This is a genomic window from Paraburkholderia sp. GAS32 (assembly GCF_050434225.1).
Lineage (GTDB): Bacteria > Pseudomonadota > Gammaproteobacteria > Burkholderiales > Burkholderiaceae > Paraburkholderia > Paraburkholderia madseniana.
The window spans coordinates 171,781-229,451 of the sequence record NZ_JBNPVS010000010.1; the positions used below are offsets into that span (position 1 = coordinate 171,781).

A 57,671-nucleotide genomic window follows, 5' to 3' on the forward strand; every position below is an offset into this window, starting at 1 on the left:
CGATCCGCACGCCACCTACACGCGCCTTGCCGACCAGTATCACGCACCGAAATTACGCGGTCCGTTCAATTTCGAGGCGCGTCGCGACGCCGGTTTTGACGAAACCGAACTGGCCGCGCTGGTTGCTCTGGCTGGCCTCGACGCTGAGCAGCCGGCCCCGCCGACCACCCAAGCCTCGGGTAACTGAAGCCTTTTTCCATAGCCGGACGCCACGCATCGTCCGGCTATCTCGTTATAATCGAACGACCATTCTTTTTTCGGGCGCGCCGTTCATGAATACATCCAGGTCTGAATTCGTCGCCGTGCGCGGCATCCGTCTGCACGTGCGGCGCTGGGGCAATCCGGATGCGCCGATGCTCTTCATGTTGCACGGCTGGATGGACGTGGCGGCATCGTTCCAGTTCGTCGTCGACGCGTTGGGCGGCGACTGGCAGGTGATTGCGCCGGATATGCGCGGCTTCGGCCTGTCGGACTGGCCGGTCGCCGAACGCGGTGGCGGCAACTACTGGATCCAGGATTACCTCGGCGACCTGGACGCGTTGCTCGACCACTATGCACCGACCGGCGAAGTCAATCTGGTCGGCCACAGCATGGGCGCGAATATCGCCTGCCTGTATGCGGGCGTGCGACCGGAACGGGTTCGGCGCGTGGTCGATCTGGAAGGCTTCGGGCTCGCGCCGTCGCACTCGGCGCAAGCGCCCAAGCGTCTGCGCAACTGGCTCGATGAGTTGCGCGATCCGCCGCAGTTGAAGCGTTACGCGTCGCTGGGCGATGTTGCCGGCCGTCTGATCAAGACCAACCCGCGCCTCGCTCCGCCGCGCGCGGAGTTCCTCGCTCAGCATTGGTCCAAGCCGGACGGAGAAGGGCGCTTCATGCTGCTCGCCGATCCGGCGCACAAACTGCGCGGGCCGACGCTGTATCGCCTCGACGAAGTGATGGCCGTATGGCGCAAGGTCACCGCGAAAGTGCTGCACGTCGAGGCCGCCAACTCGCCCACGCTCGCACAGATTGCCGGCGAGATTCCGCTCGACGAGTTCAAGGCGCGCTTCCAGGCTTTTCCGAACTGGCGCGAGAAGATCATCGACGAAGCGGGGCATATGGTGCATCACGATCAGCCCGAGCAGGTAGCCGCGCTGATCGAGGGCTTCTGCGCCTGAACCTTGCAAAAGGGTTTCGGCGCGCGGGTCACTATCTCGAGATAGCGCTGCGGCCATTTACTGCGTTGCAGTAAAATGAGTGCAGAACCTTCTCAAGACAAAGATGAACGCTGACCTCCACTGCCACTCCACCGTTTCCGACGGCCAGTTCGCGCCGGCCGATGTCGCGCGTCGCGCGCACGCGGGCGGCGTGACACTGTGGGCGTTGACCGACCACGACGAACTGGGCGGCCAGCACGAAGCGCGCAGCGCCGCTGAGGCGCTCGGCATGGGCTACCTGAACGGCGTGGAGATTTCGGTCACGTGGGCGTCGCGCACCGTGCACATCGTCGGGCTCGGCGTCGATCCGACCAGCTCGATCCTGATCGACGGCCTCGCGCGAACCCGCAATGGCCGCGCCGCGCGAGCCGAAGCCATTGGCGAGCAGTTGGCCACGCTCGGCATCCCCGACGCCTATCAAGGCGCGCTCAAATACGTCTCGAACCCGGACATGATTTCGCGCACGCACTTCGCGCGCTTCATGGTCGAAAGCGGCTACGCCAGTTCGACTCAGGACGTGTTCACCCGCTATCTCGGCGACGGCAAGCCCGGCTACGTGTCGCATCGCTGGGCGAAACTGGCGGACGCGGTTGGCTGGATTCAGGCCGCCGGCGGCGAGGCGATCATCGCGCACCCGGGGCGCTATGCGTACTCGCCGGTCGAATTCGACGCGTTCTTCGCCGAATTCATCGACCTCGGCGGTAAAGCGATCGAAGTCGTGACGGGTAGCCACACGCCGGATCAGTACCGCGAATACGCGGACGTCGCGCGCCGCTTCGGCTTCGAAGCCTCGCGCGGTTCCGACTTCCATGCACCCGGCGAAGGCCGTGTCGATCTCGGCACGCTGCCGCCGCTGCCTTCCGATCTCAAGCCCGTCTGGGAACGCTGGCTGTGATCGCGCGCCGTGCCGCGGCGGCACGATATGCGCGACGGTCCCCGTCCGAGGGACGTGCTTTCGCCCGATCTTCCGCCTGGTCTTCCGTCCGATGTTCGTCTGCTTTTTCGTCCGTCATCACCCGTAGCCACCGTTAGTCAAAATGTCCCAATACTTTCGGCTTCATCCGGATAACCCGCAGCCGCGTCTCGTCAAACAGGCTGTGCAGATCATCAACGACGGCGGCGTCGTCGCGTTGCCGACGGATTCGAGCTACGCGCTCGCCTGCCACCTCGACGACAAGGACGCGGTCGAGCGCCTGCGGCGCATTCGGGGACTCGACGAGAAGGCTTTGTTGTCGCTGCTGGTGCGCGATCTCTCGGAGCTGTCGAACTTCGCGATGGTCGACAACCGGCAGTACCGCCTGATCAAATCGGTCACGCCAGGCCCTTACGTCTTTGTGCTGCAGGCCACCAAAGAGGTGCCGCGCCGCCTGTCGCACCCGTCGCGCAAGACCATCGGCCTGCGGGTGCCGGAGCACGCGATCACGCTGGCCATTCTCGAAGAACTCGGCCAGCCGCTGCTCGGCTCCACCCTGATCATGCCGGGCGAAACCCAGCCGCTGAACGACCCGGAAGAAATCCGCGAACGGCTCGAGAAACAGGTGGACCTGGTGATCGACGGCGGCCCGTGTGTGTGCGAGCCGTCCACCGTGATCGATCTGACCGGCGCCGAACCAGTGCTGGTGCGGCTAGGGCGCGGTTCTCTCGCGCCCTTCGGTCTCGAAGAGACGGCATGAGTGAAAGCGGACAGACGCACGCAATCGCGTTGTTACAATAGCGAGTTATGGATTCTTCCCTGATACAGACCATTGCGGTTTACGCGTTGCCGGTGATTTTCGCAATCACGCTGCATGAAGCTGCGCATGGCTACGTCGCGCGCTGGCTCGGCGACAATACCGCGTATGTGCTCGGCCGCGTTTCCGTTAATCCGATGCGGCACATCGATCCGCTCGGCACGATCGCGATTCCCTTGCTGTTGTACTTCGCCACCAGCGGCGCGTTCATGTTCGGTTACGCGAAGCCCGTGCCGGTCGCCTTCGGCAATCTGCGCAATCCGCGTTGGGGCAGCCTGTGGGTCGCGGCCGCCGGACCGGGCTGCAATTTCGTGCAGGCGTTGGTGTGGGGCCTGATCGGCGTTGCACTTGCTGTGGGTGGGGTTGACGAGCCTTTCTTCACGCGCATGGCGGCAGCCGGCGTCGGCGTGAATCTCGTGCTCGGCGTGCTCAACCTGTTTCCGCTGCCCCCGCTCGACGGCGGCCGCGTGCTGATGGCGCTGTTGCCGCCGCGGCAATCGATCGCGCTGTCGCGCCTCGAACCGTACGGCTTTTTCATCGTGATGGCGCTCGTCATGACGGGCACGCTCACGCGCTATTGGCTCAGCCCGCTCGTGACGCTCGGCTACGGTGCGATTACCGCAATTCTGACTCCACTTGTTTCGCTTTTCTAAATAACCATGTTCCCAGACCGTATCTTCTCCGGCATGCGGCCCACCGGGTCGCTGCACCTCGGCCACTATCACGGCGTGCTGAAAAACTGGGTGCGGCTGCAGTCCGAATACCCGTGTTTCTTCTGTGTGGTCGATTGGCACGCGCTGACGACGCACTACGAAACGCCCGAAGTGATCGAAAAGAACGTGTGGGACGTGCTGATCGACTGGCTCGCGTCGGGCATCGATCCGGCGCAGGCTACGCTCTTCATCCAGAGCAAGGTGCCCGAACATGCGGAACTGGCGCTGCTGCTCGGCATGAGCACGCCGCTCGGCTGGCTCGAACGCGTGCCGACCTACAAGGAGCAGCAGGAAAAGCTGAAGGACAAGGACCTGTCTACCTACGGTTTCCTCGGCTATCCGGTGTTGATGGCGGCGGACATTCTGCTGTACCGCGGCTCGCTCGTGCCGGTCGGCGAAGACCAGGTGCCGCACGTCGAAATGACGCGTGAAATCGCGCGCCGCTTCAACTATCTGTACGGCCGCGAACCGGGCTTCGAAGAGAAGGCGAATGAAGCGGCCAAGAAGCTGGGCGGCAAGCGGGCCAAGCTTTATCACGAGCTGCGCAACGCCTATCAGCAGGAAGGCGACGACGAAGCACTCGAACAGGCGCGGGCGATGTTGCAGGAATCGCAGAGCCTGTCGATGAGCGACCGCGAGCGTCTGTTCGGCTACCTCGAAGGATCGCGCAAGATCATCCTGGTCGAACCGCAGGCCATGCTGACCGAAGCGTCGCGCATGCCGGGTCTGGACGGCCAGAAAATGTCGAAGTCGTACGGCAACACGATCGGCCTGCGCGAAGACGCGGAAACGATCACGAAGAAGGTCCGCACCATGCCGACCGATCCGGCACGCGTGCGCCGCACCGATCCGGGTGATCCGGACAAGTGCCCGGTGTGGCAACTGCATCAGGTCTACACGGACGAAGCCACGCACGAGTGGGTGCAGAAGGGCTGCCGAACAGCAGGAATCGGTTGCCTCGAGTGCAAGCAGCCGGTGATCGAAGGCATTCTGCGCGAGCAGCAGCCGATGCTCGAGCGCGCGCAGAAGTACATGGACGATCCGTCGCTGTTGCGCGCGATCGTCGCCGACGGCTGCGACAAGGCCCGCAAGTTCGCCACGGAAACGATGCGCGACGTGCGTGAGGCGATGGGCCTGTCGTACAACTGAGCGCGGCACTGAAGCGATGAGCACTTCGGTTGCCACGTCGGACGGTCCCTCGCACGGAAACGGCGAACCGTCGCGCTGGGTGCGCCACTGGGCGCATCTGGTCGCGCCGGGCGGCGCGGTGCTCGACGTGGCGTCGGGGGCAGGGCGGCATGCGCGGTTCTTTGCATCGCTGGGCCATCCGGTGACCGCACTCGACCGCGATGCGGCTGCGCTGGACCTGATGCGCGACGATCCGCGCATTACCACGCTCGCGGCTGACATCGAAGGTGCCGCATGGCCCTTGCCTGCCGAGGCGAAATTCGCCGCGATCGTGGTCACGAACTACTTGCACCGGCCGCTGTTTCCGCAGCTATTGCGCTCGCTCGCGTCCGGCGGCGTACTGGTTTACGAGACCTTCGCGCAAGGCAACGAAAGGGTCGGCAAACCGTCTAACCCGGCGTTTTTGCTTGCACCCGGCGAGCTGCTCGAGGTGGTGCGCGGCCACCTTCGCGTGGTCGCATTTCAAGACGGATTTCTCGCGCAGCCGCGCCCGGCTTACGTCCAGCGGATATGCGCAATTATGGAGGCGGATCGCTCAGCCGAGCGTGCAAAGGCGGCACCCCCGCGTTGTTACGAGCTGGCTGGCTAATCCGCTACAATCGCGGTTTACCTGATCAAATTCATGGCGTTTCATGACTAACGGCAATCAAAGCAGCACTGGCGGTGTTCAGATTCGCGGCAGCATCCCTGCCATCATTACTCCGATGCTCGAAGACGGCGGCCTCGATCTGCCGGCGTTTCGCAAACTGATCGACTGGCATATCGCAGAGGGCACGAACGCACTGGTCGTGGTCGGCACGAGCGGCGAGTCGGCCACGCTGTCGGTCGAAGAGCACGTGCTGATGGTCAAAACCGCAGTCGAGCACACAGCGGGCCGGATTCCGGTGATCGCGGGCTCGGGCGGCAATTCCACCACCGAAGCCATCGAGCTCACGCAGCAGGCGAAAGACGTCGGCGCGGACGCCACGCTGCAGGTCGTGCCGTACTACAACAAGCCGACCCAGGAAGGCATTTATCGCCACTTCGCGAAGATCGCTGAAACTGTTGATCTGCCGGTGATTCTGTACAACGTGCCGGGCCGTACGGTCGCGGACATGAGCAACGAAACGATTCTGCGTTGCGCGCAGGTGCCGGGCATCATCGGTGTGAAGGAAGCGACCGGCAACATCGACCGCGCCGCGCACCTGATCAAGTCGGCGCCGGCCTATTTCGGCATCTACAGCGGTGACGATCCGACGGCGATCGCGCTGATGCTGCTTGGCGGCCACGGTAATATTTCGGTCACCGCGAACGTCGCGCCGCGCGCCATGAGCGATCTGTGCAAAGCTGCGCTTGCCGCGGACGCGAAGACCGCCCGCGAGATCCATCTGAAACTCCTGTCGCTGCATAAGAACCTGTTCATCGAGTCGAATCCGATTCCGGCGAAATGGGCGTTGCAGCAACTGGGTCGTGTGCAGGGCGGAATCCGCCTGCCGCTCACGCCGCTCGACGCGCAATACCACGAAGTGGTGCGCGGCGCGCTGCGCGAAGCGGGTCTGCTGGGCTAAACGGGCTCAAACCCGCACCCCCAGCGCTCAAGAAAGCCTGCCACCGGCATTCCCTTAACCGACGTCGATCCAGCCCACGTTCCCGGCACACAGAACCAGGCACCGCGTTCCAGCATCACGAAGGACCTCATGAAACGTTCCGCACTTTCCCTCCACGCAACCCGCATGGCGGCGCTGGCGCTTGCCCTGGTAACGCTCGCCGGCTGTGACACGCTGAACGACTGGTTCGCCTCCGACCGCGTCAACTACAAGGGCGCGGGCAGCGCACCGCCGCTCGCCGTTCCGGGCGATCTGAGCACCACGCCGACCGATCAGCGCTACGTGGCGCCGCCGGCCAACCTGGCGCTGGGCGGCGCGCAGCAACGCGCGGTCACCGCCGCAGGCAATTCCACCGAAGGCCAGCCGAATGCGCAAGACCCGCTGGGCATGCACATCGAGCGTGACGGCGATCGTCGCTGGCTGGTAGTCGACGGCCGCACGCCGGAACAACTGTGGCCTCAGTTGCAGGAGTTCTGGCAGGAAAACGGCTTCGCGCTGAAAACCGATGCGCCGGCCACGGGCATCATGACCACCGACTGGGCTGAAAACCGCGCCAATATCCCGGACGACTGGTTCCGTCGCACGGTCGGCAAGGTGATCGACTTCGCTTACTCGTCGGGTACTCGTGACAGCTTCCGCACGCTCGTGTCGCGCGGGCCGGCTGAGACGACGGACATCTCGATCACGCATAGCGCGATGGAAGAAATGCTGACGGGCCAGGACAAGACGTCGTCGCGCTGGGAAGAGCGTCCGCGCGATCCGGCGCTGGAAGCGCTGTTCCTGACCAAGCTGATGCAGAAGTTCGGCCTGACCGAAGCACAATCGAAGCAGCTCCTGACCGATGCGCGTTCGGCTACCGCGCCGGCCACGATCGACCAGAGCGCGGGCGCATCGACGCTCGACCTGCAGGAATCGTTCGACCGGGCATGGCTGCGCGTGGGTCTCGCGCTTGACCGTACCAACTTCACGGTCGACAACCGCGACCGCGCGAAAGGCATCTACTACGTGCGTTACGCGGACTCGATGCAGGAGCTGAAGAAGGAAGGGCTCTTCGGCAAGCTGTTCTACAGCGGCAATTCGTCGAAGAAGCCGGGTCAGGAATTCCTCGTCAATGTGCGCTCGAAGGGCGACACCGTGACGCAGGTGGCGGTGCTGGACGCGAACGGGCAGGTGGATAACTCGTCCGACGCGCAGCGCATCGTGACGTTGCTGCACGCGCAACTGAACTAAGCGGGCTGTGCGCTTCGCCAGTCTCGGCAGCGGCAGTGAAGGCAATGCCTTGCTGGTGGAAGCGCAAAGCGGCGCGACCACCACGCGCGTTCTGCTTGATTGCGGCTTTTCGGCCAAGGAAGTCGAGCGACGTCTGACGCGGCTCGGCGCGAGCGTCGAGGGTCTCGACGCCATTCTGATTACCCATGAACACAGCGACCACATTGGTAGCGCGCTGACGCTGGCGCGCAAGTGGTCGATTCCGTTGTACATGAGCTGGGGCACCGCCCGCGCGGTGGGTGCCGACGAAGCCGACGTCGACCTCCAGGTGCTGTGGGGCGACGAAGCGGTGGCGATCGGCGACCTCAGCGTCCTCCCTTACACCGTTCCTCACGACGCCCGCGAGCCGCTGCAGTACGTGCTCTCCAACGGCGCGAGCCGGCTTGGCGTGCTGACGGACGTCGGCACTTCCACGCCGCACATCAGCGCGGTGCTGAGCGGCTGCGACGCGCTGGTGCTCGAATGCAATCACGATGTCCGAATGCTGGCGGGTAGCCGGTATCCCCAATCGCTGAAGGCGCGTATCGGCGGTAATCATGGGCATCTGAACAACGAAGCCGCGGCTGAAATCCTGGCCTCGCTCGACCGTTCGCGCTTGCGCCATCTGGTGGCCGCGCATCTGAGCCAGCAGAACAACACGCCGGAACTGGCGCAGGCCGCCATGGCGGGTGTGCTGGGCGCCGCGCCGACCGAAGTGGTGGTCGCTTCTCAGGATGAAGGCTTCGCCTGGCTGAGCTTGTGATCCGTCTCTGATTGCCTGGCATCTGACATCGCCATGTCCGGCGATTCACCGCTGACATGCCGGCAGTGCAATGAAAAAAGCCCATGACGATCGCTCGCCATGGGCTTTTTCTTCAAGGCCGGCGTTTCAGGCGCCGCGCCTTGCGTCAGACTTAGTTGCGGTTGCCGCCAAAGATGCCGAGCAGCGCGAGCAGGTTGACGAACACGTTGTACAGATCCAGATAGATCGCGAGGGTAGCGGTGATGTAGTTCGTTTCACCGCCATTCACGACGCGCTGGACGTCGAACAGCATGTAGGCCGAGAAGATCACGATGGCCAGCACCGACACTGTCAGCATCAATGCCGGCAGGTGCAGGAACACGTTGGCGACCGAAGCCAGCAGCAGCACGATGACGCCCATGAACAGCCACTTGCCGAGACCCGAGAAGTCACGCTTGCTGACCGTGGCGATCGTTGCCATGGAGGCGAAGATCACACCAGTGCCACCAAAGGCGAGCATGATCAGCGACGGGCCGTTCGAAAAACCGAGCACGAAGCTCAGGATGCGCGACAGCATCAGGCCCATGAAGAACGTGAAGCCGAGCAGCACGAACACGCCGATGGCGCTGTCTTTGGTTTTCTGGATGGCGAACATGAAGCCGAAGGCGATCGCGAAGAACGCCAGCATGCTCATGCCGGGGCTGGTGGCGGCGAACAGCGAGAAGCCGGTTGCCACGCCCACCCATGCGCCGAGCACGGTCGGAATCATGGACAGCGCGAGCAGCCAGTAGGTGTTCCGTAGTACGCGGTTGCGCGTTTCGACCGTGCTGACTGCGCCATTGCGGCCAAAGCTATACGGATGATCGTTCATGGTCTCTCCTTACCTCAGAAGCGTGTTGCGTAATGGTTGTGCCGCGGGTTGCGCAGCAGGTGGTGCGTCAGGTAGTGCAGCGCCGGCCGGAATGCTTGCCGCCAGTCGCAGGGTGTTCATCCCTAAGATTGGCGCGGTGGCAGGGAGTTTCAATACCCGGAAAATGTCCACACGACCTACGCTACCAGTATTCAGAAACTCCTGCTTGGAGTCTTTCAATGTTGTAAGGGTTCAATCGCAATCATACACGGGAACATGCTACAATAGCGGATTCATTTGAATCTGTAACCTCTTAATTTTTTGGAGTTTTTATGGCGATCGAACGCACCCTGTCGATTATCAAGCCGGACGCAGTGGCCAAGAACGTGATCGGTCAGATCTACAGCCGTTTCGAAAACGCTGGCCTGAAGATCGTGGCTTCGCGCATGGTCCACCTGTCGCGCGCTGACGCAGAGAAGTTCTACGCTGTGCACGCTGCACGCCCGTTCTTCAAGGACCTGGTCGATTTCATGATCTCGGGCCCGGTGGTCGTGCAAGCGCTGGAAGGCGAAAACGCGATCCTGAAGCACCGCGACCTGATGGGCGCAACGGACCCGAAGAAGGCAGAAAAGGGCACGATCCGCGCTGACTTCGCTGACAGTATCGACGCTAACGCGGTGCATGGTTCGGACGCCGCTGAAACGGCTGCAGTTGAAATCGCGTTCTTCTTCCCGCAAGTGAACGTCTACTCGCGTTAAGCGGGTATGGGCAGGTTTGAGCGCGTCTGAGCGCGCTTGACCTGTAAGGCGCGATCCGCGCGATTCGTGCGCTGCCGTTGGATTTGTCGCACGAATCCGCACGAACAGCCCGGCAAAGTAGTAAGGTAAAGCAGCAGGAATGGGCGCGAACGGCATTGCGTTCATGCAGCTTGTTGCATGAACGTAGTCTCGCACTGAAATGGCAGGATTCGATATGACGAGCAGTCCCACCGTCAACCTTCTCGACCTTGACGCCCAAGGGCTTGTCGCCTACTGCGACAGCCTGGGCGAGAAGCCGTTTCGCGCCAAGCAATTGCAGCGCTGGATCCACCAGTACAACGCTGCCGATTTCGACGGCATGACCGATCTGGCGAAGTCCTTGCGCGAAAAGCTCAAAGGGCGCGCAACGATCACGATGCCCGGCATCGTCAGCGACAATATTTCGACCGACGGCACGCGCAAGTGGCTGATCGACGTCGGTAACAGCAACGCGGTTGAAACCGTATACATTCCCGAAGAAACGCGTGGCACGCTGTGCGTGTCGTCGCAGGCCGGGTGTGCGGTCAACTGCCGTTTCTGTTCGACCGGCAAACAGGGTTTCTCCCGCAATCTCACCACCGGCGAAATCATCGGCCAGTTGCGTATGGCCGAGTTCGCGCTGCGCGCGACGCGCGGCACGGACGGTGGGCGCGCCACGGGCGGTGACGGCAAAGGCGAGCGCGTCGTCACGAACGTGGTGATGATGGGTATGGGCGAGCCGCTGCTCAATTACGACGCGGTGGTGCCCGCCATGCGCCTGATGCTGGACGATAACGCGTACGGCCTGTCGCGCCGCCGCGTCACGCTGTCCACCTCGGGCGTCGTGCCCATGATGGACCGGCTTGGCGCCGATCTGCCGGTGGCGCTCGCGGTCTCGCTGCATGCGCCGAGCGACCCGCTGCGCGACATGCTGGTGCCGCTGAACAAGAAGTATCCGCTGCGTGAATTGATGGCCGCTTGCCAGCGCTATCTGAAAGTCGCGCCGCGCGATTTCATTACGTTCGAATATTGCATGCTCGACGGCGTGAACGACAGCGAAGCGCAAGCCCGCGAATTGCTGGCGGTTACACGCGACGTACCGTGCAAGTTCAACCTGATTCCGTTCAATCCGTTCCCTGAATCGGGCCTCATCCGCTCGAAGCCGGAACAGATCAAACGGTTTGCACAAGTGTTGATGGACGCGGGCGTCGTCACCACAGTGCGTAAGACACGCGGCGATGATATCGACGCTGCCTGCGGTCAGTTGGCCGGTGCGGTGAAAGACCGCACGCGTCTCGCTGAGCGCACCGGGAAGGCGGCGAAGATTATCGAGGTGCGCGCCGTGTAATCGCGCGAGATAGTGGGGCGCGGGCGTTCGGAGGAAAGCGATCCGGACGCGCGGAAACCCTCCACGCCATCCGCGATTGAAAAGAAAGTTTGCAGAAGCGATCGGAAGCGGCACACAAGGCCGCGCATTTTGTTATAAACGGTCTGCGATTCGGGCGTGAGGCTTCGGCCCGTCCGGGTTGCACAAGTGAAAAAGAATCGACGCGAAAGGATTTGGGATGAGTGAGCCGCAGCACCCGCAGCCGCAACCGCAGGACACAGACACAAACGAAGGCCATCCGGCGCCAGTCGCCCGGGCGGTGGTGCAGCCTGTTGTGCAGCCGGGCCCGGCGAGTTTTGATTCCCTGGCGGCGGTTGGCGCGCGCTTGACCCAATTGCGTGAATTGAAGGGCTGGACGATCGAAGACGTGTCAGCGCGCCTGAAGGTCTCTGTCACCAAGCTGCGTGCGCTCGAATCGGGCGACATCAGCCATTTGCCGGACACGACCTTCGCGCTCGGCGTGGTGCGCAGCTACGCGAAGATGCTCGGCGCCGATCCCACGCCGTTTACGCAGGCTTTGCGCCGCGAGAAGGGTGTGCCCGCGCCGGATCTGTCGATGCCGGCGTCGTCGGGCAAGGATTTGCCGCGCGGTCGCGTATCGCTGTCGCTCGGCGGCAGTGGGCAAAAGAGCCGCTCGTGGCTGTGGGGCATTGCAGCGGTGGTCGTCGCGGTGATCGCGCTCGGCATGTGGCATACCAATGGCGGTGATTCGTCGGCGTGGCTCGCACGATTGAAGGCGAGCGCTAACGGCACCGCGGGTGGCGCGACCGGCGCATCGGGCGCGGTGGCACAGGGTCAGCCGGCAGGTTCCGAGGCAACCGCGGAAGACGCTGCTTCGGCCCCGGGAACTCAGGCTGCGGTGGATAACGCAGCGTCGGCTACGCCGATGCCCGCGCCGCTGGCGACCGGTGCGGCGCCATCTTCCGCTCCGGCGGTCACGGCAGCAGTCGCGCCGAAGGCCGGTTCGCAGGTCCAGGCGGCGGCGCAAAGCGCGAGCGCGCCAGTGGTCGCCGCGATAGGCGCATCGGCCGCAGCGAATACGGCAGATACGGCGGCGCCGGCCGCGGGTGAGGCGATCATCGCGTTGCGCGTGACGCAGGACAGTTGGTTCAGCGTGCGTGGCAAGGACGGCAAGGAAGTGTTCTCCGGCCTCGTGCACGCAGGCGATACGAAAGAAGTAACGGGCGCGGCCCCTTTCAAGGTCACGGTCGGCAACAAGGCGGGTCTCGAGTCGCTTACGCTCGATGGTCAGCCAGTCGATCCGTCGAAATATTCGGCAGCCAAGGGTAATGTGGCGCGCTTCGCGTTGCCTTGATAGATACGGTATGCGTCGCGGCCAACCGGTTCGCGGCGCTTTTTCAATTCAGGCGCTACGTCTTTTGTGTGGCGCATGCGGCGTAAATGGGTTTTTCGATGCAATCCGAAGCTCAATCCCAATCCAGTAGCAAGATCGTTTCAAACGAGCCGGTGTTCGGCGGCCACGCTGCGCGGCGCAAGTCGCACGCGGTCGATGTCCGTTGGGGCGGCCAACTCGTCACTATCGGCGGCGATGCGCCCGTGCGCGTCCAGTCGATGACCAACACCGACACCGCGGATGCGATCGGCACGGCGATCCAGATCAAGGAACTGGCGCAAGCCGGCTCGGAGCTGGTGCGTATCACGGTCAACACGCCGGAAGCGGCGGCGGCCGTGCCGGCGGTTCGCGAGCAGCTCGACCGCATGGGCGTGTCGGTGCCGCTGGTCGGCGATTTTCATTACAACGGCCATTTGCTGCTGCGCGATTACCCCGCGTGCGCGGAGTCGTTGTCGAAGTACCGGATCAACCCGGGCAATGTCGGCCACGGCGCGAAGCGCGACACGCAGTTCGCGCAAATGATCGAAGCGGCGGTGAAGTACGACAAACCGGTGCGGATCGGCGTCAACTGGGGCAGCCTCGACCAGGACCTGCTCGCGAAGATGATGGACGAAAACGCCGCGCGTTCCACACCGTGGGAAGCGCAGAGCGTGATGTACGAAGCGCTGATCCAGTCGGCCATTGGCTCGGCGGAGCGCGCGGTCGAAATCGGCCTGCCGCGCAACAAGATCATTTTGTCGTGCAAAGTCAGTGGCGTGCAGGATCTGATCGCGGTGTATCGTGAACTCGCGCGCCGTTGCGACTTCGCGCTGCATCTGGGTCTGACCGAAGCGGGCATGGGGTCGAAGGGTATTGTGGCGTCGACCGCTGCGCTGTCGGTGTTGCTGCAGCAAGGCATCGGCGACACGATCCGAATCTCGCTCACACCGGAACCGGGTGGCCCGCGCACGGGTGAAGTGATCGTCGGCCAGGAAATTCTGCAGACCATGGGCCTGCGTTCGTTCACGCCAATGGTGATCGCGTGCCCGGGTTGCGGCCGTACCACCAGCACGCTGTTCCAGGAACTGGCGTCGCAAATCCAGACCTATCTGCGCACGCAGATGCCGGTGTGGCGCGATCAATATCCTGGCGTCGAGAAGATGCACGTCGCGGTGATGGGCTGCATCGTCAACGGTCCGGGCGAATCGAAACAGGCGAATATCGGCATCAGCTTGCCGGGTTCGGGCGAAAATCCGGCCGCGCCGGTGTTCATCGACGGCGAGAAGGTCAAGACGCTGCGCGGCGACAACATCGCGCAAGAATTCCAGCAAATCGTGAGTGACTACGTCGAGCGCCGCTATGGTCGCGCCGAAGCACTCAACTAAATACCGCCGATCGAAGACAGATGACTGAACAGAAGAAAAAGCTCGAAAAATTGTCCGGTGTGAAGGGCATGAATGACATCCTTCCGCAGGACGCCGGGCTGTGGGAGTTTTTTGAAGCGACCGTCAAGTCGATGCTGCGCTCGTACGGATACCAGAATATTCGTACGCCGATCATCGAGCACACGCAGTTGTTCAAGCGCGGTATCGGTGAGGTGACCGATATCGTCGAGAAAGAGATGTACAGCTTTACCGACGCATTGAACGGCGAAAATCTGACGATGCGCCCGGAAAACACGGCGGCTGTCGTGCGCGCGACGATCGAGCACAACATGCTGTACGACGGTCCGAAGCGCCTGTGGTACATCGGTCCGATGTTCCGTCACGAGCGTCCGCAGCGCGGCCGTTATCGGCAGTTCCATCAGGTCGGTGTGGAAGCGCTGGGCTTTGCAGGTCCGGATGCCGACGCTGAAATCATCATGATGTGCCAGCGTCTGTGGGACGACCTCGGCTTGATGGGCATCAAGCTCGAACTCAATTCGCTGGGTCTCGTGGAAGAGCGCGCGGCACATCGCGTCGAGTTGATCGCCTACCTCGAAAAGCACATGGACGTGCTCGACGAAGAGGCGAAGCGCCGCCTGTACACGAATCCGCTGCGCGTGCTCGATACGAAAAATCCGGCCATGCAGGAAGTCGCGCAGAACGCGCCCAAGCTGATCGATTTTCTCGGCGAAGAATCGCGCGCGCACTTCGAAGGCCTGCAGCGCATTCTGAAGGCGAACAACATTCCGTTCACGATCAATCCGCGTCTCGTGCGCGGCCTCGATTATTACAATCTGACCGTGTTCGAGTGGGTGACCGACAAGCTTGGCGCGCAAGGCACGGTCGCGGCCGGCGGCCGTTACGATCCGCTGATCGAACAGCTTGGCGGTAAGCCGACGGGCGCATGCGGCTGGGCCATGGGCGTCGAGCGTATCCTCGAGTTGCTGAAAGAAGAGCAGCTCGTGCCGGAAGACGAGGGCTGCGACGTGTACGTGGTCCATCAGGGCGACGCGGCGCGCGAGCAGGCCTTTATCATCGCCGAGCGTTTGCGGGATACCGGTCTCGACGTGATCCTGCATTGCAGCGCGGACGGTCAGACGGCGAGCTTCAAGTCGCAAATGAAGCGTGCCGACGCGAGCGGCGCGGCATTCGCGGTGGTCCTCGGCGAAGACGAGATTGCGAACGGCACGGTCGGCGTCAAACCGCTCCGTGATACAAGTTCTAACGGCGGTAAAAACGAGCAACATAACGTGCCCGCCGAAGACTTGACCGAATTTCTAATCAATGCGATGGTTGCAACCGCCGAAGACGGCGACGACTGATCGCGATGTCGTCGAGCCCCTTGGCTCGACACGCACACGTATCAAGAAAGAGGAAATCGCCGGGCGATGAGTTACCACGACGAACAAGAATCGATTGAAAGTCTGAAGGCATGGTGGACGCAGTGGGGCAATGCAACCACGTGGATCGTGCTGGTGGCGTTGGTTGCCGCAGCGGGCTGGAACGGCTGGAATTTCTGGCAACGGCGCCAGGCCGCGGAAGCCGCGGTGCTGTATGACCAGGTGCAGCAAGCCGTGGCATCGGGCGACAAGGCGAAGATCACACGCGTTGCCACCGATATGGAAGACAAGTTCAGTCGCACCGCGTATGCGCAGATGACCGCGCTGGGCGCCGCCAAGGCGCTGTACGCCGCGGGTGACGAAGCCGCCGCGAAGACCCAGTTGCAATGGACCATCGATCACGCAAAAGACGACGAGTTCAAGCAGATCGCCAAGCTCCGTCTGGCTTCGCTGCTGCTCGACGACAAGGCTTACGACCAGGGTCTCGCGCTGCTCGCCGAACCGCAGTCCGATGCGTTCAAGGGCATTGTGGCGGACGGCCGTGGTGATCTGCTCGCCGCTCAAGGCAAGCGTGACGATGCGCGCGCGGCCTACAAGCTCGCCCTCGACTCGCTGTCGAAAAACGATAGCTCGGCTCGCCAGTTGATTCAGTTCAAGCTGGACGCGCTGGGCGGCTAATCGCCGCATGCAGCGCGCCGCATGACACGACCAACCGGTCTCCTTTAACTCATTTCCTGAATGCTTCGTCCACCGATGAATCTGCTGAAACGTTACGCTGTGCCCGTTGCCTGTGCGATGACCGTGCTCACCATGGCGGCTTGCTCATCCACGAAAGACGAGCGCCGCGAGCCCACGCCGCTCACCGAGTTCAAACCCGTGCTCGATGTGCAGCAGGCGTGGAAGACGAGCGTCGGCAAGGCGGGCCGTTACCTGTTCTCGCCGGTCGCGGTCGGCAACGCGGTGTACGCGGCGGGCGCGAACGGTTCGGTTGCAAAGATCGACGCGCAAACCGGCAAGGACATCTGGCGCGTCAAGCTGCATGACGATCTGTCGGCCGGTGTCGGCAGCGACGGCACGCTCACGGCGGTCGGCGGCCTGAAGGGCGATGTCTACGTGCTCGGCGCGGACGGCAAACAATTGTGGACCGCCAAGGCGCCTGGCGAAATCATCTCGCCGCCGCTGGTCGGCAACGGCCTCGTGGTGGTGCGCACGGTCGATGGTCAGATCGTCGCGTTCAATGCGCAAACTGGCGAGCAGAAGTGGAATTATCGCAACCGCGCGGTGCCGCTCAACCTGCGCGTTTCCTCGGGCATGACGTTCGCGGGCGACGCGGCGGTGCTGGCCGGCTTCCCGGGCGGCGCGTTCGCCGCGATCAACCTGCAGACCGGCGACAACTACTGGCAGACCCCGGTGTCGTATCCGAAGGGCGTGACGGAAGTGGAGCGTATCAATGACGTGACAGGCCCGCCCACGCTGCTTGGTTCGGAAACCTGTGCGGTGACGTTCCAGGGTCAGATTGGCTGCTTCGATGCGAACTCGGGTCGCGCGGTGTGGGAAAAGGCGTTTTCGAGCACGAGCGGTCTCGCGCAGGATGACCGCGCTGTGGTGGCGGCCGACGACTGGTCAGTGGTGTCGGCGTTCGATGTCAGTAACGGCGCGCCGCTGTGGAAGAACGACAAGCTGAAGAATCGCGAGCTGGGCGTCCCGTTCATCCTCGGTCATGCCGCCGTGCTGGGCGACTATCAGGGCTACGTGCACTTCCTGTCGCGCGACGACGGTACGCTCGTGGCTCGTGTGAAAACCGATGGCAGCCCGATTACCGCAGCGCCGGTGCTGGCCGGCGAAACGCTGGTCGTGCTGACGCACGACGGCGACCTGTACGGCTACCGCCCGCGCTGATCGCGCAGGCTATTGACAGTCCAGCGTCGTCAAGCGTGCAGGCCGGCTTCGCCGGCCGCACGCGTTTTTGTTGTATAGCTGGGCAACCAGAAATATTCCGCCGGACTGGCTGGTCCGGCAAGTCGGATCAGAAACGGCCCATGTGGCCATCGGTGGCTGCTTGCGGCGCCACCTTCGACGGCATCCTGGTCGATACCGCAGAGAATCGTATCGAACCGGCGTGTGAGCCGTTGAGCAAGAAAGACTGAAGCTGGCGGCCCACTGGCGCCGCCCCATACAGCCAAACCCCCGTCCGCCCGGGTGCGCATATTGACAGCACATCCGGGGCTGGCCGAATTCGTGATAATTTTCGTCAAAGGCTGCCGTGTAGCGGCCGCATGGCGTCGCTACGCGGGCCGTCGATTTCGATCCCGCGTTTCACCGTGAACAACATCTGATGAAACCCGTTATTGCCCTGGTTGGGCGCCCCAATGTGGGGAAATCCACGCTATTCAACCGTCTCACGCGCACGCGTGATGCGCTGGTTGCCGACCTGCCCGGTCTCACCCGCGATCGCCATTACGGCGAGGGGCGCGCCGGCGACCGGCCGTATCTGGTCGTCGATACCGGCGGCTTCGAGCCGGTCGCGAAAGACGGCATCCTGCACGAGATGGCGCGTCAAACCCGCCAGGCGGTCGAGGAATCGGACGTTGTCGTGTTCATCGTCGACGGCCGCAACGGTCTCGCGCCGCAGGACAAGACGATTGCCGACTACCTGCGCAAGACCGGCCGGCCGATCTTCCTCGTCGTCAACAAGGCGGAGGGGATGAAGTACAGCACGGTGGCCGCCGACTTCTACGAACTCGGTCTCGGCGACCCGCGCGCGATTTCGTCGGCACACGGTGACGGTGTCACCGAAATGATCAATGACGCGCTGGGTGTCGCGTACGCCGGACAGCCGGAAGAAAGCGACGAGGAAAAACAGGCGCACGGCGTGAAGATCGCGATCGTCGGCCGGCCGAACGTCGGCAAGTCGACCTTGATCAATGCGCTGGTGGGCGAAGAGCGCGTGATCGCGTTCGACATGCCGGGCACGACGCGCGATTCGATCTACGTCGACTTTGAGCGTCAAGGCAAGCCATACACGCTGATCGACACGGCTGGTTTGCGTCGCCGCGGCAAGGTGTTCGAAGCGATCGAGAAGTTCTCGGTGGTGAAAACGCTGCAATCGATTTCGGACGCGAATGTCGTGATCCTGCTGCTTGACGCACAGCAGGATATTTCCGAACAGGACGCGCACATTGCCGGTTTCGTGGTGGAGCAGGGCCGCGCGCTGGTGGTGGGCGTGAACAAATGGGACGGGCTCGATTCGCATGTGCGCGAGCGCACTAAGGCCGACATCGAGCGCAAACTAAAATTTCTCGACTTCGCCAAATTCCACTTCATTTCCGCCGCGGAAAAAACCGGAATCGGCCCGCTGATGCGCTCGGTCGACGACGCCTACGCCGCCGCCATGGCCAAGCTGCCGACGCCGAAGTTGACGCGCGCGCTGATCGAGGCAGTGGAATTCCAGCAGCCGCGCCGACGCGGTCCGGTGCGCCCGAAACTGCGTTACGCGCACCAGGGCGGACAGAATCCGCCGATCATCGTGATTCACGGCAATGCGCTCGATGCGATCACCGAAACGTACAAACGCTACCTAGAAAACCGCTTCAGGGAAACTTTCAAGCTGACTGGGACTCCATTGCGCATAGAGTTCAGATCGTCGACGAACCCTTACGCGGATAAAGGCTAAATCCAGGCTGAAACCCGCGTGTGTGTTGGGTTTGGCCGCGAGGCCGGCCCGCTCGCGCAAAAATGAAAATCGGCTATAGTGTAGCGGTTGACGGCGGATCTCTTTTTCTTCGTCGTCAATTCAGTCAACCTGCAAAAAAATACGGAGTTTGCTATGAGCAACAAAGGGCAATTGTTACAAGACCCGTTTTTGAACGCACTGCGTAAAGAGCACGTGCCGGTGTCGATCTACTTGGTCAACGGCATCAAGCTTCAAGGGAACATCGAATCGTTCGACCAGTACGTCGTGTTGCTCCGGAATACGGTCACCCAGATGGTCTACAAGCACGCAATTTCTACTGTCGTGCCTGCCCGTCCGGTGAATTTCCACCCGGATTCCGAACAGTCCTAATCCCCGTCCGCGGCCGGCGTAGCGTCGCCCGTTGGCGATTACTCCCGGCCGCCTTATTTTGATACCCTCCAATTTGATCAATGCAGCGCTTGTCGGCATCGACTTCGGTAAGATCGATTTCGAAGCCAGTCTGGAAGAACTCAGCCTGCTCGCGCAAAGCGCGGGCGCGAATCCCTTAGTCACCCTCACGGGGCGCCGGTCCAGTCCCGATGCCAAGATGTTTGTCGGCAGTGGCAAGGCCGAAGAATTGCGTCTTGCCTGTGAGGCGAACGACATCGAACTCGTCATTTTCAATCACGCTCTGGCGCCTGCGCAGCAGCGCAATCTGGAGCAGGCGCTTAACCGCCGCGTGATTGATCGCACAAGCCTCATTCTCGATATTTTTGCGCAACGCGCCCGCAGCCATGAAGGCAAGCTGCAGGTGGAGCTCGCGCAGTTGCAGTATCTATCGACGCGGCTAATCCGCGCATGGACCCACCTTGAACGCCAGAAGGGCGGTATCGGTTTGCGCGGCCCTGGCGAAACGCAGCTCGAAACCGACCGCCGTTTGATCGGCGAGCGCATCAAGGCGCTCAAGACCCGCCTCGAAAAACTGCGCCGTCAGCACGGCACGCAGCGCCGCGCGCGCAGCCGCAATCAGACGATGTCCGTGTCGCTCGTCGGCTACACGAACGCGGGCAAATCCACGCTCTTCAATGCGCTGACGAAGGCTCAGGCGTACGCCGCCGACCAGCTGTTCGCCACGCTGGATACCACGTCCCGCCGTGTCTATCTCGGCGACGAAGCCGGCCAGGTGGTGGTATCCGACACGGTAGGTTTCATCCGTGAATTGCCTCACCAACTGGTGGCGGCTTTCCGCGCCACGCTCGAGGAAACCATCCACGCCGACCTGCTGCTGCATGTGGTCGACGCGTCGAGCGCCGTACGGCTCGATCAGATCGATCAGGTGAACGAGGTGTTGCACGCAATTGGTGCGGACACGATCCGCCAGGTGCTGGTGTTCAACAAGATCGACGCCGTGCCGGAGTTGGCGGCCCGTGGCGACGCGGTCGAGCGGGATGAGTATGGTAATATTTCGCGCGTCTTTTTGAGCGCGCGCACGGGGCAAGGGCTGGATACATTGCGCGCTGCCATCGCTGAAATCGCTACTGCCGAACCTCTCTCCGATCCGCTGGTCGATCTTTCGGAAGAAGACCGGTCGGCAGCACCACGCGAGGACCGCAAGGTCTCAGAACTCGGGCACTGACCCGCTCCAATTGCACTGACCCGCTGTCTACTCTGGTGAACGAACACAGGTGAACGATTACAACGAGCGGAGTATCTGGCTGCGCATGCGCGCCATGCTTTCACTGAACGATCCGCGCTGGGGCCGGGGCGACGGCAATGGCGAACGCCAACGACCCAACGAACCCAAGCGGCCGCCGGCCAAGGACGGTGAAGGCCCGCCCGATCTCGACGAGATGTGGCGCGATTTCAACCGCCGTTTGAGCCGGGTGTTCGGCCGCAAGGGTGGCGGCACAGGCGGTGGCCGTCCGGACAACGGTCGCGGCGCGCGCATTGGTGTGGGCATCGTGATCGGCGTATTGATCGCGATCTATCTCGGCAGCGGCGTGTTTGTCGTGCAGGATGGCCAGGCCGGCGTCGTGATGCAGTTCGGCAAGTATCGCTACACCGCGGGGCAGGGTGTGCATTGGCGCCTGCCGTATCCGTTCGAAGCGCACGAGCTCGTCAACATCGGCCAGATTCGCCAGGTGGAGATCGGCCGTAACAACGTGGTGCACCTCGCCAACGTGAAGGACGCGTCGATGCTCACGCACGACGCCGATATCGTCGACGTGCGCTTTGCCGTGCAGTACCAGGTGAGCAAGCCGACCGACTATCTCTTCCGCAGCATCGATCCCGATCAGAGCGTGATGCAGGCCGCACAGGCGGCGGTGCGCAGCATCGTCGGTGCGCGCAGCACCAGTGACATCCTCTATCAGGATCGCGAAACAATTCGCCAGCAACTGATGGCGTCGATTCAGCAATCCCTGGATGAATACCAGTCCGGCCTCGCCGTGACCGGTGTGACGATCCAGGGTGTGCAGGTGCCCGACCAGGTGCAGGCCGCTTTCGACGATGCCGCCAAAGTGCGTCAGGACAACGAACGCGCCAAACGCGACGCGCAGGCCTATGCCGCCGAGCTGCTGCCGCGCGCGCAAGCAGATGTGGCGCATCAGGTCGACGAAGCGAAAACGTATAGCGACAAGACGGTGACCCAAGCGCAAGGCGATGCCGAGCGCTTCAAGCAGGTCTACGCGCAGTACTCGAAAGCGCCCGCTGTGATTCGCGAGCGCATGTACCTGGAAACCATGCAGCAGATCTATTCGAATACGACCAAGGTGTTTGTGGACAGCAAGAGCGGCAACAACGTGTTGTATCTGCCGCTCGACAAGCTGGTCGAGCAGACCCGGCAGCACGTTGCCGACGCTGCTGCGGCCGCTTCCGGCGCTGCCGTTACGTCGGGCGCTGCCGTGCCGCAAGCCGCGAGCAGCACCACCGCACCGGCCGCTGCTTCCGCTCCCGCCGCGGTTGCGACGCCTGCCAGCCAGGCCGCCGCCAGCAGCGATGCACTGCGTTCACGCGACTCCTTCCGCAGCCGTATGCGCGAAGACGACGTTCAATAAGGAGCGCACATCATGAACAAGATCATTGCGCTCGTCGTTGCCGTCGTCATCGTGCTGTTTGCCGCATCGTCGATGGTATTCGTGGTCGACCAGCGGCATATGGCTGTGCTGTCCTCGCATGGCGACACCGCGCCCGAATTGCTCGGCCCTGGCCTGCACGTGAAGCTGCCGCCGCCGTTGCAAACGGTCACGCTTGTCGATAACCGGATCCAGTCGCTCGACGCGCCAGATGAAGACCGTTATGTCACGTCGGACAAAACCGACCTGCTGGCCAACCCGGTCATCAAATACCGTGTAACCGATCCGCTGAAGCTGCTCGCCGAAACGCGGGGCGACGTGCAAAGTCTGGCGGACCGCCTGGCGCTGCTGTCGCGTAGCGCGCTCGGCGACGCGTTCAGCAAGGTCACGCTGAACGATGCGCTGGCAAAGCAACAAGCCGTCGCTGATGAAGCGCGCGGCACGATGAGCAAAGCCGCGGCATCGCTGGGCGTTTCGGTGCTCGACGTGCAACTGACGCGCGTCGATTTCCCGGCCGCGATGGCCGACTCCGTCTACAAGCGGATGATCGCCGCACGCCAGCAGGCCGCGACCGACGAACGTGCGAAGGGCACGGCCGAGGCCGACCAGATCAAGGCGGATGCCGTCAGCCAGCAACAGGCGATTCTCGCGGACGGCTATCGTCAGGCGCAAACCATCAAGGGCGAGGGCGATGCCAAGGCAGCGGAAATCGCGGCCGAGGCATATGGCAGCGACCCGCAGTTCTACCAGTTTTATCAAAGCATGCAGGCGTACAAGAACACCTTCAAACCAGGCGACGTGATCGTGGTCGACCCGAGCAGCGAGTTCTTCCGCTTCATGCGTAGCCCGACCGGCGGCGCCGCCCCGGACGCTCCCGCGGCACCGCGCAAACACTGATAACCGGAACGCCGCGGCATCCGCATCGCGGCCCCTTCATTCGCATGGACATAGCCGGCTCGTTACTGCTCGCGATCGCATTGATGCTGATTATCGAAGGGATGTTTCCCTTCGTTTTTCCGAGCGCCTGGCGCGACACGTTCCGTAAAATAGCGGAACGGCCCCCGCATCAGATTCGCGTCGGCGGGCTGGTCGTGATGGTGCTCGGGTTGATCCTGCTGTTTATCGTGACCTGAAGGCGCTGCATGGCGCCGCCGCTGCGCGCCGTTGCGTTGGTCCGCCATATGCGCGGCATCAGTGGCGGGGCAACAGCGAGCGTTCAGCGGCGCGGGCCAGGAAGCTGGCAAAAGGGGCCACGAAGGGTTACGAAGGGCCGCTAAGGGCCGTTCCTATACCCGCGACAGCCGCCAGAATAGAGCCGTCGCCCGCCATTCACACACACTTACCGGCGCACCCAGCCGCCGTGTTCAACGTCGTAGGACTGTATCGATGTCGACCTGGTTACTTCCCGAGAATATCGCCGACGTGCTGCCGTCGGAAGCCCGCAAGATCGAAGAGTTGCGGCGCCATTTGCTGGACCGTTTCCGCTCGTATGGCTACGAGATGGTGATGCCGCCGCTGCTCGAGTACCTCGAGTCGCTGCTTACCGGCGGCGGGCACGATCTGAATCTGCGCACATTCAAGCTCGTCGATCAGATGTCCGGGCGCACGCTCGGTCTGCGCGCCGACATCACGCCGCAGGTCGCGCGTATCGACGCGCACCTGCTGAATCGTCAGGGCGTGACGCGTCTTTGCTATGCCGGCAATGTGGCGCATACGCGTCCGCGCGGCCTGCACGCCACACGTGAGCAGATCCAGATCGGCGCGGAAATCTACGGTCACGCCGGTCTCGAAGCGGATCTGGAAATCCAGCAGTTGATGCTCGACGCGCTGCGTCTGGCCGGCCTCGCGAAAGTGCGGCTCGATTTGTGTCATGCCGGCGTGCTCGCCGCGCTGATCGAAGCGGAGCCTGCTGCTGCGGAGCTGGGTCAATCGCTCTACGACGCGTTGGCCGGCAAGGATGTGCCGCGCCTCGTCGAGCTGACCGCCAATCTCACCCCGGTTACGCGCGACGCCTTGCGCTCGCTCCCCACGCTCTACGGCGACGCCTCGGTGCTCGACGAAGCCCGTGCACGCTTGCCGAACGCACCGGCTATCGCCCGCGCGCTCGACGACCTCGCATTCCTCGCGAGCCAGGTGGACGGCGCCGAAGTGATGATCGACCTGGCCGATTTGCGCGGCTATGCGTACCACAGCGGTGTGATGTTCTCGGCGTATGTGGACGGCGTACCGAACGCGGTTGCGCGCGGCGGCCGTTATGACCACGTCGGCCAGGCCTACGGCCGTGCGCGCGCGGCAACCGGCTTCTCGCTCGATCTGCGCGAAGTCGCTCGCATTTCGCCCGTTGAGGCCCGCAGCAGCGCGATTCTCGCGCCGTGGCAACATGACGACGCGCTGCGCGTGAGCGTCGCCGCATTGCGCGATGCCGGTGAAGTGGTGATCCAGGCGCTTCCTGGTCACGAGCACGATCTGGACGAATTTGCCTGCGACCGCGTGTTGGTCGAGCGCAACGGCGCGTGGGTCGTCGAACCCCGTTCCTGAGCACGAATCGATAGACCGCCCGAGGGGCATCCCAAGGGCATTTCAGAAGGCGTCCAAAGCGTCGCCGGACCCGGCGCGGCCACTCGCCGCGCTATTTTCCCTATACCCACCATAACGTGCATACCGTTGAGCGGAAACGGAAAAATTCGGAAGGTTCCGCGAACATAGGTAGAATACGTTTTTAACCAGCTTACGAAACAACATGTCTGCCAGCGCAGTGAATGTGAACCCCGGGCGCAACGTCGTCGTCGTGGGGACCCAGTGGGGTGATGAAGGCAAGGGCAAGATCGTCGACTGGCTGACGGACCACGCTCAAGGCGTCGTTCGCTTCCAGGGCGGTCACAATGCCGGTCACACGCTTATCATCGGCGGCAAGAAAACCATCTTGCGTCTGATTCCGTCGGGCATCATGCATCCCGGCGTCGCGTGCTACATCGGCAATGGCGTCGTGTTGTCGCCGGAAGCGCTGTTCAAGGAAATTGGCGAGCTCGAAGCCGCCGGGGTCGATGTTCAGAATCGCCTCTTCATTTCCGAAGCCACCACCCTGATCCTGCCGTACCACATTGCCATCGACCAGGGCCGCGAAGCGCGCCGCGGCGCGAGCAAGATCGGCACCACCGGCCGCGGCATCGGCCCGGCCTACGAAGACAAGGTGGCGCGCCGCGGTTTGCGCGTGCAGGACCTGTTCGAGCCGGAGAGCTTCGCCGAACGTCTGCGTGAAAATCTCGATTATCACAACTTCGTGCTGACGCAATACCTGGGCGTCGCCGCGGTCGACTTCCAGCAAACGCTCGACACGATGCTGAGCTATGCCGACCGTCTGAAGCCGATGGTGACCGACGTGTCGCGTCGTCTGTACGACGAAAATGCCGCAGGCAACAACCTGCTGTTCGAAGGTGCGCAAGGCACGCTGCTCGACATCGACCACGGTACCTATCCGTACGTCACGTCGAGCAACTGCGTGGCCGGTGCGGCTACCGCGGGTGCCGGCGTCGGTCCGCAAAAGCTGAACTACATTCTCGGTATCACCAAGGCGTATTGCACGCGTGTCGGTTCGGGCCCTTTCCCGAGCGAACTGTACGACGCGGATAACGCCGCGCGTCAGGAACCGATCGGCCTGGAACTCGCCAAGGTCGGCAAGGAATTCGGCTCGGTCACCGGCCGTCCGCGCCGCACCGGCTGGCTTGACGCCGCCGCGCTGCGCCGCTCGATCCAGATCAACGGCGTGTCGGGTCTGTGCATGACCAAGCTCGACGTGCTCGACGGCCTCGACGAAGTGAAGCTGTGCGTCGGCTACACGGTCGACGGCAAGAACGTCGACCTGCTGCCGCGTGGCGCGTCGGAAGTCGCGCGTTGCGTGCCGGTGTACGAAACCTTCGCGGGCTGGAAGGAAAGCACCGTCGGCATCACGGAATGGGACAAGTTGCCGGCCACCGCGCGTGCGTATCTGACGCGTGTGCAGGAAGTCGCGGGCATTCCGATCGACATGGTGTCGACCGGTCCGGATCGCGACGAAACGATTCTGCTTCGTCATCCGTTCAAGGTTTAAGCCATGGTGCAAGGTGTACCCATGATTGCGATGAAAGATCCGCGCAACGACGACAAGAACCTGTGGGTCGGCTGGGACGAATATCACCGGCTGATTGAACTGCTGGCGTTGCAGGTGCACGAATCGGGCTGGAAGTTCGACAAGATTCTGTGCCTCGCGCGCGGTGGTTTGCGCGTCGGCGACCAGCTCTCGCGTATTTACGATCTGCCGCTGGCGATTCTCGCCACAAGTTCGTATCGTGAGGCGGCAGGCACGGAGCAGGGCGAGCTCGACATCGCGCAATACATCACGATGACGCGCGGCGAGTTGCACGGCAACGTGCTGCTGGTCGACGATCTGGTCGATTCGGGCGTGACGCTGGCACGCGTGCAGCAGCATCTGAAAGAACGCTATCCGGCGATCACCGCGGTGCGCTCGGCGGTACTCTGGTACAAGGGCTGCTCGAAAGTGAAGCCTGATTACCATGTGCAGTATTTGCCTACCAATCCGTGGATTCACCAGCCGTTCGAGGAGTGGGACACGGTTCGTCCGCATAACCTCGGCGCGTGGATCAAGCGCGGCATGCAGCAGGACCAGGAGTCGTCGGGCACGTGATGCACGCTACGACGTCTTGTGTATCGCGTCGTATCCCGTGCAGTGCCTGCAAAACGGAGCCCGATTGGGCTCCGTTTTTTTATGGCGCGTTATATGTCCGCCGTATGTGCTCTGCGAACGGCGCCTTGCAAAACGCCCATGCTGTGCCGGCGAAACGCCTGACGCAGCAGACGCGCCCAAATCGCAGTGCTACACTGCGCGGACCATCCACGTGGTGTATCCACAACAAGCCGGGCGGCGCTAGGCGGGCAGTTTAGAATAGCGGTCGTTTTTTCCGCTCAGGGAACGGATTTCCTCGCGTCTATGACAGATAACAATCACGTGCACAAACAGCCTCTGCCTTCCCTCGCGATTGCCGCGATCGGAGTGGTGTTCGGCGATATCGGCACGAGCCCGCTGTACTCTCTGAAAGAAGCTTTCAGCCCGTCACATGGCATTCCGCTGACCGATCAATCGATTTTGGGCGTGATCTCGCTGCTGTTCTGGGCGATCGTGATCGTGGTCAGCATCAAGTACGTATTGTTCGTAATGCGCGCCGACAACAACGGCGAAGGCGGTGTTCTCGCGCTGATGGCGCTGGCGCTGCGCTCTGTCGACCAGAAGGCGAAAGCGGCCGGCTTGCTGATGATGCTCGGCATCTTCGGCGCCTGCATGTTCTATGGTGACGCGGTGATTACGCCCGCTATTTCGGTGATCTCGGCGGTCGAGGGTCTGGAGATCGCGGCGCCCAATATGTCTCATCTGGTATTGCCGCTCACCATGGTGATTCTCGTGCTGCTGTTCTGGATTCAGCGGCACGGCACGGCCACCGTCGGCCGCCTGTTCGGTCCGATCATGGTGCTGTGGTTCCTGGTGCTCGCCGCGCTGGGTCTGTGGCACATCATTCAGTCGCCGAACGTGATCAGCGCACTGAACCCGTATTACGCCTACACCTTTATGGCAGCGCATGTGTTGCAGGCCTACGTGGTGCTCGGCTCGGTCGTGCTGGTGCTGACCGGCGCCGAAGCGCTTTACGCCGACATGGGTCACTTCGGCGCCAAACCGATCCGGATGGCGTGGTACTGCCTCGTGATGCCCTCGCTGGTGCTCAACTACTTCGGCCAGGGCGCGCTGCTGATGCATGACCCGAAGGCGATCGAAAACCCGTTCTTCCTGCTCGCGCCGGATTGGGCGTTGCTGCCGCTCGTGGTGCTGTCGACGGTGGCGACCGTGATTGCGTCACAGGCAGTGATTTCCGGTGCCTATTCGCTGACGAGCCAGGCGATCCAGCTCGGCTACGTGCCGCGCATGAAGATCCTGCACACGTCGGACCTGGCGATCGGTCAGATCTATGTGCCGGTGGTGAACTGGATGCTGCTGTTCATCATTCTGTGCATCGTGATCGCGTTCAAGAGTTCGGATAATCTCGCCGCCGCCTACGGTATCGCGGTGACGGCCACCATGGTGATCACTACGGTCCTTGCCTGCGTCGTGATGGTCAAGGTGTGGAAGTGGAACAAGCTTCTCGTGGCGATGATCATCGGCGTATTCATGGTGGTCGACTTAGGCTTTTTCGGCGCCAATCTGCTGAAGGTCGAAGAGGGCGGCTGGTTGCCGCTCGGCATCGGCGCGTTGCTGTTCTTCCTGCTGATGACGTGGTTCAAGGGCAGGATGATCGTCAAGGAGCGCACGGCCGCTGACGGCATTCCGCTCATGCCGTTCCTGCAGGGCTTGCTCGCGCATCCGCCGCATCGCGTGTCGGGTACGGCGATCTATCTGACGGGCAGCGATTCGCTCGTGCCGGTGAGCTTGCTGCACAACCTTAAGCACAACAAGGTGCTGCACGAGCGCACCATTTTCCTGACCTTCGTGACGCTCGATATTCCGTATGTAAATGACGCGGATCGCGTGACGGTCAGGGATCTCAATGGTGGCCTGTACCTCGTCAAGGCGGCGTACGGTTTCAACGAAACGCCTGACGTGAAGGCGGTGCTGCTCGAGGTCGGTCGCACGCACGACATGACCTTCGAGATGATGGACACGTCCTTCTTCCTGGCTCGCGAAACGGTTGTGCCAACGCAGTTGCCGGGCATGTCGGTGTGGCGCGAACGTGTGTTCGCATGGATGCACCAGAACGCCGCCAAGCCGACCGACTTCTTCAGCATTCCCGCCAACCGGGTGGTGGAGTTGGGGACAAAGATCGAGATCTGACGCGATGGATCGAGGTTCGGACGCGCCTTGCATGCGAAGGCGCGGCAAGCGATAGGAGATAAAAAAAGCCCACGCAATTGCGTGGGCTTTTTTTTGCCGCTTCGTCTCGTGGACGTCAGTGCGTGAGTGAATCACGCGCTGACGAACCCGCTTACTTCTGCTTGAGCTTGGCGAATGCCGCGGCCATTGCGCCGCCTGCTTCCGGCTCACGCGAGCGCTGTTGCTGCGCGCCGCGGCCACCGCCGCCACCCGAGCGGCCGGAACCGCCACGATCCTGTTGGGCGCCCCCACCGCTGCGCTGCGCGGCCGCCGCGCCGAACTCGTCGTCCAGACGCATGGTCAGCGCGATACGCTGGCGCTTCACGTCGACTTCCAGCACCTTCACCTTGACGATCTGGCCGGCCTTGACTACTTCGTGCGGGTCTTTGATGAACTTCGTCGACATGGCCGACACGTGCACCAGACCGTCCTGATGCACGCCGATGTCGACGAACGCACCGAAGGCCGCCACGTTCGTCACGACGCCTTCGAGCACCATGCCCGGCGTCAGATCGCTGACCTTCTCGACGCCTTCGCGGAAGGTCGCGGTCTTGAACTCGGGGCGCGGGTCGCGGCCCGGCTTTTCGAGTTCCAGCAGAATGTCGCGCACGGTCGGCAGGCCGAAACGCTCGTCGACGAATTCGGCCGGCGAGAGGCCACGCAGCGCGTCGCGATTGCCGAGCACTTCGCCGACGTGCTTGCTGATCTTCGCGAGCATGCGTTCCACGACGGGATACGCTTCCGGGTGAACCGACGAGCGGTCGAGTGGGTTCTCGCCGTTGTTGATGCGCAGGAAACCGGCGGCCTGTTCGAAGGTTTTGTCGCCCAGACGCGGCACCTTGCGCAGATGTTCGCGCGACGGGAACGGGCCGTTTGCATCGCGATAGTCGACGATGTTGCGAGCCAGCGTCGCGTTCAAACCCGACACGCGCGCGAGCAACGCGACCGACGCCGTATTGGCATCCACGCCGACCGCGTTCACGCAATCCTCGACCACCGCGTCGAGCGAGCGGGCCAGTTCGCGCTGATTCACGTCATGCTGGTACTGGCCGACGCCGATTGCCTTCGGCTCGATCTTCACCAATTCCGCGAGCGGATCCTGCAGACGGCGCGCAATCGACACGGCGCCGCGCAGCGACACGTCCATGTCCGGAAATTCCTTCGCCGCGAGTTCGGAGGCCGAATACACCGACGCGCCGGCTTCCGAGACGACGATCTTCTGCAGCTTGAACTCCGGATGACGCGCGATCAGTTCGCTCGCAAGCTTGTCCGTTTCCCGCGACGCCGTGCCGTTGCCGATACTGATCAACTCAGCCTGCGTCTGTGCACAGATGCGCGCCAGTTTCGCAATCGAGCCATCCCAGTCGCGACGCGGCTCGTGGGGATAAATCACGTCGGTGGCGAGCACCTTGCCGGTCCGATCGACCACCGCGACTTTCACGCCGGTGCGCATGCCCGGATCGAGCCCGATCACGGCCTTCGGTCCTGCGGGTGCTGCCAGCAGCAAGTCCTTCAGGTTGCGCGCGAACACGCGAATCGCTTCATGTTCGGCTTCGTCGCGCAGATTGGTCAGCAGTTCGTTTTCGATATGCGGCTGCACCTTCACGCGCCAGCACCAGCGGCACACGTCGGCGAGCCACTTGTCGCCCGGGCGGTTCTGATTGGCGATGCCGAAGTGGCGGGCGATCAACGCTTCGCCCGGGTGCGGCACCTGCGCGTCGAGTTCTTCGCCGAGACCCAGTTTGACCATCAGCACGCCTGCATTGCGGCCGCGGAACAAAGCCAGCGCGCGATGCGACGGCACGGTCCGGATGGTTTCCGCATAATCGTAGTAATCGCGGAATTTTTCTTCTTCCGCGTTTTCCTTGCCCTCGACCACTTTCGACGACACCACGCCCTGGTTGAACAGGTAATCGCGCAGCTTGCCGAGCAGATCCGCGGTTTCGCCGAACTGTTCGGAGAGAATGTCGCGCGCGCCGTCGAGCGCGGCCTTGATGTCGGCGACGCCTTTCTCGGCGTCCACGTAGGTGGCGGCTTCGGTTTGCGGGTCGAGCAGGGGATTGGCCAGCAGCGCGTCGGCGAGCGGCTGCAGACCGGCTTCGCGGGCGATCTGCGCGCGCGTGCGGCGCTTCGGCTTGTAGGGGAGATACAGGTCTTCCAGCACCTGCTTGCTGTCGGCGCCTTCTATCGCGGCGCGCAGTTCGTCGGTGAGCTTGCCCTGTTCGTCGATGCTCGCAATGATCGTGGCGCGCCGGTCTTCCAGCTCGCGCAGGTACAGCAGGCGCTCCTCGAGATTACGCAGTTGCGTGTCGTCGAGATTGTCGGTCACTTCCTTCCGGTAGCGGGCGATGAACGGAACAGTCGCTCCTTCGTCGAGAAGTTGCACCGCGGCCGCGACCTGGCGCGGCTGGACGGACAGTTCGGCGGCGATGCGCTGTACGATCTTGAGTGCTACGGTTTCCGTCATAAGGTCTTGGTGTTCCTGCTGCTCAATCAAAGGTCGCGCGGTAGCGGCACATGCCAAGTACATGCCAGACGCGCGCCGGGCCCACGTCGGGCACGCCGGTGCACGCTGGGCGTGCGCGCTGCGACCAGGTTGCTGGAGCGGGGCATTTTGCCATAAATGCAAAAGGGCTCAACCGCAGGGTGATAGAATTTCGGGCATGTTCCGTTGACCAATTACGACGTTGCCAACCTCCTTGTCCCTCAACCGCCTGGACTCCCGCTTGGTCTCTCGCTTGTCACAATTACCGCTTTTTCTGACGCCGCGTTTGTCGCGCTCGCCGCTTACATCGCTCATGTCGGCGTTGCGGTCGCTGTTCAGGTCTGCGCTTCCGTCCAATGGGATGTTTTTCGCTTCGTGCGCGTCGTGCGTCATGGCAGCTTCGCTGGCGGTGTCCGCGCCGGCCGTAGCGCAATCCGCAGCGCCGCTTGTGGCCGCCAGCAGTCTGGCGCCGGCAGCCGCTTCGGGCACAACGAGCACCCTGAACGCCACGGGCGCGGACAATGCCGATAACGCGGCATCGTCTGACAGCGCATTCGAAGCGCGGCAGAAAGTTCTCGATCAGCGCACTGAGGAAAACAACTACCGTTACGCGGTCGCCGAACACGATTGCTACAGTAAGTTCTTTGTCAACCACTGTCTGAACAAGGCGCGCGACAGCATGCGTTCGGTGCAGGCCGATATTCGCAAGGAACAGCTCGCGCTAGACGGCGAACAGCGTGTCCAGCGCGCCCGCCAGCGTGACGAGCAGGCAGCGCTCAAACGCGCCCAGGACGAAGCCAGCGCGCCGCAGCGTGCCGCTGACGACGCGCGTAACGCTCAAGCCTACGAAGACAAGCAGCGCCAACACCAGCTCGACCAGGCGCAGCGCGCGGCCGAGGCGCCGCAACGCAGCGCCAACGCGCAAGCCTATCAGCAGAAGCAACAACAGCACGCGCTGGATCAGGCGCAGCGCGGCATCAGTCCGTCGCAAGCCGCAGCCAACAGCCAGGCATACGATCAGAAGCAGGGCGACTTCCAGCGCAAGCTCGACCAGGCGCGTCAGCAGGGCGCGCAAAAGGCGCAGGAGCGGGTGGAGAAGCAGCAGACCTTCGAGAAGAAGCAGGCCGACGCGGCGCAACACAAGGCCGACGTCGAGGCTCGTCAGAAGCAGGCGGCCGAGAAAGCCGAGCAGAAACGTCAGGACCAGTTGAAAGAGCAACAGCAACTTGAAGAACAGCGAAAGCAGCAACAGGAACAACAGTAGGTGTGCTGTAGCGGGTTCTGGTAGGGTAGTAGCCAGGCAGTAGTCGCCGTAACGCGTTTTAAGCCGGACAGCAACCTCAGGCATCGGGCTGCACACGCAGCCCGTGCCGCTTACGAGCGGAGGCGAGCATGCGCGATCAACATCACGTCATCACCGCGGACACATTGCGCGACCGTATTCTGCAACTGGAATCGGAGCATAGTGGGCTCGATCGCTTGATCGACCGAATGTCGGAAGAGCCCGGCATCGACGACTTCGAGTTGCAGCGCCTGAAAAAGCGCAAACTCAAAGTCAAGGACACCATCATCTTGCTGCAATTGCAGCTCGAACCGGACGCACGCGCCTGAGTTCGCGCCCTGGCAGGTGCCGGGTCGCGCCGCGCGCGCCGGACTTTGCAGGAAACGCTTGCCTTGAATTCACCGCTTGAAACTTCACCACGCGCCACGGCGGGCGAGGACGCTCCGGCCGGCGCTCCGGTGGCCGGCACACCGGCGCCGCGTCCTTCCGCGTCCGCGCTCTCCGCGTCGTTGAATCCACGCCGCGTCGCCGAACTGGACGATATCTTCGCCGACAACGGCCTGCTCGCCCGTCAGATTGACGGCTATCGTTCGCGCGCGTCGCAGATCGAGATGTCGCGCGCCGTCGCGGCGGCCATGGAAGCGTCGGGCCGCGCGATGCCCGAGCCCGCAATGTTCGAGGCGCAAAAGCGTCCGGCGCGGCGTCTGCAATCGCCAGGCGCGGAGGCTGCAACTGTTGCCCCCGAAAACGACGAATCGAACGGTCTCGACGGCAGCGAAAACACGCTGATCGTGGAAGCGGGCACCGGCACCGGCAAGACCTATGCGTATCTCGTGCCGGCCATGTTGTGGGGCGGCAAGGTGATCGTCTCCACCGGCACCAAGCATTTGCAGGATCAGCTCTTTCAGCGCGACATTCCGACCGTGCGCGACGCGCTCGCTGTGCCGGTATCGGTGGCGATGCTCAAGGGCCGCGCGAACTACCTGTGCCATTACTACCTGCAGCGCACAGCGGACAACGGCCGTCTGCCGTCGCGCCAGGAAACCTCGTATCTGCAGGACATCATTCGCTTTGCCAAGATCACGCGCACCGGCGACAAGGCCGAACTCGCGAGCGTGCCGGAAACGGCGGCAGTGTGGTCGATGGTCACGTCCACGCGTGAGAACTGTCTTGGCCAGGAGTGCCCGCATTACAAGGAGTGCTTCGTGATGCAGGCGCGCCGCGAGGCGCAGCAGGCCGACATCGTGGTGGTCAATCACCATCTGTTTTTCGCCGACATCATGTTGCGCGATACCGGCATGGCTGAATTGCTGCCTACGGCGAATACCGTCATCTTCGACGAAGCGCATCAACTGCCGGAAACCGCGACGCTGTTTTTCGGCGAGACGCTTTCCACCACGCAATTTCTCGAGCTCGCGCGCGATTCCGTGGCGGAGGGCCTGGGTCATGCGCGTGAATCGGTCGACTGGGTGAAGCTCGGCTCGACACTCGAACGCGCGGCGCGTGACGTGCGGCTCGCTTTCAAGGAAGACTCGGTGCGCTTGTCGATCGGTCAGTTGCCCGACGATCATCCTCTATTCCCCGCGCTCGAAACGCTGGAAGCCGAGCTCGACGCACTGACGTCCGCGTTGTCCAGTCAGGCCGAGCGAGCCGAATCGATCGGGGCGTGTTTGCGCCGCGCACGTGAGTTGCAAGGCGTGCTCGCGGGCTGGACCACGCCGCCCACTGAGACCGAACGCGCAGCCGCTGACGCCGCCGCGGCGGACGCCAAGGCCGAACGTGCCGATCCGAACGAAAAGGTGCGCTGGATCGAAGTGTTCGCGCATACGGTGCAGTTGCACGAAACGCCGCTGTCGGTCGCGCCAATCTTCGCGAAGCAGCGCGCCGGTGTGCCGCGCGCGTGGATCTTCACTTCGGCGACGTTGTCGGTGCGCGGCGACTTCACGCACTACGCGGCGCAGATGGGTCTGAACGCAAAACGCTCGATGACGCTGCCGAGCCCCTTCGACTATCCGACGCAAGGGCTTCTGTACGTGCCGCGCAATTTGCCGCAGCCTTCGTCGCCGATGTTCACCGACGCCGTGTTCGACGCTGCATTGCCCGCGATCGAAGCATCGGGCGGCGGCGTATTCATGTTGTGCACGACGTTGCGCGCGGTGGACCGCATCTCGGCCAAACTGCGCGACACCATTGAGGCACGCGGCTGGGACTATCCATTGCTCGTGCAGGGTGACGCGAGCCGCACCGAGTTGCTCGATCGCTTCCGTACGTACGGCAATGCGATTCTGGTGGGCAGCCAGAGCTTCTGGGAGGGCGTGGATGTGCGTGGCGATGCGCTCTCGCTGGTCGTGATCGACAAGCTGCCGTTTGCGCCGCCTGATGACCCAGTGCTGTCGGCGCGTCTCGATGCGCTGACGAAGAAGGGTTTGAGCCCGTTCGCCGTCCATCAGTTGCCGCAGGCTGTGATTACCCTCAAGCAGGGCGCAGGCCGTCTGATTCGCGCCGAGACCGATCGCGGCGTGCTGATGATCTGCGACACGCGCCTCGTCGACAAACCGTATGGGCGCCGTATATGGCAGAGCCTGCCGCCGTTCAAACGCACACGTGAGATCGAAGTCGTGCGCGAATTCTTCGAAGAGAACGCAACGCCGGCTGAATAGCAGGCGATTAAGTGAATGCCGTTGTAAAAACCGGCGCTTAAATGACAAAACGCCACGGATTTGAATCCGTGGCGTTTTGCTTTACTGTCCAGGAAATCGAGGTGATTTCCTGGAGCAGTTTTCGCCCAGAGGCGAACCCTATGCGACAGCTTACTGGCTTGCGCCCGAAGCCGGAGCAGCAGCCGAAGCAGCAGCGCCTGCGTCCGAAGCAGCGGCCGTAGCCGAAGCAGCAGCATCGCTCGCAGCAGCAGCCGCACCCGAAGCAGCAGCAGCCGAATCCGAAGCTGCAGCAGCCGGTGCCGAAGCGGCAGCAGCGTCGCTAGCAGCCGGTGCAGCGGCTTGATCGTTGCTCTTGTTGCATGCAGCCAGTGCCACAGCTGCCAACAGGGATGCTACGAGGAGGGATTTCTTCATGATCACGTCCTTTTATGGTTAAAGGTAAGCAACAGCGCAAAATAATACCGGTAATGTGCTCCAACACCGACCTGGGCCGCTGGTGGAGACGCTCTTTTGACGAGCTAGAATCTTCCCTACGGCTTGGGCGGAAATTATATGCACTTTCGTACTGACAATCCATAAATCCGGGGTCAATACGTTGTCTTTCTCATACAAAATTTCACAGTACGGTATAACAGGCGGGCAGAGTTACGCAAGCTCGCCCACTTGTATCCAGCCCGCACAATACCACTCGTGAAGCAGTGCTGTCACCGACGAATCGTCTGAGAGTGTTACAAAGCGTTTCGCACTCAAACACCGATGGTCAGCGAGGTCAAACAACCACTTTTTGGCCCCATTAAACGGCGTTTCCTCTCCATTTACGAAGAAAAAACGGCGGTTGTACAACAAATTAGTCTTGCGGTCCAGTCGAATGCCAGACTTGGATGCCTGACTGATGAAACGGGCTTCATTGAGCGGTCGTTGCGGCGGATCAAACACGACGCTCGGCTTCGGTTCGCTGAGGTACGTGCCAAGGAACGACGCAATGTCCTGCTCACTCCACTTGACGCCAGCAAGGATCGAACCAACCCGCTCAATCAATGCGGCGGGCAGCTCTGCCGGACGGTCGACAGCGGGTTGTTGAGGATCGCGATAAAGCGCATCGGGCCGCGCGGCAGAGTCGCCGCGTTCGGCCAGATGATAGAGGAACTGCGCGGTCAACTCGCCCGCTGAGGGGGCGCGAAAACCGATTGAGCAGGTCATGCATTCGCCTTCGGCGACACCGTCATGCGCGATATGCGGCGGCAGGTACAGCATGTCACCTGGCTCCAGCAGCCATTCCTCTTCCGCCTCGAAATGCTGTAAAACTTTCAACGGCAAACCCGGTTGGAGTGTCAGATCTTTCTGCGCACTGATTCGCCACCGCCGCTTGCCCTTTACTTGCAAAAGAAACACATCGTAGGAATCGAAGTGGGGGCCGACGCCACCGCCATCGCTCGCATACGAAATCATCAGGTCGTCCAGACGCGCGTCCGGCACGAAGCGGAAGCGGTCGAGCAAGGCACGCGTGCGATCGTCGTAAAGGTCCACGCCTTGCACGAGCAGCGTCCAGGCGCGCTGCTTGACCGACGGCAGTTCATCCGGCGCGAACGGGCCGTGCTCCAGTTGCCATTTGTTGCGAAAGTGCGTGATCAGACGCGCTTCGACTTCGTCCTGATCGGCCAGCTCGAAAAACTCCTCGCGCGACAGCGGCGCCTCTACGTTCGGGATCGCCTGGCGGATCAGCAGTGGCTTCTTTTGCCAGTACCGGCGCATGAATTGGGACGGTGTCAGATTGCCGAGCAAGGGCGTGGGCGTGTCGGGCGAGGGCGGGAGAATAGGGCGAGCCGGCGTTGAAGCCGGTGAGGAATTCCGTGCCGACGCTGCGTCGGCCGGGTGGTCAGTGGGCCGCTTGGGCATCGTATAATGTGAGTTGTATTCTGGAGAATCGAATGAAAATCGCAAAGAACACCGTCGTGTCGGTCGCTTACAAGCTATCGGATGCGCAGGGCAATCTGATTGAAGAAAGCGACGAGCCGATGGTCTATCTGCACGGCGGCTATGATGGCACGTTCCCCAAGATCGAGGAAGAGCTCGACGGCCACGAGGCCGGCTTCGAGACTCAGATCCAGCTCGAGCCGCAAGACGCGTTCGGCGAGTACGATCCCGATCTCGTGAAGATCGAGCCGCGCGATCGCTTCCCGGAACCGCTCGAAGTCGGCATGCAATTCGAAGGCACGCCGGAGGAAGGCGATGATGACCTCGATTCGCTCGTCTACGTGGTGACCGACGTGGCGGAAGACAAAGTCGTGCTCGACGGCAACCATCCGCTCGCCGGCATGGCGCTGCGTTTCGCGCTGACCGTCAAGGACGTGCGTCCGGCTACGGAAGACGAAATCCAGCACGAACACGCACATGGCGCCGACGGCCTCGAAGTCCTCGATGACGATGACGACGAAGCCGAAGACGACAAATCAGGGCCCACGCTGCACTGAGCTTGCGGGCGTGCCGGGAGCGCCTGATGGCGCACCCGGTGCATGTGGCAAAACGGTCGAGGCGGGCGGGCCGGACATGGCAGGCCCATACTCGCCGTTGCCGTCATCCGTCGGTCTGTGTTGCTGTTGGTCGGGTTGCTGCTGCCCGGGTGTCTGCAACAGCGGCGGCAACTCGGAAGCGGGGCCTAAGGCCGGTACGGCCGGCATCGAAGCGGCTGGCTCTTCGCGCTGCGGCACCGGCACCGGTGCCGCTGTCGGCATTGGCATTTGCCTCGGCACGTCGCGCACGCTCACGCGGAACGGCGGTTTCTTGCCGAGATCCGCTTCAATCTGAATCCACTGGTTAAGACGATCATGCGGCGCAAGCTCGACACGTGTGAGGTTCGTCACCAGCATTCCCTTGTCATTGCGTAGCGGCTGATCGATCACGAAGCCGGCGCTCGCGCGTTCGTCGTCGCAATGAATCACCAGCACCGGTCCGCGGAAAATCTGCGCGAGTTTGACGAGGCTGCGTTTGAATTCCAGAAAACCGTCGCGGCGCGTGTTACGCGCAAAGCGCAGCCACGCGAAACGGTCGGGCCGTTCGTAGCGCTCCGGATCGGGGTCGCCCTGAATGAACACGACAATCGCGCGCGCGTCGCGGCGTTTCGCGTATTCGCCGGCATGTTCGAGCCAGAATGCATTGGCAATCACGCGATCTTCGAACTCGCCATTGCGGCCGCCCGCAGTCAGATAATGATTGTTCGGGCTCGGCGCGTTCAGACCGACAAACACGGTATCGCCGACTTGCCAGCGCACGTTCTCCCGGAACGGGCGAAAGCGCGACACTTCGCTCTCGCGCGTCAATGCGATCGGGTTCTGACCCATCGACGTGGAGTCGATGAACAGGGTTTGGCGGAGCTGATCGAGCCGCTCGACCGGGTCGAAGCCGCCGGCCTCAGCCGTGCCGCAGTCGGCCCAGTCGTGCTGGCCTGGAATGAAGAAGAGGGCGGACCGCGACGTTTCGAGCAGCGCGTGGCGCCGTTCGTATAGCGCATCGCGGCAGGCTTCTTTCGCGCCCTTCAGATTGCCGTCGTAGACGACGAACGATACGTCGCGGTCACGGCCGATTGCATCGATCAGACGTTGCGTGGGCGCTTCGTCGGCGGGGCTTTGCATCGTGCTGGCGATGACCGCGAAGGCAAAGCGCGGTGCTTCGGCGTGCGCGAGCGGGGCAGTCACCACGAGCACCATAAGCGACGCTAGCGACACGAGGCCGCCCGTGACCGTGAGGGCGTTGGTCAGCGCCGCGCAAAGTTTGCGCGGGCGCTGCGAGGGCCTGTGTGCGTCAATGATCTGCATCCGGCGCGGCGGCCAGGTCGTGCAGTTCGTACAGCAGATCGAGCGCTTCGCGTGGCCGCAGATCGTTCGGATCGATTGCGCGCAGACGTTCGACAAGTGCCTGCATGGCCGGCGACGCCGCCGCTGCTGCTTGCTTGCGACCGGGTTCGTCGTCGGCGTCTTCAAGCAGCATGGGCATGGGCGCGGCGAACAGATCGAGTTGCGGAGCGGGTTGCGCCGCCGATTGCTGTTCGAGATGCGCAAGATGCTTGCGGGCCGCGCGAATCACCGCGTTCGGCACACCGGCCAGTTGCGCGACCTGCAAACCATAGCTCTGATTCGCCGGCCCTTCGCTGACCGCATGCAGGAACACGATGCCGTGCCCATGCTCGACTGCCGACAGGTGCACATTGGCCGCGTGTGGAAACTCGGCGGGCAACTGCGTCAATTCGAAGTAGTGGGTGGCGAATAGCGTATGACAGCCGTTGTGCGAGAGCAGGTGCCTCGCGATGGCCCACGCCAGCGCGAGGCCGTCGAACGTCGACGTGCCGCGCCCGATCTCGTCCATCAGCACGAGACTTTGCGGCGTTGCGTCGTTCAGGATCGCCGCGGCTTCCGTCATCTCCACCATGAAGGTCGAGCGGCCGCCGGCCAGATCGTCCGCGGCCCCGATTCGCGTGAAGATGCGATCGATCGGACCGAATGCCGCGCGGCGTGCGGGCACATAGCTGCCAACGTAGGCCAGCAATGCGATCAGCGCGGTCTGCCGCATGAAGGTCGATTTACCGCCCATGTTCGGGCCGGTGATCAGCAACAGTTTGCGCTCGGGTGTGAGCGTGCAGTCGTTAGCGATGAATTGCTCGACCTGCGCCTCGACAACCGGATGCCGGCCCTGTTCGATTTCGATGCCGGTATCCGGTGAAAACGTCGGCGCGACCCAATCGAGTGCGCGGGCGCGTTCGGCGAAAGCAGCCAGCAGATCGAGTTCGGCGAGTGCCGCCGCGACGCGCTGGCAGTCCGGGATAAAAGGCAGCAGCGCTTGCAGCAACGCGTCGTAAAGCGCGCGTTCGCGGGCCAGCGCGCGTTCCTGCGCGGACAGCGCTTTATCTTCGAACGTCTTCAGCTCTGGCGTGATGTAACGCTCGGCGTTTTTCAGCGTCTGACGGCGGCGGTAGTCGTCCGGCACCTTGTCAGTCTGGCCGCGCGTGACTTCGATATAGAAGCCATGCACCTTGTTGTACTCGACGCGCAGATTGCCGATGCCGGTGCGTGCGCGTTCGCGCGTTTCGAGGTCGATCAGGAACTGCCCGCAGTTCTCCGAAATATCTCGCAACTCGTCGAGTTCCGCATCGTAGCCGCGGGCGATCACGCCGCCGTCGCGCACCATCGCGGCTGGCTCCTGCGCGACCGCGCGCTTGAGCAGTTCGACGCAGGCTTGCGGCGGTTCCAGCGACGCGTCGATACGCGCCAGCGAATCCGCATTGGACGAAACGGCCGCGAGTTGCGTGCGCAACTCCGGCAAGGCGATGAACGTATCGCGCAGGCTCGACAGATCGCGGGGCCGCGCCGACAGGAGCGCGAGACGCCCGGTGATCCGCTCGATGTCGGAGATTTGCCGCAACGCGCCGCGCAGCGTGTCGACGCCTGCGCCCGGCGGTGCGTAGAGCAATGCGCCGATGGCCTGCTGACGTGCTTGCGCCACAGCGGCTTCGCGCGGGGGATGATGCAGCCAGTGACGCAACAGGCGGCTGCCCATCGTCGTGCAGCAGGTGTCGAGCAGTGAACACAGCGTGGGCGATTCGGTGCCGCGCAGCGTTTCCGTGAGTTCAAGATTGCGGCGCGTGGCGGGGTCGAGCCCGATATATTCAGACTCGTACTCGACCTTCAGGCTGCGCACGTGACGCAATTGCTGGCCTTGCGTGGCCGCGGCATACAGCAGCAGCGCGCCGGCCGCGCCGCATGCCGCTGTCAGCGAGTGCGCGCCGAAGCCGTCGAGGCCGGCCACTTCCAGTTGATCGCACAGACGCTGCGTGCCCGAGGCGATATCGAAGTGCCACACCGGCACGCGGGTGAGGGCGCCGGCGTTGACCGGCGGCGTCCAGCTCGCGGAGTCGGCGGGCGCGTCGGCCACCAGAATTTCCGCGGGACGAATCCGTTCGAGCGCGGCGGCCACCTGGTCGGGCGCCACTTCGGCGAGGCGCAGTGCGCCGCTCGCCAGATTCAACCACGCGAGCCCGACGCTCGTTGCGACGCCGCGACGGTTATGCGCGACACACAGCGCCATCAGGTAGACGTCGCTCTTGTCGGACAGGAGGGCTGCATCAGTCAAGGTGCCCGGCGTGACCACGCGCATCACTTTGCGCTCGACGGGCCCTTTCGACGTGGCCGGGTCGCCGATCTGTTCGCAAATCGCGACGGATTCGCCGAGCTTCACCAGCTTGGCCAGATACTGTTCGACCGCGTGATGCGGCACGCCTGCCATCTTGATCGGATTGCCCGCCGACGCGCCGCGCTGCGTAAGTGTTAAATCGAGCAGACGCGCGGCCTTTTCCGCGTCTTCGAAAAAGAGCTCGTAGAAGTCGCCCATCCGGTAGAACACCAGCGTGCCCGGATGATCAGCCTTGATGCGGAGATACTGCTGCATCATTGGCGTGTGTTGTGCGACGTCATTGGCCGCTGCGGTTTGAATGCCCATCCTCGGTGTCTTTTTGCGTTAGCTGTTCAGGGCGTGAGTTTAACCCGCCAGCGCGGCGAGCGGACCCTGGCCGGATGGCCAATCCACAAAGCAGCTTACGTGTCGCAATGCGGATTCTCACGCCACCCGGGCGATTCTGATTCTCGCCATGCCATCATTCTTCAACGAGCGCCCGCATATCCACCGTGCGCTCATTCACAGCGCTGCGCCGCTTTGCGAGCCACATCATGAACGTGATGAAGCTGCCGAACACCACAATGATCCACTGCGCGGGCATCTTCGCGGTGAGCAGTATCGCGTAGGCCCCGAGCATCAGCAGCACGGCCAGATTCTGGTTGAAATTCTGCACCGCGATTGAATGCCCCGCGGAGAGCAAGGTCGCGCCACGATGCTGGAGGATCGCGTTCATCGGCACGATAAAAAAGCCGGAGAGCGCGCCGAGCAGGATCATCAGCGGATAGGCGAGCAGGATGTAGATCGGCAGCACGTATGAGCCGATACGGATGCCGGCGCCCGCCGGAAACAGGTCCCGGTTGTAGAACGCCACAGCGATCGCGACCGCGCCGGTGAGGATGCCGATCGGCAGCACGCGCAGCGAATTGCGCAATGGAATCAGCGCCGCCGCGGCCGCCGCGCCGACGGCGATGCCGAGCCCCGTCACGCCTTGCATCACCGCCGCCTTCGACAGCGACAGGCCGAGGTTCACGTTCGCCCATTTGAGCACCAGCAATTGCAGCGTGACCGCGCCACCCCACATCAGCGTCGTGACCCACAGCGCGATCTGCGCGAGCTTGTCGGCCCACAACACGTTGAAGCAATGATAGAAGTCGCCGACCAGTTTCTTCGGCTCGTTCAAACGGTTCGGATAACGCGCGCCGGTGTCGGGAATGAAGATGTTGACCGCCGCCGCGATGGCATACGTGACCATCACCGCGAACATCGCCAGATCGGCGGAAGAGCGGATCAGCGGCAGATGCGCATGCGCGACGAACCGGTCGGCGAGGGTGCTGATCAATGCGCCGCCGACCATCGTGCCGACAATGGTCGACAGGACGGTGGCCGATTCGAGCCACGCGTTCGCCTTGACGAGTTTGTCCGCGGGCAGGAGCTCGGTGAGAATGCCGTACTTGGCCGGCGAATACGCGGCCGCGCCAAAGCCGACCACACCGTACGCAATCATCGGATGGACGCCGGCGATCATCATCAGGCAACCGCTCGCCTTGAGCGCGTTGGAGACGAACATGACGTGCCGCTTTTGCAACGCGTCGGCGAACGCGCCGACGAAGGGGGCGAGCAACACGTAGGAGATAGTGAAGAACATCTGCAGCAGCGGCGTGACCCAGGCGGCCGAACGGATCACCGATAGCAGGGCGATGGCGGCGATCAGCAGGGCATTGTCCGCGAGCGACGAAATGAACTGCGCCGCGATGATTGTGTAGAAGCCTTTTTTCATGAAGCGGATCGGAAGCTGCGCGGAAATCTGACGCGAAGCAGGGCGCTGCAAGAAGCGCGCAAAACGCAGCCGGCGATCGTGCGTGCCGGCGCGGCCTTCCGCTTTGTAGCACGAACGCCCGCCGGGTGCAGGCGGGCCAACGAAAAAGCGGCCGAAGCCGCTTTACGTATTACCGATGCTGTATTACCGATGCCGGCACCGAGCCGGCCAGTCCAGACCTGAGACCTGAACCTTAAGCCGATTGCTGGCGCGTGCGGCTGTAGCGCGACAGGATCGGGATCATCTGCGCGTAGACCTTCGGATTGCCCGCGACGATTTCGCCGACGTGCAGGAAGTCCGAGTCGCCCGTGTAATTGCCGACCAGACCGCCGGCTTCCGTGATCAGCAGGCTGCCTGCGGCGACGTCCCACGGATTCAGGCCTTGCTCGAAGAAGCCGTCCATACGGCCCGCGGCGACGTTGGCCAGATCGAGCGCGGCAGCGCCCGGACGGCGCAGGCCGGCGCAGGCTTCGGTCATTTCAGCGAACTGGCGGCCATACGCTTCGAGGCCATCCTTTTCACGGAACGGGAAGCCGGTGCCGATCAGGCCGTCAGCCAGGCGGTCGCGCTTGGCGACGCGGATGCGGCGGTCGTTCAGGAACGCGCCGCGGCCGCGCGAGGCGGTGAACAGGTCGTTGCGGGTCGGATCGTAGACCACCGACTGCGTCACGATGCCCTTGTGCGCAAGTGCGATCGACACGCAGTAGTACGGGAAGCCGTGGATGAAATTGGTGGTGCCGTCGAGCGGATCGATGATCCACTGATATTCGGAGTCGTTGTCCGACTTGCCGGATTCTTCGGCGAGGATGGCGTGATCGGGGTAGGCTGTCTTGAGCGTATCGATGATCGCTGCTTCAGACGCTTTGTCGACCTCCGTGACGAAATCGTTGTGCTGTTTCTTGCTGACCTGGAGCAGATCGAGGTCGAGCGACGCGCGGTTGATGATCTGGGCTGCGCGGCGCGCGGCCTTCACAGCAATATTGAGCATGGGATGCATGAGACTGGATCCTTGTGCCGGGGCAGCACGGCTGCTTACCGGTAAATGAGCGCGGGATGAGCGCTAATTGAGCGCCATCAAAGGGCGCGGAAACAGCACGGAACGCACGTCCGGCAAAGGACCGGGTGCGCATTCCGCCGACGGAGACGAATTGGATAAGAACGAGGCGCCGGACCTTTCACAGGAGAAAACCGGGCGCGAATATTGGTATTTTACCTGAGTCCGGGCGCCGCGGCAGCGCTTGCTGCCAGGCATGGCGTGCGACGGTCCAACGGCGCGGCTTTAGCGCGGCGGACACGCGCATTTCGGAGCCGATGCACTGTTGGCGCTACCATACGCGTTCTTTAGCTTGCCGAGTTTCATCGTGGACCACACCCACCATTCTTCCGATCCCGCCGTGGCGGACCTGCGCGGCGGTTTTACGTCGACGCGCTTTGTGCTCGTCGAGCCCAGCCATCCCGGCAACGTCGGCGCCGCGGCGCGCGCGCTGAAAACCATGGGTTTCTCGCGCCTCGTGCTGGTGTCGCCACGTGTGCCGCACGTGCAAAGCGATCCGGAAGCCATCGCCATGGCGAGCGGCGCTGACGACGTGCTGGCGTCCGCGCACGTCGTACCGACGCTTGCCGATGCGTTGAGCGGCGTGCATTGGTCGATTGCACTGACCGCCCGGCTGCGCGAATACGGGCCGCCGCAATGGACGCCGCGTGCCGCGGCGGGCGCCGCGCGCGAGCAGGCAATACATGGCGAGATCGCGCTGGTGTTCGGCAACGAGCGCACGGGCCTGTCGAACGAGGATGTCGAGCGCTGCAGCGCGCTCGCGCATATTCCGGCCAATCCCGCCTACAGTTCGCTCAATCTTGCGCAGGCCGTGCAGGTGTTGGCGTATGAATTGCGCACGGCGTATCTGTCCGCGGGCGAGGCAACGGCTGCAGCATCCGCGGTGGCTCAAGCGGTCGCCGGGCAGGGCGAGCCGGTCGGCACGCGGGCGGCAAGCGACGAAATCGAAAGCATGTACGCTCATCTGGAAAGCGCGCTGGTCGCGCTCGAGTTTCTCGATCCGGCCAATCCGAAGAAATTGATGTCCCGCTTGCGGCGCCTGTTCGCGCGTTCCGGTCTGGAGCGCGAGGAAGTGAATATCGTGCGCGGCATCGCCAAGCATATTCTGCTGAAGACCAAACCGCCGGGCGACGACGCGTCCTAAGGGCTGCGTGCCCATCAATCTACGACCTTGCCGGCAGCGTGGGCTTCCGGCAGGTTTCGCGCAATCGCCCTACAATCGCTCGAACCGTTCTAAGCAAAGCTGCCGATCTGCTATGCGGCAAGCATCCGCCGTGCGTGGTGTTTCACGCAGGCGGTCTTTTTCCCCACAACCTAGTCCCTGCCATGTTCACGAGACTCCGCGAAGACATCGCCACGATCCGCGAGCGCGATCCCGCCGCCCGCAGCGCCTGGGAAGTCATCACGTGTTATCCGGGTCTGCACGCGCTCGTGCTGCACCGGCTCGCGCACGCATGCTGGCAGGCTAAACGCCGCTGGCTCGCGCGTTTCATCTCGCAGATGGCGCGTTTCATGACCGGCATCGAAATCCATCCGGGCGCTACGCTGGGCCGCCGTGTGTTCATCGATCACGGCATGGGCGTCGTGATTGGCGAGACGGCGCAAGTCGGCGACGACTGCACGATCTATCAGGGCGTGACGCTTGGCGGCACGTCGCTCACGCGGGGGGCGAAACGGCATCCCACGCTTGAACGCGGCGTGATCGTCGGCGCGGGGGCGAAGGTGCTCGGCGGTTTTACGATCGGCGCGGACGCGAAGATCGGCTCGAATGCAGTGGTCACGAAGCCTGTGCCGGCGCGTGGCACGGCGGTGGGTAATCCGGCGCGGATCATTGTCCCGGCAGCCGCCGCCGTGGTAGCCACGGCGAGCGCATCGGCAAATGGCGCAGCGCGTGAGTCGAAGGCAGTGTCGGAAAAGAGCGCATTCTGCGCCTACGGCATCACGCCGAATGCGGACGATCCGGTATCGCTGGCGATTCACGGTCTGATCGACCACGCTGCCACGCAATCGAAGCGTATCGACGAAATCGTCGACGCGCTGGAGCGGCTGGGAACCAGTCTGGAAGGCTTGCAAGGCGCCGACGCGGCGCTGCTCGATCTGCGGCGCCTGTCGGCCGCGATTGCAGGAAAGGTGGAAGGCGCGGTGGCGGAGCGCTAGTCAGTTCAGCGGCAACGCCCGAATCCCTTCCGCATCGATCCGCAGATAACCGCCACGGCGCTCGCCGTGATCGAGATCCCAATCCGGCAACACCCAGCGCGTGCCGCCCGGCTCGCGATGCCGCGCCGGACGATGCGTATGCCCATGAATGATCGTGGCCGTTTTCGACGACTTGAATAACGCAGCGACGGCTTTCGGCGTCACGTCATACTTTGGCGAAACCGGACGCGAACGGCCTTGCTCGCTTTTCGAGCGCATGTTTTCCGCAAGCGCCTGACGCCAGCGAAACGGCCACGCGAGAAACAGCATCTGCGCGAAACGGATGCGCGCAAAGCGCCGGAAAAATTGATAGCCGCGATCCGCGGTGCAGAGGCCGTCACCGTGCGCGAGCACGATCCGCGTGCCGAACGCGGTGATCACGAACGGATCGGGCAACCAGATCGCGCCGGCCGCTTTCATGAAGCGCTTGCCGAGCAGAAAATCGCGATTGCCGTGCATGATGTAGAGCGCGATACCGCGTTCCGACAGCGTATGCAGCAACGCCGCCATCCGCGCGACGAACGGCTCGACGAGCATGTCGTCGCCGATCCAGTACTCGAACAGATCGCCGAGAATGAAAACCGAATCCGCCTGCTCGGCCGTGACGCGGACGAAGTGTTCGAACGCGGCGACCGTGTGCGGAATCGCCTCGCTCAGATGAATATCGGAGAGGAGAAAAAACGGGCGTGCGGCGTGCGGGCGTTTGCCCTCGCCAGGCACGCCCGCGGCGACGCTTCGCAGCGGTGTTTCTTGCAGCATTGAAGGTGCCTGATGTCAGTTCAAACGCGTTGGCCCTTATCGGACGCTTAGTCGACGATCACTGCTTTTTCGATCACGACGTCGTCGGCCGGCACGTCCTGATGGAAGCCCTTCGAACCCGTCTTGACCTTCTTGATCTTCTCGACGATGTCCATGCCGTCGACCACCTTGCCGAACACCGCATAGCCCCAGCCCTGCGGCGTCGGCGACGAGTGGTTCAGGAAGTCGTTGTCGTTCACGTTGATGAAGAATTGCGCGGTTGCCGAGTGCGGGTCGTTCGTGCGAGCCATCGCGATCGAGCCGTTGACATTCTTCAGGCCGTTGTTCGCTTCGTTGGTGATCGGCTCAGCCGTCGGCTTCTGCTTCATGCCGGGTTCGAAACCGCCGCCCTGAATCATGAAGCCGTCGATCACGCGGTGGAACACCGTGTTGTCGTAGTGACCGGCCTTCACGTAGTTGAGGAAGTTCTCAACCGACTTCGGCGCCTTTTCAGCGTCCAGTTCGAGTTTGATGACGCCGTGGTTTGTATGCAGTTCAACCATGATGGAATCCTTTGATGAACGGGGTGGGTAAAAGGCGCGGCCGTTCGTCATGAAGTGAGATGACGACGGGCCGCGCCGGGGGCGTAGATTGGGTTGATTTCCTGTGCAGCGTGCCTGGTGCTGCTTCCTGCTCTATTGCTTACTTGCCGACCACCGTGGCCGATTCGATCACGATCGGTTTTTGCGGCACGTCGCTCATCGGGCCGCGTGTGGTGGTGGCCGTGCCTTCGATCTTCTTCACGACGTCCATGCCGCTCGTGACCTTGCCGAACACCGCGTAGCCGTTGCCGTCCGGATTCGGATAGTCGAGGCCGGCGTTATCCACCGTGTTGATGAAGAACTGCGCCGTGGCCGAATTCGGATCGCTGGTGCGCGCCATGGCGAGCGTGCCGGCGGCGTTCTTCAGACCGTTGCGGCTTTCGAGCGGAATCGGCGCGCGCGTGGGCTTCTCAGCGAAGCTCTGCGTATAACCGCCGCCCTGAATCATGAAGCCGCGAATCACGCGATGGAAAATCGTGCCGCTGTACTGGCCGGACTTCACGTAGTCGAGGAAGTTGGCGACCGTTTTCGGCGCCTTCTCAGGATACAACTCGACGCGGATGTCGCCTTCCGTGGTCTTGAAGAGGACGGACGGGTGCGCGGCCTGCGAACCGGACTGGGCAAAGGCGGGGGCGTTTGCGATCAGGGCGGCGCTGCCGAGCGCCAACATCAACCATTTCATGAAGATCCTCAGGGTTGGAAAAAACGTGTTGCCGAAAACGGTGACGGTGTTACTGCGACGGCGCCATGTAGGGCGGCATGGCGAGCGAGCCATTTGCGCCGCCGTACTGGAAGCTCGGTGTTTGTGTCATGTCCGCGGTGGGGCGCGCGGCGCTGGCCTCGGCAGGCGCCGCGGCTTTTTTCGCCGGCGCGCTGCCCTTGGGCGGCGAAACGATCTTCTGGATGTCGGCGAGGCGCTGCGTGGTCGTGGCGCTTGCTTTGCCGAGGCCCTGGGCGCGACGGTAGGCTTCGTTCGCCATGCGCAGATACAGATCGCCGAGATTCTCGTACGCGAGACCGTAGCCAGGATTCACCTTGGTCGCGGTTTCGAGCGCGGCGCGTGCCTCGGCATAACGGCCGTGCTTCGCATAGAGCGCGGCCAGGTTGTTATACGGTTCGGGCAGTTCCGGATACAGCTGCGTGAGTTCGGTGAACGCGGTGATGGCTTCGTCGTCGCGATTCAGGTGGGCGAGCACGGTGGCGCGCTTGAACCTGGCTTGCGCGTCGTGCGGATTCGAGGCGATGCGCGCGTCGAGCTGGGTGAGCGAGGCTTCCCAGTTCTTCTGCGCAATCGACGCGTCGATTTCCGGCGTGTTGTCACGCACGGCGGGGCCCTGCGGCATGGTCGCGGCGCCTTTCTGCGCGTACGCGGCAGCACCCGGCAAGACCGTGAGGGCGACGGCGCAGAATGCCGTCGCGGCGAGGGTCGCAGCGCTGCGCGCGCGGCCGCTGGAAGGTTTCATAGGCTCGGGTCTGGATGTTATACTCCGACCCATTCTAACAAAAGGTCTGCGCGTTCCGTCGAACCGCAAACTGTCTTTTCGCCACTCGTGGTCGTCTCCGCCTTGAACGCAGCCTGACCGCCGCACCAGGTGCACCGGTTTGCTGCTGTGCGTGTTGCAGTACACAGAACGCACCCGCCGTCTTCTCGCGGGGCGCCTCATGCACGAAACAGCACGAAACACATTGCGGATTTCTTTCGGCCCACGCACCGTTCTCTATGGAATCACTGCGCATCTACAACACGCTCGCGCGTGACAAGCAAACTTTCGTGCCGCTGCAGGATGGCGTCGTGCGGATGTACGTCTGCGGGATGACCGTGTACGACTATTGTCACGTCGGTCATGCACGGGTGATGGTCGTGTTCGACATCGTGCAGCGGTGGTTGCGCACGCTCGGCTACGACGTCACCTACGTGCGCAACATCACGGATATCGACGACAAGATCATCCGGCGCGCAGTGGAGAACGGCGAAACGATCAAATCGTTGACCGATCGCTTCATCAAAGCCTTGCATGAAGATGCGGATGCGCTCGGTATCGAGCGGCCCGATCTGGAACCACGCGCCACCGATTTCATCCCGCAGATGCTCGGCATGATCGAGAAGCTCGAGGTGAACGGTTACGCCTATCAGGCGGCCGACGGCGACGTGAACTATGCGGTGCGCAAGTTCGCGGGCTACGGCAAGCTGTCGGGCAAGTCGCTCGAAGATCTGCGCGCCGGCGAACGCGTCGCCGCGAACGAGTCGAAGCAGGACCCGCTCGACTTCGTGCTGTGGAAACAGGCGAAGCCGGACGAACCGGCCGACACTGGCTGGGAGTCGAAGTACGGGCGCGGCCGCCCCGGCTGGCATATCGAATGCTCGGCAATGGGCTGCACGTTGCTCGGCGAGCATTTCGACATTCACGGCGGCGGTCAGGACCTGCAGTTTCCGCACCACGAGAACGAGATTGCGCAAAGCGAAGCTGCGACCGGACAAACCTTCGTCAATTACTGGATGCACAACGGCTACGTACAGATCGACAATGAGAAGATGTCGAAGTCGTTGAACAACTTCTTTACGATTCGCGAAGTATTGGCGCAGTACGATGCCGAGGTCGTGCGTTTTTTCATCGCGCGCGCACACTATCGCTCGCCGTTGAATTACAGCGACGTGCATATCGACGACGCCCGCAGTGCGCTGACGCGTTTGTACACCGCGCTGAAAGACGTCACGCCGGACGGTGCGGAACTCGACTGGAACGAAGCGCATGCGCAGCGTTTCCAGGCAGCAATGAACGACGACTTCAACACGCCGGTTGCAGTGTCGGTGTTGTTCGAGTTGGCAACTGAAGTGAACCGCACGCGCGATCCCGCGCTGGCCCGTCAATTGCGCTCGCTGAGCGCTGTGATCGGCTTGCTCGGCCGGGAGCCGCGTGCATACCTGCAGCGGGCTGCGGGCGCCGCCGCGGAAGGCGCGCTCGACGCCGCCGCGATCGAAGCGAAGATCGCCGCGCGCGTGGCCGCCAAGCAGGCGAAAGACTATGCAGCAGCAGACCGGATCCGGGCAGAATTGCTCGAGGCCGGCGTTGCACTTGAAGACAAACCCGGCGGGTTGACCGAGTGGCGGCGCGTGTGAGCGCACCTCGTACTTCCCTCTGATCGACTCGCCAGGCAGGAGGCAGGATGGCAACGGCCACGAAGACGCCGGCTAAACGAGCCACGTCTCAAACAAACGCGGCAACCGCGGTAAAGTCGACACGAACGTCGGCTCGCGCGGGCGGCAGCGCGGTAAAGAATGCATCATCGAAAGCCGCCGGGGCGGCGGCGAAGGCAGGCGTGCGTGCCGCGGCGGGTGCAGCAGCAACGGCAACGACCGGGGCGGCGAAGAAGACCACCGTCAAGCGCGCGCTGAACGGCTCGTCGGCGCACGCGCCTGTTTCGACGCGTGCCAAAACCTCGCGTGCAAAAAGCAATGGCGCGTTGCCTGCCGAACTCGCAGGCGACGTGCGAGAACTCGCGCGGGATACTCACGAAGGCGAAGTCGTACGCAAGACGCGTGCGTCATCGAGTGCGGGCGGGGAAGCCGCGGATGTTGCTGAACTCGCGGTGCCGGTGCAGATCGGCGGCCTCACGCCTGAAGTCACCCGTCCGGCGTATTGGGACAAGGCGTGCGCGGACCTCGTCAAGCGCGACCGTATCCTGAAGAAACTGATCCCGAAGTTCGGCCCGGTGCATCTGCTAAGCCGTGGCGATCCGTTCGTCACGCTCGCGCGTTCGGTGGTCGGGCAGCAGATTTCGGTAGCGTCCGCGCAGGCGGTCTGGGCGAAAGTCGAGGCGGCGTGTCCGAAGCTCGTGCCGCAGCAGTTCATCAAGCTCGGTCAGGACAAGCTGACCGCGTGCGGGTTGTCCAGGCGCAAGGCCGAATACGTGCTCGATCTCGCGCAGCACTTCGTGTCGGGCGCGTTGCACGTCGGCAAGTGGACCTCGATGGACGACGAGGCGGTGATCGCCGAACTCACGCAGATCCGCGGCATTGGCCGCTGGACCGCGGAAATGTTCCTGATCTTCAATCTGTCGCGCCCGGACGTGCTGCCGCTTGACGATCTCGGCCTGATCCGCGCGATCAGCGTCAATTACTTCAGCGGCGAACCGGTTACGCGCAGTGAAGCGCGTGAGGTCGCGGCAAACTGGGAGCCGTGGCGCACTGTCGCCACCTGGTATATGTGGCGTAGTCTCGATCCGTTGCCGGTCGACTACTAAAGCAAAAGAAGCGATGCCGTTTGAAAAGCTATCAATTGTTAAAAATCGATAGTTGAGAAATGGTTTTGACATCGGCGAGCGCGGTTAGAATACGCGCTGCCGGTAAGTCCAAGGATTACAACCAATGAAGACCACCTTTCTGGATTTCGAACAGCCGATCGCTGAACTCGAAGCGAAGATCGAAGAATTGCGCTTCGTGCAGGACGATTCGGCCGTCGATATTTCGGAAGAGATCGAGCGGCTGTCCAAGAAGAGTCAACAGCTCACCAAAGATCTGTACGCGAACCTCACCCCGTGGCAGGTTTCGCAAATCGCCCGTCACCCCCAACGCCCGTACACGTTCGATTACGTGAACGAGCTGTTCACCGATTTCCACGAGCTGCACGGCGACCGCAACTATGCGGACGACCTGTCGATCGTCGGCGGCCTCGCGCGTTTCAACGGCCAGGCGTGCATGGTGATCGGCCATCAGAAGGGTCGTGATACGAAGGAGCGCGCGCTGCGCAACTTCGGCATGCCGCGTCCGGAAGGCTATCGCAAGGCCGAACGCCTGATGCGTCTCGCCGAGAAGTTCGGCTTGCCGATCTTCACGTTCATCGACACGCCGGGCGCCTATCCGGGCATCGGCGCGGAAGAGCGCGGCCAGTCGGAAGCGATCGGTCGCAATCTGTACGTGATGGCTGAACTCAAGACGCCGCTGATCGCCACGATCATCGGTGAAGGCGGTTCGGGCGGCGCGCTTGCGATTGCCGTCGGCGACAGCGTGCTGATGCTGCAGTTCTCGACCTATTCGGTGATTTCGCCGGAAGGGTGCGCGTCGATCCTGTGGAAGAGCGCAGCGAAAGCGCCGGAAGCCGCGGAAGCGCTCGGCCTGACCGCGCATCGTCTCAAGGCGCTCGGCCTGATCGACAAGATCGTCAACGAGCCGCTCGGTGGCGCGCATCGCGATCCGAAGGGCATGGCCGCGATGCTGCGCCGTGCACTCGCCGACTCGCTGCGCCAGTTCCAGGGCATGAGCATCAACGACCTGCGTCAACGCCGTTTCGAACGGTTGATGTCGTACGGCAAGTTCAAGGAAACGACGCCGGGTGCGTAAGCCCGCGCGCGTTCTCTTTCGTCCTTCAGCGCGTAACGCGCTAGCGACGTGACTCCCACCGCCGAATCGCCCGCCGACCGCCTCGTTCTCGAGGCGGTCGGCGTTGCGCTGTCCGCGTTGCCTGCGAATGCGCGCATTGCGGTGGCGTTCAGCGGTGGCGTCGATTCGAGTGTGCTGCTGGATGCGGTGGTGCGTGTCGCGGGGGCGTCGCGTTGTGTCGCGCTGCATGTGCATCATGGACTCAGCGCGCATGCCGACGAGTGGCTCGCGCATTGCGAAGCATTTGCGCAGGAACGTGGCGTTGAATTCGCGGCACAGCGTGTCGAGGTGCCGCGTGACGCGGGTGTGAGTGTCGAGGCCGCGGCGCGCGATGCGCGTTACCGTGCGCTGGACGCAATGTGCGCAGCACGCGCCGTTCCCACGCTATGGCTCGCGCAACATGCGGATGACCAGGCGGAGACGGTGCTATTGCAATTGCTGCGCGGCGCGGGCCTCGCGGGACTTGCGGCGATGGCGCCCGAGTACTTGCCGGCAGGCGCCTCCTCGGTGCGCGTGAGGCCTTTGCTGCATCTGCTGCGAGCGCAACTCGAGCAGTATGCGAGCGCCCGGAATCTGCGCTGGATCGACGACGAATCGAACGCGGACACCCGTTACGCGCGCAACGCATTGCGTCACGAGGTGACACCGGCGCTGGCCGTCCACTTTCCTGGTTTTCGCGACGCACTCGCGCGCACCGCCGCGCATGCGGCATCGGCGCAGCGTCTGCTCGACGATCTCGCGCGCATCGATCTGGACGAAGCCGTGCGCGATGATGGCCGCGCGCTATCGCATGATGTGCTGCTCGCCCTCGACGACGATCGCGCGCTCAACCTGCTGCGCTACTGGATGCGCACACTGGGTCTGGCTGCTGCATCGACCGCGCGTCTGACCGACGTTTTGCGGCAGTTGCGCGAAGTCGGGGAAGCCGGCGAGGGCCATAGCCTGCGTATCGATCATGCAGGGCAAGCGTTGCGCAGTTATCGCGGCTTGATCTACTGGGAAGCGGGCGATAGCAGTGAGCCCGCCGATGAAACCGCGCTCGCTGAGCGCGCAGTGAGCGAACTCGCATGGCAGGGTGAAGCGATCTGGCGTTTGCCGCAATGGCGGGGCACCTTTGTGTTTGTCGCAGTCGCTGTCGCCGCCGCTTCTGATGTCGATTCCGCTGCCGATGGCGATGCCTCCGGCATTGTCGATGGAGCGTCAGACGATCACGATACGCTTCCCGTCAGCGTTCTGCGCCGGGCATTGCTAAGCGCGCGTTCGCGCAGTGGCGGCGAACGGATGCGTACGAGCGCTGCACCAGGCAGCCCGAGCCGCACGCTGAAGAACCTGTTCCAGGAGCGCGGCATTCCGGCATGGAAGCGTGACGTGCCGCTGCTTTACGTAGGCGGCGACCTGCTGTTCGTGCCCTTGCTCGGCCTGAACCGCACAGCGTTGCCCGAGCAGGTCGATGCGGCCGAGCCGCGTGTCAGGATCATCTGGCGCGACGACCTGCTGATCGCCTGACCGACCAGTCGGACAGGCGGGTTATCTATCCGGTGAATCTCCGGAATAGGGCGCAAAACCGCGCCGGATACGCCTTTTCAGCCGGTAATATGGATCATTCGACGGCCATTTCGGCTTGTCTTTTTGCGCTCGATCGGGTAATTTAACTTGTTTGCCCGACCCGATTTCGCCGTCGCTTTTGCGGTTTCCGTGCGTGATCCGTCGTTTCCGGTAAGCCACTAGCGATCATTCCCGGGCAAATCCGCGCGTGTTACACGCGCGCTGCATCTACGCCGCCACACACTTTGCCGTCGTTCACAAGACGTTGCGCTCCTGTGCTTTTGTGCGGTCGTCTCCAGCGCGCCAGCGCGTTTTCTCCTCCAGTTCAGAACGACAATGGCACTCATCGTACATAAATACGGCGGCACCTCGATGGGCTCGGTCGAGCGCATCAAGAACGTCGCCAAGCGCGTCGCGAAATGGCATAAGGCCGGCCACAAGATGGTCGTCGTGCCGTCGGCAATGTCCGGCGAAACCAACCGCTTGCTCGGTCTCGCGAAAGAAATCACGAGCCAGCCGAGCCCGCGCGAACTCGACATGATTGCGGCTACCGGCGAGCAGGTCAGCTCGGGACTGCTGGCCATCGCGCTGCAGGAAGCCGGCGTCGACGCGGTCAGCTATGCCGGCTGGCAAGTGCCGGTCAAAACGGATAGCGCGTTCACGAAAGCGCGCATCAGCGAAATCGACGGCGAGCGCGTGCTGCGCGATCTCGAAGCGGGCAAAGTAGTGGTGATCACCGGCTTCCAGGGTATCGACCCTGACGGCCACATCACCACGCTCGGCCGCGGCGGTTCGGATACGTCGGCTGTTGCAGTCGCTGCCGCATTGAAGGCCGACGAGTGCCTGATTTACACGGACGTCGACGGCGTCTACACGACCGACCCGCGCGTGGTGGAAGAAGCACGCCGCCTCGATCGCGTGACGTTTGAAGAAATGCTGGAAATGGCAAGCCTGGGTTCCAAGGTGCTGCAGATCCGCTCGGTGGAATTCGCCGGCAAATATCAGGTGAAGACGCGTGTGCTGTCGAGCCTGACCGATCCGCTGATCCCGCTCGACACTGAAATGAAGTCGGGCACCCTGATTACATTTGAAGAAGACGAGACCATGGAAAAAGCAGTCATCTCAGGCATCGCGTTTCAGCGCGACGAAGCTCGTATCGCCGTGATGGGTGTGCCCGACAAGCCGGGCATCGCGTATCAGATTCTCGGCCCGGTGGCGGACGCGAATATCGACGTCGACATGATCATCCAGAACCAGAGCGTCGAAGGCAAAACGGCCTTTACGTTCACGGTCGGCCGCGGCGATTATCAGCGCGCCATGGACATCCTCACCGGCCAGGTGAAGGGCCATGTGCAGGCTGAGCAGGTGCTGGGCGATCCGAAGGTGTCGAAGGTATCGGTGGTCGGCGTCGGCATGCGTTCGCACGTGGGTATCGCGAGCACGATGTTCCGCACGTTGTCGGAAGAGGGCATCAACATCCAGATGATCTCGACCTCCGAAATCAAGATTTCGGTGCTGATCGACGAGAAGTACATGGAGCTCGCCGTGCGCGCGCTGCATAAGGCGTTCGAACTGGATCAAGCGTAATTTGCTGTGCGGGGTGGGGTGTACAAGAGCACCTCATCTCTGAATGTGTGCGGTACGCCCGGCTAATGTGACGCAAGTTAATGTCAATTAATTGCGTCGTCAGTGACAAAGCTGGCACAAAAAATGTGCGGCAGACATTGACCTTCGCGGTTCGGCCCGCTATTATCTTGGCTTCGTTGCGCTGACTCCCTGCGCGACCGAAAGTTTGGGAGACGTGGCCGAGAGGTCGAAGGCACTCCCCTGCTAAGGGAGCATCTGGGCCAAAACCTGGATCGAGGGTTCGAATCCCTCCGTCTCCGCCAAAAGCGGTGACAAGGCCCCGTAAGTTCAACGACTTACGGGGCTTTTTCTTTTTCAGCCCATCAGCTAGCCCATCGCGGATTTCCTGGTAAGTCCGTCTCCCATGGCAGACCCATCCCTGTTCTGGTCGGGAAAATTAGAGCAGCAATCGTGCGATAGCCCTCGGTCGATCAAGGAAAGGCGAGCTGTTGCATCGGTGATGTGACGCAACAGCGTGATTCGTCAGCGCGCGGCGAGCGGGGTGTCGCCCGCACCTTCCCAACCACCGCCAAGCGCCTTGTACAGACGTATTGCGTTCAGCGATACGTCCGCATCGCTGCGTATCCATTCGAGCTTTGCCGCGAGCAGGGTTCGCTGCGCTGCGAGCGCATCGAGCCGGGTGTCGGCGCCGGCCTGGTAGCGCGACGTCGAGAGCTGCAAGGCATGGTCGCTTTGCGCAACGTTCGCCGCGAGACTCGTGCGCCGCTGCTGCTCCGTCGAGAGCGCGGAGAGCGTGTTGTCGATCTCGTTCCAGGCGCCAAGCACCGTACGCTGATACGCGAGCGCGGCCTCCTGCTGCTGTGCCTCACGCAGCTTCAGTTGGGCACGCAGTCGTCCGCCTTCGAAGACCGGCAGGCTGAGCGTCGGGCCGATCGCGAAGGCGGTTGATCTACCCCGTTCCACGATCCAGCGCATCGTGAAGGCGCTGGCTGACGAG

General features: G+C 62.7%; 54 protein-coding genes and 1 tRNA gene (2 of these 55 only partly in view). 41 read left to right on the forward strand and 14 right to left on the reverse strand.

The annotated features are described in order from the left end of the window. The 10 genes from P3T25_RS15105 to P3T25_RS15150 all read left to right on the forward strand — a co-directional run. On the forward strand, positions 1-187 hold the 3' end of the coding sequence (locus P3T25_RS15105) for a ferritin-like domain-containing protein (RefSeq protein ID WP_233468712.1). The gene continues 698 nt to the left of window position 1, outside the view; 187 of the gene's 885 nt are visible here — the last part of the coding sequence; its start codon lies beyond the left edge, outside the window; its stop codon occupies positions 185-187. 85 nt (positions 188-272) lie between these two features. After that, positions 273-1,157, forward strand: coding sequence for an alpha/beta fold hydrolase (locus P3T25_RS15110; RefSeq protein WP_171925476.1), 885 nt, complete (start codon positions 273-275; stop codon positions 1,155-1,157). Positions 1,158-1,260: 103 nt separating this feature from the next. Beyond that, positions 1,261-2,091 carry a 3',5'-nucleoside bisphosphate phosphatase gene (locus P3T25_RS15115; RefSeq protein ID WP_171925477.1) on the forward strand — a complete coding sequence of 277 codons (831 nt, stop codon included), beginning with the start codon at positions 1,261-1,263 and terminating at the stop codon, positions 2,089-2,091. Positions 2,092-2,233: 142 nt separating this feature from the next. Then, complete coding sequence (locus tag P3T25_RS15120; protein WP_154565475.1) at positions 2,234-2,869, forward strand: L-threonylcarbamoyladenylate synthase; 636 nt, start codon at positions 2,234-2,236, stop codon at positions 2,867-2,869. A 47-nt stretch (positions 2,870-2,916) separates the two neighbouring features. Next, on the forward strand, positions 2,917-3,579 hold the full coding sequence (locus tag P3T25_RS15125; RefSeq protein WP_093633535.1) for a site-2 protease family protein: 663 nt from the start codon (positions 2,917-2,919) through the stop codon (positions 3,577-3,579). A gap of 6 nt (positions 3,580-3,585) precedes the next feature. Then, entirely contained in the window at positions 3,586-4,788 is a 1,203-nt protein-coding gene (locus P3T25_RS15130) for a tryptophan--tRNA ligase (protein ID WP_154565476.1), read from the forward strand. Positions 4,789-4,804: 16 nt separating this feature from the next. Beyond that, the gene (locus tag P3T25_RS15135; RefSeq protein WP_171925478.1) at positions 4,805-5,416 is read left to right on the forward strand and encodes a class I SAM-dependent methyltransferase; all 612 of its coding nucleotides are present in this window, start codon (positions 4,805-4,807) and stop codon (positions 5,414-5,416) included. A 43-nt stretch (positions 5,417-5,459) separates the two neighbouring features. Then, the gene (gene dapA / locus P3T25_RS15140; protein WP_171925479.1) at positions 5,460-6,374 is read left to right on the forward strand and encodes a 4-hydroxy-tetrahydrodipicolinate synthase; all 915 of its coding nucleotides are present in this window, start codon (positions 5,460-5,462) and stop codon (positions 6,372-6,374) included. Between the two features lie 129 nt (positions 6,375-6,503). After that, positions 6,504-7,643, forward strand: coding sequence for an outer membrane protein assembly factor BamC (gene bamC / locus P3T25_RS15145; protein WP_154565478.1), 1,140 nt, complete (start codon positions 6,504-6,506; stop codon positions 7,641-7,643). 7 nt (positions 7,644-7,650) lie between these two features. Next, complete coding sequence (locus P3T25_RS15150) at positions 7,651-8,424, forward strand: MBL fold metallo-hydrolase (protein ID WP_168435913.1); 774 nt, start codon at positions 7,651-7,653, stop codon at positions 8,422-8,424. Positions 8,425-8,575: 151 nt separating this feature from the next. Here P3T25_RS15150 and P3T25_RS15155 read toward each other — a convergent pair whose 3' ends face one another. Then, complete coding sequence (locus tag P3T25_RS15155; RefSeq protein WP_054038214.1) at positions 8,576-9,274, reverse strand: Bax inhibitor-1/YccA family protein; 699 nt, start codon at positions 9,272-9,274, stop codon at positions 8,576-8,578. Between the two features lie 311 nt (positions 9,275-9,585). On the opposite strand from P3T25_RS15155, the gene ndk reads away from it, so the two are divergent. The 17 genes from ndk (at position 9,586) to P3T25_RS15240 (ending at position 29,131) form a co-directional block, all read left to right on the forward strand. Next, positions 9,586-10,011: a nucleoside-diphosphate kinase gene (gene ndk / locus P3T25_RS15160; protein ID WP_012433533.1), complete on the forward strand. Its 426-nt coding sequence runs from the start codon at positions 9,586-9,588 to the stop codon at positions 10,009-10,011. A 214-nt stretch (positions 10,012-10,225) separates the two neighbouring features. Next, on the forward strand, positions 10,226-11,377 hold the full coding sequence (gene rlmN, locus P3T25_RS15165; protein ID WP_028199529.1) for a 23S rRNA (adenine(2503)-C(2))-methyltransferase RlmN: 1,152 nt from the start codon (positions 10,226-10,228) through the stop codon (positions 11,375-11,377). Between the two features lie 217 nt (positions 11,378-11,594). Then, entirely contained in the window at positions 11,595-12,731 is a 1,137-nt protein-coding gene (locus P3T25_RS15170) for a helix-turn-helix domain-containing protein (RefSeq protein WP_171925481.1), read from the forward strand. Positions 12,732-12,817: 86 nt separating this feature from the next. Further along, positions 12,818-14,134 carry a flavodoxin-dependent (E)-4-hydroxy-3-methylbut-2-enyl-diphosphate synthase gene (gene ispG, locus P3T25_RS15175; protein ID WP_097389675.1) on the forward strand — a complete coding sequence of 439 codons (1,317 nt, stop codon included), beginning with the start codon at positions 12,818-12,820 and terminating at the stop codon, positions 14,132-14,134. Positions 14,135-14,154: 20 nt separating this feature from the next. Then, on the forward strand, positions 14,155-15,495 hold the full coding sequence (gene hisS, locus P3T25_RS15180) for a histidine--tRNA ligase (RefSeq protein WP_171925482.1): 1,341 nt from the start codon (positions 14,155-14,157) through the stop codon (positions 15,493-15,495). 66 nt (positions 15,496-15,561) lie between these two features. After that, positions 15,562-16,191, forward strand: coding sequence for a YfgM family protein (locus tag P3T25_RS15185; RefSeq protein ID WP_171925483.1), 630 nt, complete (start codon positions 15,562-15,564; stop codon positions 16,189-16,191). A 75-nt stretch (positions 16,192-16,266) separates the two neighbouring features. Further along, entirely contained in the window at positions 16,267-17,412 is a 1,146-nt protein-coding gene (bamB, locus tag P3T25_RS15190) for an outer membrane protein assembly factor BamB (RefSeq protein ID WP_171925484.1), read from the forward strand. 436 nt (positions 17,413-17,848) lie between these two features. Further along, positions 17,849-19,186 carry a ribosome biogenesis GTPase Der gene (gene der, locus P3T25_RS15195; protein WP_093633525.1) on the forward strand — a complete coding sequence of 446 codons (1,338 nt, stop codon included), beginning with the start codon at positions 17,849-17,851 and terminating at the stop codon, positions 19,184-19,186. Between the two features lie 153 nt (positions 19,187-19,339). Then, positions 19,340-19,576: an RNA chaperone Hfq gene (gene hfq / locus P3T25_RS15200; RefSeq protein WP_006051315.1), complete on the forward strand. Its 237-nt coding sequence runs from the start codon at positions 19,340-19,342 to the stop codon at positions 19,574-19,576. Positions 19,577-19,649: 73 nt separating this feature from the next. Beyond that, the gene (hflX, locus tag P3T25_RS15205) at positions 19,650-20,822 is read left to right on the forward strand and encodes a GTPase HflX (RefSeq protein WP_408194124.1); all 1,173 of its coding nucleotides are present in this window, start codon (positions 19,650-19,652) and stop codon (positions 20,820-20,822) included. A gap of 49 nt (positions 20,823-20,871) precedes the next feature. Then, on the forward strand, positions 20,872-22,242 hold the full coding sequence (hflK, locus tag P3T25_RS15210; RefSeq protein ID WP_168435890.1) for an FtsH protease activity modulator HflK: 1,371 nt from the start codon (positions 20,872-20,874) through the stop codon (positions 22,240-22,242). 12 nt (positions 22,243-22,254) lie between these two features. After that, complete coding sequence (hflC, locus tag P3T25_RS15215; protein ID WP_171925485.1) at positions 22,255-23,157, forward strand: protease modulator HflC; 903 nt, start codon at positions 22,255-22,257, stop codon at positions 23,155-23,157. Between the two features lie 44 nt (positions 23,158-23,201). Then, positions 23,202-23,393: a DUF2065 domain-containing protein gene (locus P3T25_RS15220; protein WP_054041860.1), complete on the forward strand. Its 192-nt coding sequence runs from the start codon at positions 23,202-23,204 to the stop codon at positions 23,391-23,393. A 253-nt stretch (positions 23,394-23,646) separates the two neighbouring features. Beyond that, complete coding sequence (locus tag P3T25_RS15225) at positions 23,647-24,798, forward strand: ATP phosphoribosyltransferase regulatory subunit (RefSeq protein ID WP_154565135.1); 1,152 nt, start codon at positions 23,647-23,649, stop codon at positions 24,796-24,798. A 202-nt stretch (positions 24,799-25,000) separates the two neighbouring features. Further along, on the forward strand, positions 25,001-26,347 hold the full coding sequence (locus P3T25_RS15230) for an adenylosuccinate synthase (RefSeq protein ID WP_054041858.1): 1,347 nt from the start codon (positions 25,001-25,003) through the stop codon (positions 26,345-26,347). A 3-nt stretch (positions 26,348-26,350) separates the two neighbouring features. Then, a complete protein-coding gene (locus P3T25_RS15235; RefSeq protein ID WP_054041857.1) occupies positions 26,351-26,941 on the forward strand; it encodes a phosphoribosyltransferase in 591 nt (196 codons plus the stop codon). Between the two features lie 303 nt (positions 26,942-27,244). Next, positions 27,245-29,131 carry a potassium transporter Kup gene (locus P3T25_RS15240; RefSeq protein WP_154565133.1) on the forward strand — a complete coding sequence of 629 codons (1,887 nt, stop codon included), beginning with the start codon at positions 27,245-27,247 and terminating at the stop codon, positions 29,129-29,131. A gap of 151 nt (positions 29,132-29,282) precedes the next feature. Here P3T25_RS15240 and P3T25_RS15245 read toward each other — a convergent pair whose 3' ends face one another. Both P3T25_RS15245 and P3T25_RS15250 read right to left on the reverse strand, forming a co-directional pair. Then, on the reverse strand, positions 29,283-31,637 hold the full coding sequence (locus P3T25_RS15245; protein ID WP_154565131.1) for a Tex family protein: 2,355 nt from the start codon (positions 31,635-31,637) through the stop codon (positions 29,283-29,285). Positions 31,638-31,805: 168 nt separating this feature from the next. Continuing rightward, a complete protein-coding gene (locus tag P3T25_RS15250; protein ID WP_166618268.1) occupies positions 31,806-32,048 on the reverse strand; it encodes a hypothetical protein in 243 nt (80 codons plus the stop codon). Here P3T25_RS15250 and P3T25_RS15255 point away from each other — a divergent pair. The 3 genes from P3T25_RS15255 (at position 32,017) to P3T25_RS15265 (ending at position 35,597) form a co-directional block, all read left to right on the forward strand. Further along, entirely contained in the window at positions 32,017-32,919 is a 903-nt protein-coding gene (locus P3T25_RS15255; protein ID WP_154565129.1) for a hypothetical protein, read from the forward strand. The two genes, P3T25_RS15250 and P3T25_RS15255, sit on opposite strands and share 32 nt — an antisense overlap. 128 nt (positions 32,920-33,047) lie before the next feature. Then, complete coding sequence (locus tag P3T25_RS15260) at positions 33,048-33,266, forward strand: DUF465 domain-containing protein (protein WP_093633515.1); 219 nt, start codon at positions 33,048-33,050, stop codon at positions 33,264-33,266. Positions 33,267-33,329: 63 nt separating this feature from the next. Then, positions 33,330-35,597 (forward strand): ATP-dependent DNA helicase, encoded by a 2,268-nt coding sequence (locus tag P3T25_RS15265; protein ID WP_154565127.1) that lies wholly within the window; start codon positions 33,330-33,332, stop codon positions 35,595-35,597. A 150-nt stretch (positions 35,598-35,747) separates the two neighbouring features. Here P3T25_RS15265 and P3T25_RS15270 read toward each other — a convergent pair whose 3' ends face one another. After that, positions 35,748-36,011 carry a hypothetical protein gene (locus tag P3T25_RS15270; RefSeq protein WP_054041874.1) on the reverse strand — a complete coding sequence of 88 codons (264 nt, stop codon included), beginning with the start codon at positions 36,009-36,011 and terminating at the stop codon, positions 35,748-35,750. Between the two features lie 231 nt (positions 36,012-36,242). Further along, positions 36,243-37,493, reverse strand: a complete 1,251-nt coding sequence (locus tag P3T25_RS15275) for a cupin domain-containing protein (RefSeq protein ID WP_154565125.1) — start codon at positions 37,491-37,493, stop codon at positions 36,243-36,245. 32 nt (positions 37,494-37,525) lie between these two features. On the opposite strand from P3T25_RS15275, the gene P3T25_RS15280 reads away from it, so the two are divergent. Continuing rightward, complete coding sequence (locus tag P3T25_RS15280; protein WP_154565123.1) at positions 37,526-38,068, forward strand: FKBP-type peptidyl-prolyl cis-trans isomerase; 543 nt, start codon at positions 37,526-37,528, stop codon at positions 38,066-38,068. Here P3T25_RS15280 and P3T25_RS15285 read toward each other — a convergent pair. From P3T25_RS15285 to P3T25_RS15300, 4 genes are all read right to left on the reverse strand, one after another. Continuing rightward, positions 38,048-39,409 carry a hypothetical protein gene (locus P3T25_RS15285; protein WP_429358322.1) on the reverse strand — a complete coding sequence of 454 codons (1,362 nt, stop codon included), beginning with the start codon at positions 39,407-39,409 and terminating at the stop codon, positions 38,048-38,050. The two genes, P3T25_RS15280 and P3T25_RS15285, sit on opposite strands and share 21 nt — an antisense overlap. Then, complete coding sequence (gene mutS / locus P3T25_RS15290) at positions 39,396-42,083, reverse strand: DNA mismatch repair protein MutS (protein ID WP_429358323.1); 2,688 nt, start codon at positions 42,081-42,083, stop codon at positions 39,396-39,398. Before mutS ends, P3T25_RS15285 begins: the two co-directional genes overlap by 14 nt. Positions 42,084-42,237: 154 nt before the next feature. Beyond that, on the reverse strand, positions 42,238-43,536 hold the full coding sequence (gene lplT, locus P3T25_RS15295) for a lysophospholipid transporter LplT (protein WP_429358324.1): 1,299 nt from the start codon (positions 43,534-43,536) through the stop codon (positions 42,238-42,240). A gap of 232 nt (positions 43,537-43,768) precedes the next feature. Next, positions 43,769-44,572 (reverse strand): inositol monophosphatase family protein, encoded by an 804-nt coding sequence (locus tag P3T25_RS15300; RefSeq protein WP_154565115.1) that lies wholly within the window; start codon positions 44,570-44,572, stop codon positions 43,769-43,771. A gap of 67 nt (positions 44,573-44,639) precedes the next feature. Here P3T25_RS15300 and P3T25_RS15305 point away from each other — a divergent pair, with 67 nt between their 5' ends. From P3T25_RS15305 to cysE, 3 genes are all read left to right on the forward strand, one after another. Beyond that, on the forward strand, positions 44,640-44,792 hold the full coding sequence (locus tag P3T25_RS15305; RefSeq protein WP_429358325.1) for a hypothetical protein: 153 nt from the start codon (positions 44,640-44,642) through the stop codon (positions 44,790-44,792). A 144-nt stretch (positions 44,793-44,936) separates the two neighbouring features. Then, complete coding sequence (locus P3T25_RS15310; protein WP_168435889.1) at positions 44,937-45,773, forward strand: RNA methyltransferase; 837 nt, start codon at positions 44,937-44,939, stop codon at positions 45,771-45,773. A 182-nt stretch (positions 45,774-45,955) separates the two neighbouring features. After that, a complete protein-coding gene (cysE, locus tag P3T25_RS15315; protein ID WP_171925487.1) occupies positions 45,956-46,786 on the forward strand; it encodes a serine O-acetyltransferase in 831 nt (276 codons plus the stop codon). Here the strand turns inward: cysE and P3T25_RS15320 are convergent, their stop codons facing one another. From P3T25_RS15320 to P3T25_RS15335, 4 genes are all read right to left on the reverse strand, one after another. Beyond that, positions 46,787-47,584 carry a UDP-2,3-diacylglucosamine diphosphatase gene (locus tag P3T25_RS15320; RefSeq protein WP_154565109.1) on the reverse strand — a complete coding sequence of 266 codons (798 nt, stop codon included), beginning with the start codon at positions 47,582-47,584 and terminating at the stop codon, positions 46,787-46,789. It lies immediately after the preceding gene. A gap of 47 nt (positions 47,585-47,631) precedes the next feature. Continuing rightward, on the reverse strand, positions 47,632-48,126 hold the full coding sequence (locus P3T25_RS15325) for a peptidylprolyl isomerase (protein ID WP_054041841.1): 495 nt from the start codon (positions 48,124-48,126) through the stop codon (positions 47,632-47,634). A 139-nt stretch (positions 48,127-48,265) separates the two neighbouring features. Next, on the reverse strand, positions 48,266-48,847 hold the full coding sequence (locus tag P3T25_RS15330) for a peptidylprolyl isomerase (protein WP_097389655.1): 582 nt from the start codon (positions 48,845-48,847) through the stop codon (positions 48,266-48,268). Between the two features lie 49 nt (positions 48,848-48,896). Continuing rightward, positions 48,897-49,628, reverse strand: a complete 732-nt coding sequence (locus tag P3T25_RS15335) for a tetratricopeptide repeat protein (protein ID WP_154565107.1) — start codon at positions 49,626-49,628, stop codon at positions 48,897-48,899. A gap of 257 nt (positions 49,629-49,885) precedes the next feature. Between P3T25_RS15335 and cysS the strand changes: the two genes are divergently transcribed. The 6 genes from cysS to P3T25_RS15365 all read left to right on the forward strand — a co-directional run bounded on the left by cysS (position 49,886) and on the right by P3T25_RS15365 (position 56,976). Further along, positions 49,886-51,283 carry a cysteine--tRNA ligase gene (cysS, locus tag P3T25_RS15340; protein WP_154565105.1) on the forward strand — a complete coding sequence of 466 codons (1,398 nt, stop codon included), beginning with the start codon at positions 49,886-49,888 and terminating at the stop codon, positions 51,281-51,283. A 47-nt stretch (positions 51,284-51,330) separates the two neighbouring features. Next, the gene (locus P3T25_RS15345; protein ID WP_429358326.1) at positions 51,331-52,407 is read left to right on the forward strand and encodes a DNA-3-methyladenine glycosylase family protein; all 1,077 of its coding nucleotides are present in this window, start codon (positions 51,331-51,333) and stop codon (positions 52,405-52,407) included. Positions 52,408-52,531: 124 nt separating this feature from the next. Beyond that, on the forward strand, positions 52,532-53,503 hold the full coding sequence (locus P3T25_RS15350) for an acetyl-CoA carboxylase carboxyltransferase subunit alpha (protein ID WP_007181378.1): 972 nt from the start codon (positions 52,532-52,534) through the stop codon (positions 53,501-53,503). 48 nt (positions 53,504-53,551) lie between these two features. Continuing rightward, positions 53,552-55,048: a tRNA lysidine(34) synthetase TilS gene (gene tilS / locus P3T25_RS15355; RefSeq protein WP_168435888.1), complete on the forward strand. Its 1,497-nt coding sequence runs from the start codon at positions 53,552-53,554 to the stop codon at positions 55,046-55,048. Positions 55,049-55,423: 375 nt separating this feature from the next. After that, complete coding sequence (locus tag P3T25_RS15360; RefSeq protein WP_154565101.1) at positions 55,424-56,674, forward strand: aspartate kinase; 1,251 nt, start codon at positions 55,424-55,426, stop codon at positions 56,672-56,674. Between the two features lie 208 nt (positions 56,675-56,882). Next, positions 56,883-56,976: transfer RNA gene (locus P3T25_RS15365), tRNA-Ser, on the forward strand. 220 nt (positions 56,977-57,196) lie between these two features. Here P3T25_RS15365 and P3T25_RS15370 read toward each other — a convergent pair. Continuing rightward, positions 57,197-57,637: a TolC family protein gene (locus tag P3T25_RS15370; RefSeq protein WP_429358327.1), complete on the reverse strand. Its 441-nt coding sequence runs from the start codon at positions 57,635-57,637 to the stop codon at positions 57,197-57,199. A 13-nt stretch (positions 57,638-57,650) separates the two neighbouring features. On the opposite strand from P3T25_RS15370, the gene P3T25_RS15375 reads away from it, so the two are divergent. Further along, a protein-coding gene (locus P3T25_RS15375) for an IclR family transcriptional regulator (protein WP_429358328.1) crosses the window boundary here: on the forward strand, positions 57,651-57,671 show its 5' portion. Its footprint extends 585 nt past the window's final position; only the first 21 of its 606 coding nucleotides appear in the window; its start codon is at positions 57,651-57,653; the stop codon falls past the right edge of the window.

Coding starts and splice junctions, on each gene's coding strand:
- P3T25_RS15280 (WP_154565123.1), top strand. CDS start 37,526: ATGAAAATCGCAAAGAACACCGTCGTGTCGGTCGCTTACAAGCTATCG.
- P3T25_RS15270 (WP_054041874.1), bottom strand. CDS start 36,011: ATGAAGAAATCCCTCCTCGTAGCATCCCTGTTGGCAGCTGTGGCACTG.
- P3T25_RS15135 (WP_171925478.1), top strand. CDS start 4,805: ATGAGCACTTCGGTTGCCACGTCGGACGGTCCCTCGCACGGAAACGGC.
- P3T25_RS15335 (WP_154565107.1), bottom strand. CDS start 49,628: ATGAAACCTTCCAGCGGCCGCGCGCGCAGCGCTGCGACCCTCGCCGCG.
- hfq (WP_006051315.1), top strand. CDS start 19,340: ATGAGCAACAAAGGGCAATTGTTACAAGACCCGTTTTTGAACGCACTG.
- P3T25_RS15320 (WP_154565109.1), bottom strand. CDS start 47,584: ATGCTGCAAGAAACACCGCTGCGAAGCGTCGCCGCGGGCGTGCCTGGC.
- P3T25_RS15360 (WP_154565101.1), top strand. CDS start 55,424: ATGGCACTCATCGTACATAAATACGGCGGCACCTCGATGGGCTCGGTC.
- P3T25_RS15220 (WP_054041860.1), top strand. CDS start 23,202: ATGGACATAGCCGGCTCGTTACTGCTCGCGATCGCATTGATGCTGATT.
- cysS (WP_154565105.1), top strand. CDS start 49,886: ATGGAATCACTGCGCATCTACAACACGCTCGCGCGTGACAAGCAAACT.
- P3T25_RS15330 (WP_097389655.1), bottom strand. CDS start 48,847: ATGAAATGGTTGATGTTGGCGCTCGGCAGCGCCGCCCTGATCGCAAAC.
- cysE (WP_171925487.1), top strand. CDS start 45,956: ATGTTCACGAGACTCCGCGAAGACATCGCCACGATCCGCGAGCGCGAT.
- bamC (WP_154565478.1), top strand. CDS start 6,504: ATGAAACGTTCCGCACTTTCCCTCCACGCAACCCGCATGGCGGCGCTG.
- P3T25_RS15300 (WP_154565115.1), bottom strand. CDS start 44,572: ATGCATCCCATGCTCAATATTGCTGTGAAGGCCGCGCGCCGCGCAGCC.
- P3T25_RS15255 (WP_154565129.1), top strand. CDS start 32,017: ATGTTTTTCGCTTCGTGCGCGTCGTGCGTCATGGCAGCTTCGCTGGCG.
- dapA (WP_171925479.1), top strand. CDS start 5,460: ATGACTAACGGCAATCAAAGCAGCACTGGCGGTGTTCAGATTCGCGGC.
- der (WP_093633525.1), top strand. CDS start 17,849: ATGAAACCCGTTATTGCCCTGGTTGGGCGCCCCAATGTGGGGAAATCC.
- rlmN (WP_028199529.1), top strand. CDS start 10,226: ATGACGAGCAGTCCCACCGTCAACCTTCTCGACCTTGACGCCCAAGGG.
- P3T25_RS15235 (WP_054041857.1), top strand. CDS start 26,351: ATGGTGCAAGGTGTACCCATGATTGCGATGAAAGATCCGCGCAACGAC.
- P3T25_RS15275 (WP_154565125.1), bottom strand. CDS start 37,493: ATGCCCAAGCGGCCCACTGACCACCCGGCCGACGCAGCGTCGGCACGG.
- P3T25_RS15240 (WP_154565133.1), top strand. CDS start 27,245: ATGACAGATAACAATCACGTGCACAAACAGCCTCTGCCTTCCCTCGCG.
- hisS (WP_171925482.1), top strand. CDS start 14,155: ATGACTGAACAGAAGAAAAAGCTCGAAAAATTGTCCGGTGTGAAGGGC.
- P3T25_RS15170 (WP_171925481.1), top strand. CDS start 11,595: ATGAGTGAGCCGCAGCACCCGCAGCCGCAACCGCAGGACACAGACACA.
- P3T25_RS15115 (WP_171925477.1), top strand. CDS start 1,261: ATGAACGCTGACCTCCACTGCCACTCCACCGTTTCCGACGGCCAGTTC.
- P3T25_RS15250 (WP_166618268.1), bottom strand. CDS start 32,048: ATGACGCACGACGCGCACGAAGCGAAAAACATCCCATTGGACGGAAGC.
- P3T25_RS15120 (WP_154565475.1), top strand. CDS start 2,234: ATGTCCCAATACTTTCGGCTTCATCCGGATAACCCGCAGCCGCGTCTC.
- P3T25_RS15350 (WP_007181378.1), top strand. CDS start 52,532: ATGAAGACCACCTTTCTGGATTTCGAACAGCCGATCGCTGAACTCGAA.
- P3T25_RS15230 (WP_054041858.1), top strand. CDS start 25,001: ATGTCTGCCAGCGCAGTGAATGTGAACCCCGGGCGCAACGTCGTCGTC.
- mutS (WP_429358323.1), bottom strand. CDS start 42,083: ATGGGCATTCAAACCGCAGCGGCCAATGACGTCGCACAACACACGCCA.
- hflC (WP_171925485.1), top strand. CDS start 22,255: ATGAACAAGATCATTGCGCTCGTCGTTGCCGTCGTCATCGTGCTGTTT.
- P3T25_RS15260 (WP_093633515.1), top strand. CDS start 33,048: ATGCGCGATCAACATCACGTCATCACCGCGGACACATTGCGCGACCGT.
- ispG (WP_097389675.1), top strand. CDS start 12,818: ATGGGTTTTTCGATGCAATCCGAAGCTCAATCCCAATCCAGTAGCAAG.
- P3T25_RS15225 (WP_154565135.1), top strand. CDS start 23,647: ATGTCGACCTGGTTACTTCCCGAGAATATCGCCGACGTGCTGCCGTCG.
- P3T25_RS15110 (WP_171925476.1), top strand. CDS start 273: ATGAATACATCCAGGTCTGAATTCGTCGCCGTGCGCGGCATCCGTCTG.
- lplT (WP_429358324.1), bottom strand. CDS start 43,536: ATGAAAAAAGGCTTCTACACAATCATCGCGGCGCAGTTCATTTCGTCG.
- P3T25_RS15285 (WP_429358322.1), bottom strand. CDS start 39,409: ATGCAGATCATTGACGCACACAGGCCCTCGCAGCGCCCGCGCAAACTT.
- P3T25_RS15345 (WP_429358326.1), top strand. CDS start 51,331: ATGGCAACGGCCACGAAGACGCCGGCTAAACGAGCCACGTCTCAAACA.
- bamB (WP_171925484.1), top strand. CDS start 16,267: ATGAATCTGCTGAAACGTTACGCTGTGCCCGTTGCCTGTGCGATGACC.
- P3T25_RS15245 (WP_154565131.1), bottom strand. CDS start 31,637: ATGACGGAAACCGTAGCACTCAAGATCGTACAGCGCATCGCCGCCGAA.
- ndk (WP_012433533.1), top strand. CDS start 9,586: ATGGCGATCGAACGCACCCTGTCGATTATCAAGCCGGACGCAGTGGCC.
- P3T25_RS15325 (WP_054041841.1), bottom strand. CDS start 48,126: ATGGTTGAACTGCATACAAACCACGGCGTCATCAAACTCGAACTGGAC.
- P3T25_RS15155 (WP_054038214.1), bottom strand. CDS start 9,274: ATGAACGATCATCCGTATAGCTTTGGCCGCAATGGCGCAGTCAGCACG.
- P3T25_RS15125 (WP_093633535.1), top strand. CDS start 2,917: ATGGATTCTTCCCTGATACAGACCATTGCGGTTTACGCGTTGCCGGTG.
- P3T25_RS15185 (WP_171925483.1), top strand. CDS start 15,562: ATGAGTTACCACGACGAACAAGAATCGATTGAAAGTCTGAAGGCATGG.
- P3T25_RS15130 (WP_154565476.1), top strand. CDS start 3,586: ATGTTCCCAGACCGTATCTTCTCCGGCATGCGGCCCACCGGGTCGCTG.